Raw genomic sequence first — 54,865 nt, forward strand, 5'->3', positions numbered from 1 at the left:
GCCGGCAAGGCGCCAGACCCGGTACATCCATTCGGCTATGGCCGCGAGCTGTACTTCTGGAGCTTCATCGTCGCCCTGCTGGTGTTCGCCGCTGGCGCCGGCGTCTCGGCGTACGAGGGCATCCAGCACATCCGCCGGCCGGAGCCGGCCACCAACCACGCGTTGAGCTACAGCGTGCTGGGCATTTCCATCCTGTTCGAGGGGGCCTCCTGGTGGGTGGCGCTGCGCGAGTTCCGGCGTACCAAAGGCAAACTTGGCTACTTCGAAGCCTTCCGCCGCAGCAAGGATCCGTCCACCTTCACCGTACTGCTGGAAGACAGCGCTGCGTTGCTCGGGCTGGGCTTCGCGTTGATCGGCCTGGTGGCCGCGCAGGTGCTGGATATGCCGATGCTTGATGGCGTGGCGTCGCTGTGCATCGCCGGCGTGCTGGCCGCAACCGCCTTCCTCCTGGCCCGTGAAACCAAGGGCCTGCTGGTTGGAGAGCCTGCCCACCCTGCGGTGGCCGAGCGGATCATGGCGGTGGCCGAAACCGATCCGGATCTGCGTCGCGCGAACGGCGTGACCACCATGCAGATGGGACCGGAACAGGTCGTGGCCATGCTCAGCGCCGAGTTCGAGGACGATCGGCAGACCCCACAGATTGAAGCCTGCATCACCCGCATCGAAACGGCGGTAAAGCGCGAGTATCCGGAGCTGGTGGCACTGTTCATCAAGCCGCAGACGCCCGAGGTCTACGCCGCCCGGCGCGCCACGCTGGCGGCACCGCCCGCGCCGGAATGACGCTGCGTCTGCGCCCGTTTCACCAGTCCAATGCCACAGTGCCACCAACATCTGCCCGAGCCTGCCTCTACCGTGCCGGATTGGTTGCCCGCCTCTCTCCAGATCCTCCCGCGCAGCTTCTACCGGCGCCCGCCCGTCGAGGTTGCGCCCGAGCTGCTCAACAAACTTCTGGTCCGTGACGATGGCCGAACGGGTCGCATCGTTGAAGTCGAAGCGTACGCGGGCAGCGTCGATCCGGCGGCGCACTCCTATCGCGGGCAGACGCCGCGCACGGCCAGCATGTTCGGTGAGGCCGGCCACCTGTATGTCTACTTCACCTACGGCATGCACTGGGGCAGCAACGTGGTCTGCGGAGAGGTCGGTGAAGGCGTGGCGGTGCTGCTGCGGGCCGTCGAGCCGCTGGCGGGCCTTGAGCGCATGCACGAGTTGCGCCCCGCCGCGCGCCGGGATAACGATCTGGCCAGCGGCCCCGGCAAGCTCTCGCAGGCATTCGGGCTGGACCGCAGTTTCGACGGCGCCGACCTGGTGACTGGCAGCCATGGCATCGTGATCGCAAGCGATGGGACCCCGCCTCCGTCCGACCCGGTAATTGGTCCACGCATCGGCATCACCCGCGCGGTCGATTTCCCTTGGCGCTGGCACATCCGTGACAATCGTCACGTATCGATTCAGCCACGGCGTACTCCCGCCCCTGCGAGGAAACGATGATGACCCCGCTCGACAAACCACTGCGACGCGAACTGGACATCGATGGCCGGCCCCATACCCTCACCGTGGACCCTGAAGGCCTCAAGCTGGTCGAAAAGGGGCGACGCAAGGGCATCACGCTACGCTGGCAGGACCTGGTATCCGGCGATGCCGCACTGGCCACCGCCCTGCAGGCATCGCTCCAGCAACACTGAGCGGGCGCGGCCGCCTCACATCGGCATCACTCTGCCATGGCGATACATAACGCCGTGCGCACTAGCGTAGCGCCAGCCAGCCGCCGCAACCGCCCTCGCCACCCAGCCCTGAAAAGCGCCATGGACGAAGCCGAACGTCTGCTCGAAATCGAACGACTGCACCTGCTGGATACGCCCCCTGAGCCGGTGTTCGATGCCATCGTCGCCGCCGCCCGCGCCGCGACCGGCATGACCATGGGGCTGATCACCGTGGTGGCCGAAGACCGGCAGTGGTTCAAGGCCAATATCGGGCTGGAGGGCGTCACCGAAACGGCCCGCGAGATCTCCTTCTGCACGCATGCGATCCGCCACGACGAGCTGTTCGAGATACCCGACGCGCGCCAGGACCCTCGCTTCTCGACCAATCCCCTGGTGACCGCCGGGCCGCGCATCCGGCATTACGCCGGCATCCCGCTGGGCTCGGCCCATGGTGCACGCATTGGCACGCTGTGCCTGCTCGACCCGATGCCCGGCGTGCTGTCCCCCTCCCAGCGCGAACTGATGGTGCATCTGGCGCGGGTCACCACCCAGGTGCTGGAACAGCGCAGTACCCTGATGGCGCAGGTTGGCCAGGCGAAAGCGCTGCATCGCGAGCTGAAACGCAGCGAAGACTTCCTGGAGCGGACCAACCGCGCCGCCCGGGTGGGCGGCTGGGAGATGGACCTGGTCACCAACGAAGTGCGCTGGACCCGCGAAACCAAGCAACTGCACGGCGTGCGCAGCAACTTTGAACCGACGCTCGACACCGCGCTGTCGTTCTATCGCGAAGACAGCCGCAACATCATCCGCGCGGCAGTGCAGCGTTGCATCGACGAAGGCACGTCCTGGGAGGTGCAGCTGCCAATGACCACCGCCGACGGGCGCGCGATCTGGACCCGGGTGGTCGGCAGCCGGCAACAGGTCGACGGCCATCCACGCCTGGTCGGGGCGATCCAGGACATCACGGACGAGCGAGCCGCGCTCGACGCGCTGGAAGCGAGCGAGACCCGCTACCGGCGACTGTTCCACTACAGCCTGGGCCTGATCTGCACCCACACGCTGGACGGGACATTGACCTCGGTGAATCCCGCGGCAGTGCAGTCGCTGGGCTTCGAGGAAAGCCAGATGGTCGGGCGCAGCCTGTGCGACCTGATGCCACCGGAAAAACGCGAGGGCTTCAAGACCTACCTCGCTCGGATCCAGGCGAACCACACCGACGCTGGCGTGATCGAGCTGATTGCCGCCGACGGTACGCGCCACTACTGGGCGTACCACAACGTGCTCGACAGCGAGGCCAGCCCGCCCTACGTGCTGGGGCATGCACAGGACGTCACCGCGCTGAGGATGCAGGAGCAGCAGCTGCGCGAAATGTCCTTCAAGGATCCGCTCACGCAGTGCTACAACCGGCGTTACCTGCACCGCCTGGATGAACTGATTGATGAGCGCTGGGCCTGCGTGATGTTCGATCTGGACCACTTCAAGCACATCAACGACACCCAGGGCCACCGCCGCGGCGATGCCGTCCTGGTCGAGTTCGCCACCTTCCTGCGCTCGCCGCTGGGCAAGGAGGAGACGGTGGTGCGGCTGGGCGGCGACGAATTCATGGTGGTACTGGTCGCGCCCGCGGATGGCCGGTTGAGCGAACTGGAGCACTGGTACCAGGACCACGCTGCGCTGTCGCCCAGCGCTTTCTCGATGGGTGCAGCCATCAACACAGCCGGTGAGCCCGTGGCCGACACCATCCAGAAGGCCGACAGCCGCCTCTACCGGACCCGCGCGCGCGTGCGCCGCGAGCGGCGCGAAGGCCCTGCCGCGCGTTGATCACGCCGCCCGCACCGTCACCCACGTCGGCGCGTGGTCGCTGGCCTTCTCCTGCAGACGCACCCAACGGTCGACGCCAGCGTCCTTCAGTCGCTCCGCCAGTACGGGATTCAACAGCAGATGATCGATGCGCAGCCCACGGTCGCGCTCGGCATGTTGGCGGAAATAGTCCCAGAAGGTGTAGATCGTGGCGTCGCCGTGCACCTTCCGCAGCGCATCGGTCCAGCCCTGCGCGAGCAGCCGCTCGAAGGCATCGCGAACCTCGGGCTGGAACAGCGCGTCGCGGCGCCAGGCCTTGGGGTCGTAGACGTCGGCTTCGGTGGGAATCACGTTGAAATCACCCAGCAGCAGCGCCGGGTGCGGCAGTTCGACCAGGCTGCGCGCATGCCGGATCAGGCGCTCCATCCAGCGCAGCTTGTAGTCGAACCTGGGCCCGGGCTGCGGGTTGCCGTTGGGCAGGTAGAGGGCACCCACGATGACCCCGTGCACCGCCGCCTCCAGGTAGCGGCTCTGCGTGTCGCTGGGCTCGCCGGGCAATCGGCGGCGGCTCTCGACCGGCGTGGTCCCGCGAGCCAGCAACGCCACGCCGTTCCAGCGCGCCTCACCTTGCCAGAGCGCACCGTACCCAGCCTCCTCCAATGACGCAGCCGGAAACGCGGCGTCGGTCGCCTTCAGTTCCTGCAGGGCAACCACGTCGGGCGATTCCCTGTGCAGCCAGTCCAGCAGCTGTGGCAGTCGCGTGCCGATGCCGTTGACGTTGAACGTGGCAATACGAAGCGTCTTGCGTCGGGCCATGCAGGAAGCCTCCTCGGTGCCGGAAATGAGCACTCACTCTGCGCGCCCGGGCATGCACGGGTCGTGGATGCCACGTCATGATGCGGTGCCATTCGTTTCACGAACCGCTGCCACGCGCGACAGCAGGCTGGTCACCCGTGAACAGTGCCGGAGAAGCCCATGGCGGTGCGTCCGCTGCGCGCCATCTACCAGATCGACCCCTACCTGTTCCGCGACAGCGACGGCCGCGGATGGGGCACGCTGGATGGCATCGCGGAAAAGCTGGACTACCTGCAGTGGCTTGGCATCAGCCATGTCTGGCTGCTGCCGTTCTACTGCAACGCCGGCCGCGATGGTGGCTACGATGTCACCGATCACTACCGTATCGATCCACGCCTGGGCGACCAGGCCGCGTTCCAGCGCCTGGTCGATGCCGCCGACGCACATGGCATCGGCATCATCGTCGAACTGGTGATGCAGCACACCGCCAGCGCGCACCCGTGGTTCGTCGCCGCGCAGCAGGGTGACCCGGCCTGGCGCCGCTGGTACCTGTGGAGCGACCACATGCCTGACGACGGCCTGCAGCCGATGTTCCCGCCGATCGAGGCCTCTGTCTGGACCTGGGATGCCGAGGCCGGCGCGTTCAACCGGCACATGTTCTACCGGCACGAGCCAGACCTCGACCTGGCCCATGCGCCGGTACGCGAGGAACTGCTGCAGGTAATGACGTTCTGGCTGCAGCGCGGCGTGGCCGGCTTCCGCGTCGACGCGGTCCCGTACATGGTCGAGCGCGCCCGCCACGCGGACCCGCGCGACGACGGGCTGTGGCTGCTGGAGGCGATGCGCGCCACGGCAGACGCGCAGCAACCAGGGCTGCCACTGATCGGCGAAGCGGATGTCCGCGCGCCCCACTACGGTGACTTCCTGTGCCACGGGCGGCGGCTTTCGCACCTGCTGGATTTCCACCTCAACAATCATTTCTTCCTCGCACTGGCACGCGGCGATGCCAGTGAAGTGGCCCGGGTCATGGCCGAATACGGCCCGCACGCGCCGCCGGACACACGCATTGCCTGGCTGCGCAACAATGATGAACTGGACCTGGAGCAGCTGGAGCCGGATGAGCGCGAAGCGGTGATGGAACGCTTCGCTCCTGAGCGTGGCATGCGCATCTATGGCCGTGGCATCCGCCGCCGGCTGGCACCGATGCTGGACGGCGACATCGCATGGCAGGCGATGGCCTGGGCGGCGCTGCTGTCGCTGGGCCAGGTGCCGGTGGTGCGCTATGGCGAAGAGATCGGCCTCGGTGATTGCCTGGAGCTGCCCGAACGCAATGCCGTGCGCATGCCGATGCACTGGCATGACCGCCCAGGGGCTGAGTTCACCGACCAACCGCGGCATGCCTGGCGCGCGCCACCGGCAGACGGCCCCTACGGTTACCGCACGGTGAATGTCGAGGCGCAACGCGCGACGCCGGGCTCACTGCTGCTGCGGGTGCGCGAGCTGCTGCAGCAACGCAATGCCCATCCCGTGCTGCAGCAGGGGCCACACACGCTCGACCCACCCTCACCCGCGCTGCTGATGCTCCGCTTCGGTGAGGCACCCCATCAGGCACTGGCACTGATCAACTTCGGCGACAACCCGGTTGAGGTGGACGTACCCCTGCACGGCCCGCTGCACACGCTGGTGGGCCACGGCGCCAGGCTGCAGGGTCGCCGCTGCTACCTGCAGGGCCATGGCTATACGTGGCTGGCTGCCGAGGGTGCCTGAGTGCGCAGCGCAGGCAGTACGTGTTCGGCGAAGTCGTCGATGAAGCGTTCCTGCTCGCGGTTCACGTTGTGCAGGTAGATGCGATCGAACCCCAGGGACTGCAGCTCCTGCAGCCAGGCCCGATGCTGGCCCAGTTCTGCCGAGACATGCACGTGCTCGCGCACCACCTCGGCGCTGACCGATCGGGCCTGTGCTTCGAACTGTTCGGGCTGGTCCAGGCCTTCGGCCAGTTCCGGCGGCAGCACGTTGGCGCTCCACTGCTCCATCGCGCCTTCCAGCGCCGCCTGTTCGGCGCGCGCGTAGGAGAGCTTGGCCTGCAGGTACATCGGCTTGCCCCTGCCGCCGCCGTCCTCGAACGCCGCCACCACACGCCGCAACTGCGCCAGTGGCTGGCTGATGGTGATCAGGCCATCGGCCCAGCCCCCCATCCAGCGTGCGGTTTCCTCGGTGACGGCCGCCCCCAGCAGCGGCAGGGGAAGCGCCGGGCGACTGTAGAGCCGTGCCTGGCGCACCCGGAAGCCACCGTCGTGGTCGACCTGCTCGCCGCCCCACAGCCGCCGCATCACCTCGGCCGCATCGCGTAATGCCTTCTGCCGCTCGCGCTTGGCTGGCCACGGCTGGCCGGTGATGCGCTCGTTCAGGGCCTCGCCGGTACCCAGCGCCAGCCAGATCCGGCCCGGCGCCAACTGCTCCAGCGTCGCCGCTGCCTGTGCCACCAATGCCGGGTGCTGGCGCAGCATCGGGCAGGTCACCATGCCCAGGGTCAATGCGCTCTGCACCGCCAGCGCGCCGGCCCATACCCAGCTGTGGCCGGACTGCCCTTGCGCGGTCGTCCACGGGTGGAAATGGTCCGAGCACATCAAAGCCTCGAATCCCGCCTGTTCGGCGCGCAGCGCCAGGCCCAGCAAGGTGGCGGGCGGGAACTGCTCATGCGATGCGTGGTAGCCGATGGTCATCACGGATTCCGTGCGGGGACTGGACACGATGGCAACACCCCTCCAGCTAAAACGGCGTCATGGAAACGAACACCTCCTGCATCGGGCATCGACGCTGGGCTATCGCCGAAGGCTACATTCCAGCCTGGAGCAACGGCCCGTCGCCGGAGATGCAGAGTCACGAAACCTGCTGCGTCCTCAATGCGGGCAACGAGGACGCGCATGTCACGCTGACCCTCTACTTCGAGGACCGCGATCCTGTCGGTCCGTACCGGATCACCGTGCCAGCACGACGCACCTGCCACCTGCGCTTCAACGACCTGCAGGATCCGGCGCCGGTACCACGCGGCACCGGCTTCGCCACCCTCATCGAATCCGACCAGCCGATCATCGTGCAGCACACGCGGCTGGATTCACGGCAGCCGGCCAACAGCATCATGACCACGATCGCCCATCCCTTGTGAAGCACCGTGCGCAGTCGTCCACGCTGCCACGACACCGCGCCCTCCGGCCGTTTACCCGCGCCGAGCGAGACTGCCGCCAGGTTCCCTTTCGGAGAGTGACGATGGCCCTGCCCGACTACCCACGTCCGCCGTTCCCGGCGCAGCAGCAATCCTTCCCCGGCAAGACCGCGCAGATGCAGCCCCGGCCGGACCACGGCGAGGACAGCTACCGCGGCCATGGCCTGCTGCAGGGCAAGAAGGCACTGATCACCGGCGGTGACAGCGGCATCGGCGCAGCGGTGGCCATCGCTTTCGCGCGCGAGGGTGCCGACGTCGCCATCGCCTTTCTTGATGGCGAGCAGGACGACGCCCGCCATGTGCAGCAGCAGATCGAACAGGCCGGGCGCAAGGCCGTGCTGGTGCCCTGTGACATCAGCGACCCGGCGCAGGCGCGCTCGCTCGTCGACCGCGTGGCCAGCGAGCTGGACGGTCTCGACATCCTGGTCAACAACGCGGCCTACCAGCGCTACTACGAGCACTTCGACGACATCACCCTGGATGATTGGAAGCGGACGTTCGATACCAATGTCCATGCCGTGTTCAATCTGACGCGGTTGTGCGTGCCACACCTGCGCGGTGGCGGCGCGATCATCAACACCGCATCGGTCAATTCCAAGCGACCGACCCCGAACATCCTTCCGTACTCTGCGACCAAGGGCGCCGTCGCCAACCTGACGCTGGGGCTGGCGGGCCTGCTGGCCGAGCACCAGATACGCGTCAACGCCGTGCTGCCCGGCCCGATCTGGACACCGTTCATTCCGGCAGGCATGGCCGCCGAAGAGGTCGAGCAATTCGGCTCGCAGACGCCGTTCGGCCGCCCCGGGCAGCCCGCGGAACTGGCCTCGGCCTACGTGATGCTGGCTTCGGACAGCGCCAGTTATACCTCCGGTGCCTTGCTGACCATCTCCGGCGGCGCGGCAACGCTGTGACCGCCCATGGCCGGACTGCCTGCCTGGATCGCGGATTGGCTGCTGGTGGTGGTACCGGTGGCCGAGGTGCTGGTCATTCTCGGGGTGGCCTGGCTGATGGTGCGTGCACTGGCGTGGCTGCTCGTGCAGGCCCGGCAGCGCGGCAGGCTGGCTCCAGAGCTTCATGTGGGCCTGCGCCGCGGCGGTGCATTGCTGCTGTATCTGGCGGCCGCGCTGCTGATACTGGAGCGGCTGGGCGTTTCGCGCTCGGTGCTGTGGACCGCGCTGACCGGGTTCATGGCGGTCGGTGCGGTGGCGTTCTTCGCCGCGTGGAGCGTGTTGTCCAACCTGTTCTGTTCGTTCCTGATCGTGGCTACGCGCCCGTTCCGCATCAACGACACGATCGAAGTGCTGGAAAGCGTGGACAAGCCGGGCCTGTGCGGCCAGGTGGTGGACATCAACCTGATCTACACCACGCTGAGTGACCGTGGCGAAGGCGCGCGCGGTTGCCTGCTGCGCGTGCCGAACTCGTTGTTCTTCCAGCGCATCACCCGGCACTGGGGTGACAGCGGCTATTCGCAGCTGCCGGGCAGCCTGCCGATAAAGGGCAAGGTGCGCTGAGCAGCTGTAGAGCCGAGCCCATGCTCGGCTCGCTGCGCGCAGCGCAGGGTGCGTCGCGGCCGAACGGAGCGCAGCCGAGCGTGGGCTCGGCTCAAGGTGCCACAGCGGGCGACCCTACTCCGCTGCCAATGCCTGGATCGGGTCCAGCCGTGCGGCGTTGCGTGCCGGGAAGTAGCCGAAACCGAGCCCGATCGCAGACGAACATGCCAGCGCGGCGAGCACCGGCCCTGGCGTGAACAGGAAGGGCACCCCCAGCGACAGCAGGCTGGACAGCGCACCCACGGCGAAGGCCAGCAGTACGCCCAGCACGCCACCGGACAGGCAGATCAGCACCGCCTCGATCAGGAACTGGCGCAGGATGTCGCCCTGCCTCGCCCCCACCGCCAGCCGCACGCCGATCTCGCGCACGCGCTCCTTCACCGACACCAGCATGATGTTCATCACGCCCACGCCGCCAACCACCAGCGCCACCGCCGCGATCGCCGAAACCAGCGCCGCCATGGTCTGGCTGGATTTCATCACCGCCTTGCGGATCTGGTCCGAGTTGTAGATGAAGAAATCGCGACGACCATGCAGGCGCTCCAGCTCGGCGCCCAGCGAGGCCTCGCCGGCATTGGTGGGTACGTTGTCGCGTACGCGCACGGTGATGCTCTCCAGGCGCTGGCTGCCCAGCAGCCGGGAGGCAGCCGACGTATAGGGAACGTAGACGGTTGGCGTGGCCCCACCGGCGAATGCATTGGCACCCACCACGCCGATCACCTCGACCGGCATGCCGCCCAGCAGCACCGTGCTGCCGACGGGGTTGCCAGTGAACAGTGCCTTCGCTGCCTTCTGGTCGACCACGCCCACTGCCCGATGCGCCTCCACCTCGGCATCGGTGAAAAACCGGCCGGCCCTCAGGCGCAGCCCGCGCACGCGCGGCAGATCGGCACCGGCGCCCAGCACCTGCGTATTGGCTCGTCGGCCGCCCTGCAGTGCTGCTACCGAACCGCTGAGGTTGGGGCTGACACTGTCCACGTAACTCAGGGCGGCCAGGTGATCGGCATCGCCTACCACCAGCGTTTCGATCTCCGCCGAGCGCGGGTCACCGAAATCGGCGCCCGGGAAGATCTCCAGCGTGCTGGCGCCCAGCTCGTTTATCTGCGCCTCGACCTGCGCCTGCGCGCCTTTGCCCAGCGCAACCACGGTCACCACCGCGGCCACGCCGATGATGATGCCGAGCATGGTCAGCAGGGTGCGCAGGCGATGGGCCAGCATCGAGCGCACTGCCATGCGCGTCGCCTCGCGCACGGCATCGATGCGGGCGCGCCGCTCGGTAGCCGCCGTGGGTGTGCGCCCCGGTTCGTCCGCACGCCGCCGCACCGAAGGGCCGCGCTCCTGGCGATCCGCCACCACACGCCCATCGGCGATCTCGATCACCCGTGACGCGTGGGCAGCAATCGCCGCATCGTGGGTGACCAGGATCACGGTATGGCCCTGCGCATGCAGGCGCTTGAGCTCCGCCATCACCTGCCTGCCACTGGCATGATCCAGCGCGCCGGTCGGCTCATCGGCCAGCACGATCGCGCCGCCGTTCATCAGCGAGCGTGCGATGGAGACGCGCTGCTGCTGGCCGCCGGACAACTGGCTGGGCCGGTTCGCGGTCCGCTCGCCCAGGCCGAGCGTTTCCAGCAGCAGGCGGGCACGCGTGGTGCGCGCATCGGCCTCCACCCCGGCATAGACGGCGGGCAAGGCCACGTTCTCGGTGGCACTGAGGTTCTCCATCAGGTTGTAGCGCTGGAAGATGAAGCCGAAGTGCTCGCGGCGCAGGCGCGCCAGCTGGTCAGGCGACATCTGCTCGGTCGCAGCCCCCTCCACGCGGTAGCTGCCTTCGGTCGGCCGATCCAGGCAGCCCAGGATGTTCATCAGCGTGGACTTGCCCGAACCCGAGGGGCCGATGATGGCGATGAACTCGCCGGCATCGATGCGCAGCGAGACCTCCTTCAGCACCACCACCTCGCCGGCGGCCGAGCGATAGGCGCGCGATACGCCCTTCAATTCCAGCAGTGCGTCGGCCATGCTCACATCCCCAGCAGGCTGGTGGGTTCGGCATCGCCACCGCTGGGCGCCTGGCCGACCACCACGTTCTCGCCCGCTTCCAGGCCAGAGAGGATCTGCACGGCGGTGGCGGTGCGCAGGCCGGTAGTCACAGCGCGCTCGTGGGCGCGGCCTTTCGCATCGACTACCCGCACGGTTGCGCCGTTGCCGTTCTTGTCGTCGGACTCGCCCAGGGCGGTCAGCGGCACCTGCAGTGCATTGGCCACGCGTGCCAGCTGGATCGTCACTTTCACCGTCATCGAAGGCTTCAGCATCAAGCCCGGATTGGCCACGTCGAACAGCCCCGCGTAGTACACCGCTTTCGGCGTCTGCGCCGATCCGCCGCTGTTGCCGCTGGACGCGTCGGCAATCGACGATGGCGCTGGCTCAAGCTGCTGCAGGTACGATTCATAGCGGCGCCCGCTCGGTCCCAGCGTCGAGAACCACAACGGTTGGCCGGGTGCGATCAGTTCCACGTCAGCCTCGGCGATCTCGGCGCGCACCGTCATCGTGTCCATCTGTGCCAGCATCACGATGGTCGGCGTGGTCTGCATCGAGTTCAGCGTCTGCCCCGCCTTGGTGACGATGGCCACGATGTAGCCCTCGGACGGCGACACGATACGGGTGTAGCCCAGGTTGATGCGGGCGGTTTCCACCTGGGTCACCGCCTGGTCGATCTGCGCCTGCAACGCAGCGGCATCCGCGCGCGCCGCATCGCGCGCCACACGTGCCGCTTCGAAGCCTTCCTGCGAGACCAGCCGCGACGCCACCAGCTGCGATTGGCGATCGTACGTGCGAAGGGCCTGGCGGTAGCGCGCCTGGCTGGCCGCATGTTGCGCACGCAGCGCGTTGGCGGCGGCTTCGGCACTGCGCAGGGCAATGCGCTGCGGTTGTGAATCCACTTCGGCAATCAGGTCGCCGGCCTGCACGTGCTGGCCCAGCACCACATGCAGGCGCGTGACCTGCCCGGAGACCTGCGCGCCCACGGCCACCAGTTCTTTCGGATTGACCCGGCCGACCGCCTGCACGGTCTTTTCCAGACCGGCGACCCTTGCCGGTGCGGTGATCAACGCGGCATCCTCGCCATCGGCAAACGCCCACCAGCAACCGCCGCCGGCAAGAACGGCCAGCGTTGCGGCAATGATCCAGGTCCTGCGGTTGTTCATCGAAACTTCCGGGGGTGCGTGCAGTCGCCCGGTGCGACCGCCAGGGCCGCAGTCTGGAAGCCCCAGGTGGATGTTTCTTGGAGCGGCTGTGGAGATTGGATGGAGACGCGACCGCCGTTCAGGCACCGCGTCGGCGGCTGAATCCATGGCGCGGCTCCACGCAATCTCGACACAATCTCGACCAAGTCTCCATCAACGGTCGCTAGCCTCGGCGGCCTCGCCGACTGCCAGCCTGCCGTGCCCCTTTCCTACCCGGACCTGCCAACCATCGATGTGCGCCGTGCCTACCTGGCGTGGTGCGCGCCTTCGCCGTGGTTGATCGCACTGGTGCTGGCATCGACCAGCACATGGATGTGGGTCGCACCGTATCCGCGACTGCCGTTGCTGGCCGGCTTCGGGGCCGCCGCCCTGCTGGGGTTCCGCAGTGACGGGCCCGGACGCACCCGCCGCTCCGGGTCGCTCGCATCGCTGGCCTTGATCGGCCTGGCGTTCTGGTCGGCAACACCTCCGGCCGCCAACGTCAACCTGCATCTGCTGCTTGCGCCCGCCACCGCCGTGGTCGCCGCCCTGCTGGCAGTGCGCCTGCGCGCCATCGTGAGCATGGCCTCGCGGCTGCAGGCCCGGGTGAACGCCACCCCCATGGCCTCGCGCTGGAACGCGCTGCCTGCCGCGGTGTCTACCCTGACGCTGCAGCAGCTGCGCGGCGCGGGTTCGGTGGACCCCAGCCTGCAGCGCTCGCTGGTGCTGGCCACGCTGGCCTGGGCGGCCAACGAAGAGGCGCAGGCCAGGGAACGCCGACGATGACCCCGTCCCTGTCCCGCCCTGCCCGCCCTTGGCCTCGAACCTGCCGCTCGCAATGAAACACCAACTCCGTAACCGACAGCCCCCCTTGGTGCTGATTGCCGAAGATGAGAGCGAGATCGCCGACATCCTCGGTGCCTACCTGGCCCGTTCGGGCCTGCGCAGCGCACGCGCCGCCGACGGCGAGGCGGCGCTTGCCAGCCACCGCCAGCTGCGCCCGGACCTGGTGCTGCTGGATGTGCAGATGCCCAAACTCGATGGCTGGCAGGTGCTGAGCGAACTGCGGCGGCGCGGCAACACGCCGGTGATCATGCTCACCGCGCTCGACCAGGACGTGGACAAGCTGACCGGCCTGCGTGTGGGCGCCGACGACTACGTGGCCAAACCGTTCAATCCCGCTGAGATCGTTGCGCGCATCCAGGCCGTGTTGCGCCGTAGTGCCCGCGCCGTGGCCGAAGAACCCACCGGGCTGATCCGCCAGGGCCCGTTCGAGATCGACCTGCGCAGCCACGAAGTAACGGTCCGCAACGGCGAGCTGGTGCACGCACTGAACGTCACCCTCACCGAGTTCCGGCTGCTGGTGCACATGGCGCGCGCGCCGCGCCAGGTGCATGCGCGGGTGGACCTGCTGCACGCCTGCCTGCCCGAGGGCGATGCGCAGGAGCGCACCGTCGACAGCCACGTCAGCAAGCTGCGGCGCAAGCTCGAGGATGTCGGCGTGATCGGCATTCCCGCCACCATCCGTGGCGTCGGCTACCGCTTCCTGGACTGAATGATGACTGCGAAAGGCAAGAGCATCGGCCGCCAGATCAGCCTGTCGATCACCGTGGCCTCGCTGTGTTCGACGGTGCTGTCGATCAGCGGCTTCTACCTGTTCTACTACCTGCTGGAGGTGTTCTATCCGCGCTGGTATGACGAGCCGAAGTCCATGATGCCCTCCGGGCTGGAGTGGCTGTGGATCGGCCTGACCGCCACCGTGGTGGTGGCGTTGGCCACCCTGATCGCGTCTCGCCTGACCCGGCGCATCATCACCCCGTTGAATTCGGTGGCCGCAAGCCTGCGTCGCGTGGCCAGCGGTGACCTGGAGGCGCGCGCACGCGGCGGCGACACCTCGATGGCCGAGGCCGCCACGCTGGTCAACGACTTCAATTCCATGGCCGAGCGGCTCAGCCGGATGTCCGACAACCGTGTGTTCTGGAACGCGGCCATCGCACACGAACTGCGCACGCCGATGACCATCCTGCGTGGCCGCCTGCAAGGCATCGCCGAAGGTGTATTCGAGCCGGGCCCCGAGCAGTTCAACAGCATGCTCACCCAGCTGGAGGGACTGACCCGCATCATCGAGGACCTGCGCGTGGTCAGCCTGGCCGAGAGTGGCCACCTGGATCTGCGCCTGCAACGCAGCGACGTCAGCGTGCAGGTGGCGGCGGTGGTGGAGGCGATGTCCGAGGCGCTGACCGAAAGTGGCTTCTCGGTGAGCCTGGACGCGCGGCCGTCGCTGGCGGACTGCGATCCGGCCCGCATCCGCCAGGCGGTGCTGGCATTGCTGGAGAACGCCCGTCGCCATGCCATCCCCTGCCCGCTGCGGGTGCGCGTCACCCTCGCTGAGGGGCACTGCGCGGTGGCCGTGGAAGATGGTGGCCCCGGCGTGCCGGACGACCTGCGCGACAGCATTTTCGAAGCCTTCCAGCGCACCGATGTGTCGCGCTCACGGCAGAGTGGGGGCTCAGGTCTCGGCCTGGCGGTCGTGCGTGCGATTGCCGTGGCACATCACGGAACGGCGCAGTGCCGAGCTACCGAGCGTGGCGGCAGTTCGTTCGAGATCCGCTGGCCTGTGCACGTGCGCCGTTGAGGCGGTAGACGCTGCCCTGGTAGCGGCCCACCTTGGTGGGCACCACGCGCGTGGCTGAACGCCGCCGATTTCTCCACGCAATCTCCATCATCCCTCCATGCCCGCTCCAAAGGGCTGCAGATGCTGGGCGCGACCCGGCAGATGGCAGGCATCCGTCCCCTGCCCTGTCCCCGAACCCCCCAGGCATCCCATGGAACTCCCCCACGATCCGGCGGCCGCCGCCGGCAGCATCGGCCAGCAGAATGCGGCCGCAACGCTCAAGGCCATCCTGCGCACCTACCCCTGGCAGCTGACCGGCACGTTCTCGCTGGTGGCGCTGGAGAACACCCTGCTGCTGGCCTATCCGTTGTTCGCCGGCTTCGCGGTAGACGCGATCATCAGCGGCAACATCGGCCATGCCATCTCCTATGCCGGCGTGGTACTGCTGTTCTGGCTGGTGGGTGCCGCCCGTCGGGCGGTGGATACGCGCACCTTCACCCGCATCTATGCCGATCTGGCAGTGAGCGTGGTGCAGGCGCAGTGCCGGTTGGGCCAGGCGACGTCCACTTCGGCGGCACGCGTGGTGCTGGCCCGCGAGTTCGTCGACTTCTTTGAAAAGCACGTGCCGATCATCGCCACCGCGCTGGCATCGATGTTCGGTGCAGTGGCCATGCTGCTGGCGATCGAGCCGATGGTCGGTGCCGCTGGCCTGGCCACCCTGCTCGGCGCCCTGCTGGTGCTGCCCTCGTTCGCACGCCGCAACGAGCAGTTGCACGGCCGACTGAACAACCGCCTGGAACACGAAATCCGGCTGGTCGACCGGGTCAGCCCCTCGGTGCTGCGCCGCCACTACACCACGCTGTCGCGCCTGCGGATCCTGCTGTCCGACCGCGAGGCCGGCGCCTATGTGGTGATCGGCCTGGCTGCCGCGGCATTGTTCGCGCTGACCATCGGCCGCCTTGCCACCAGTGAAGGCGTTACACCGGGCCACGTCTACGCGGTGATGACCTACCTGTGGACCTTCGTCGGCAACCTGGACGATGCGCCGTCAATGGTGGATCAGCTTGCGCGGCTGAAGGATATCGGCCGCCGCGTCAGCCCCGGCATGGACGATGCGGAGCACAAGGGCGCCGCTTGACCGGTCGCTGCCCACCTTGGTGGGCACCGACGAGAGCAGCGCCAACCAAGATTGGCGACTACCGGGCCTGAGCAGTGTTGCTCTGGTAGCTGCCCACCTTGGCGCGCACCGACGGGAGCCAGCGCCAACCAAGGTTGGCGGCTACCGGGCCTGAGCGGTGTTGCTCTGGTAGTCGCCCACCTTGGTGGGCACCGATGGAAGAGCGCCAACCAAGGTTGGCGGCTGCCGGGCCTGAGCAGCGTTGCTCTGGTAGTTGCCCACCTTGGTGGGCACCGATGGAAGCCAGCGCCAACCACGGTTGGCGGCTACCAAACCTGAGCGGTGCTGCTCTGGTAGCTGCCCACCTTGGTGGGCACCGATGGAAGCCCGCGCCAACCAAGGTGGGCGGCTACCGGGCCTGAGCGGTGTTGCTCTGGTAGCTGCCCACCTTGGTGGGCACCGACGGAAGCCAGCGCCAACCCAGGTTGGCCGCTACCAGGCCTGAGCGGAGTTGCTCTGGTAGCTGCCCACCTTGGTGGGCACCGACGGAAGCCAGCGCCAACCAAGGTTGGCGGCTACCGGGATCGATAGATACCCATGCGCCGCTTGGCGCTACAGGAACTCCGCCATGCGCTGCAGCTCGTCGTCCAGCGCGCCACGAAATACCTTGTCGCGGGCCAGCGACTTGCCGGCATAGCCCACGCTCGACACCAACTCACCCTCGCGCACGCTCAAGTTGGCCCAGCCCACCACCTGCTCATGCCACAACACCGGCAGTGCGTAGTAGCCGTACTGGCGTTTCGGTGCAGGCGTGTAGGCCTCGAACTTGTACACCCAATCCCACAACAGCTCGAAGCGGCGGCGGTCCCACACCACCGGGTCGAACGGCGCCAGCAGACGCACCTGCTCATCCGGTGCATGGCGGCGCGAGCGCGGATTCTCGTCCGCCGGCCAGTACCAGGTGGTGCCCTCCAGCGTGCAGCTGGCCAACTGCTGCTTGGCCAGCGCCAATGCCTTGCGGGTCTGCTCGGCCAGGTGCGGCGCGCCATAGCCCAGCAGGCGCACCAGATAGGTCAGGCTGGCCGAGGGCAGCGGCGCGTACTTGCGCACCACCAGGTCGATCAGGGCGGCGGCACGTTCGATCTGCGCCTGTTCGCTGGAGTCGGGCTCGGCATGATCGGCCACCGCATAGATGCGCGTACCGCTGTCGCGCCGTTGCACCCGCAGCAGGCCGCGGTAGTGCATGCCATCCAGCAGATGCGTGCTGGCGTTGCTGGTGCCGCCCCAGTAGTTGGTCACCCGCCCATGCGCAAAGGCCTGGTCGACCTCGCGCGGGTGCACGCTGCCACGCTCGCGCACAAAGGCCAGCACGTCGGCCGCACGGCGATGGGTCTCGGCATCCCACTCGCGCTTGGAAACCCGTGGGTGCATCAGCGCCAGATGCTCGCGCGGCAGGAAGCCGTAGTTCACCAGGCAATCCTCTTCCACCGGCAGACGCGTGTAGCGGCGCTCAAGATCGCCCGCGCGGTAGTCCTTCACCCGGTGGCGCAGGGTCAGGTCCTGCGCGCGAGCGGGTGCGCGGATCGGGTCGGCCTGCACGAAGCCCAACCGCCGGATCGCGGTCAGCAGCGTGGTCGGCTTGAACAGGGTGCGCGCCACCGCGTAGCGGCGAAGGTCATCAAGAGTGGGCGTGGCAGGCATGGCCGCATTGTATTCTCGACACTACGCGATCCGTCCAGTAGAGCCAGGCCACGCCTGGCTGGCGTCATGGTGAACGGCCGCGATCATCCACGCATGGCGTGCATCTACCGAAGCCGCGATACCTCCAGCGAACCGATCACCAGGGCCCGCATGCCCTGCTTGAACTCGGTGATCACCTGCCCTTCTTCGTCATCCGCAATCGCGTAGATGGTGTCGGCACCGGCGATGCAGTAGAACGCGATCGTGGCCAGCAGCCAGCGCGCCTTGTCCACCGGCAGGCCGAACACCTCGGCCACGTGCGCCTGGTGCGAGGCGATCTTTTCCAGCATCGGCGCGGTCGCCACCGTGCGCCGCAGCAGGTAGGGCGGTAGCCCGGGATGCGCCTTCACCACTTCGCACAGCGACTCCACGAACCCCATCAGATAGGCCTCCAGCCCACCCGGTGCGTCGACCGACGCGCGCGGAATCTGCCAGCGCTGGAACACCGCCTCCGCCACCAGGCGCTTCAACGCCTCCAGGTTGGCCACGCGCTTGTACAGCGCTGCCTGGGTCACCGCCAGTTCGGCGGCCACGTTGGCCATGGTCAGGTTGGGCAGGCCCAGGCGGATGCCGATGTCGGCCAGACGCTCCGGGGTGATGGTGGGCGGGCGGCCACGGGTCGGCGCCGTTGGATCGGGGTGCGTGCTCATACGGTGCCTGCTCTTACGGTGCGCGTCCATACCCTGCTGAGGGTGCCAGCAAAGGGACCCTCTTGTCCGCTTCGATTGATTTAGTTTACTTTACTCAACTAATTCGGAACGCGTCCGCCGCGCACCCGTAACCGAGCCCATGGCTCACCTCCCGCCAGGTCCCCACCCAGCCAACAACCCTGCGCTGCGCCCTTTCCCCGTGCTTGCCGTCGGCAGCGCGCCAGGCGCGCTCGCGCCTGCGATTCACAGGACTCTGGCATGACCGTTTTCAACTTCACTTCTGCACAGCATCGCGCTGCCGCCGCATCCTCCGGCCTGATGTATTCGCCGGGCATGGTCCGGCGCTACCGGGTGTCCGCCCTCGCGCTGGGGCTGCTGGCCTCGTTCGCCGCGCTGGCCGACGCCGCGCCGTCCACCCTTCCGTCGGTGCAGGTGCAGGAACAACGCCGGGTCACTGCAGACTATGCGGGCGGGCAAGTGGCTGCCGGCAGCCGCGTCGGCCTGCTCGGCGACAAGGATTTCATGGACACGCCGTTCAATACGGTCAGCTACACCGAGTCCTTCATCCGCGATCGCCAGGCCAAGGACCTGACCGACGTCATTGCCGCCACCGACCCCACGGTGTTCAGCAACGGCGTCACCGGTGCCTGGAGTGAGAACTACGCGATCCGCGGCTTTGCCTCCAACACCAGCGACACCACCTTCAATGGCCTCAGCGGCATGGCGCCCTACTACCGCACCTCGCCGGAAATGTTCGAGCGCATCGAGGTGCTGAAGGGACCGTCTGCGCTGCTCAACGGCATGCCGCCGGGCGGCTCGGTCGGTGGCAGCGTCAACCTGGTGCCCAAGCGCGCAAGCGAGCAACCGCTGCTGCGGGTCAGTGCCAACTTCGCCTCCGATGCGCAGTTCGGCACCCACGTGGATATGGGCCGTCGCCTCGGCGCCGACAGGCAGTTCGGCATCCGCTTCAACGGTGCCTACCGTGATGGTGACGGCGCCGTCGGCAAGCAGCGCAAGAAGGTACAGCTCGGTTCGCTGGCACTGGACTGGCGCGGCGAACGTATGCGGCTGTCGGCCGATCTGTACAGCGCCGACGACCGCGTTGACGGCCCGGCACGTGGCGTCGGCCTGGCACCGGGCGTGGCCATTCCGCGCCCGCCACGCGGCGATACGCTGATCAACCCGGATTGGGCCTACGTGGACAGCCAGGACAAGGGCGCGATGGTGCGCGGAGAACTGGATGTCAACGATAGCCTGATGGCCTACCTCGCGTACGGCACCAGCAGGACCGACTACCGCTACAACGGTTCGATCAGCGCGCAGATCCTCAATCCAGCCGGCGACTTCACCACGGTGATCGGCCAGCTCGCCTTCGACATCAAGAAGCAGTCCGCAGATGCCGGCCTGCGCGGTTCGTTCCAGACCGGCAACGTCGGCCACCAGTGGGCCGCCAACGTGACCCACTACCAGCACACCCAGAACGACTACGGCCGGCGCAGCGTACCCGGCTGGGACTGGACCACCAATGTGTACAACCCAGTGTGGGGCCCGGCGGCGCCGTTCATCGCGCCGCACATCTCGCATACCGAGCTGAAGCTGGACAGCCTCGGCTTCGCCGACACCCTCGCCTTCGCCGATGACCGCGTGCAGCTGACGCTGGGCGTGCGCCGCCAGCAGGTGGTCAGCGAGACCTTCAACGTGTCCACGGGTGCACGCACCTCGCGCTACGACGAGAGCGCCACCACGCCGGCAGCGGCCCTGCTGGTGAAAGCCACCGACACGATCTCCCTCTACACCAACTACATCGAAGGCCTCAGCCAGGGCGCCACCGCGCCGATAACCGCCGCCAATGCCGGCGATGTGTTCGCACCGTTCCGCACCAGGCAGAAGGAGCTGGGCCTGAAGCTGGACCTGGGCAGCTTCGCGCACACCTTCAGCGTGTACGAGATCAAGCGACCGAACAGCTACACCGACCCGGTCACGAATATCTTCTCGTTTGGCGGCGAGCAACGTAACCGGGGCGTGGAATGGGGCTTCTTCGGCGCACCAATGGACGGCATGCGCCTGCTCGGTGGAGCGGCCTATGTGCAGCCGAAGCTGGCCCGCACGGCCGGTGGCGTGAATGAAGGACGCATCGCCACCGCCGTGGCGCAGCGGCAGGCCAAGCTGGGCGTGGAATGGGATGTGCCGACCTTGCAGGGCCTGACCCTGACCGGCAATGCCACGGCGATGTCGAAGCAGTACATCAGTGCGGACAACCGCCTGTCGGTGCCGGGGCGTACGTTGTTCGACGTGGGGGCGCGCTACAGCACCACCGTGGCGCGTCGATCGCTTGCGCTGCGGGCCAGCGTGAACAACGTGACCAACAAGTCGTATTGGGGCATGCCGTTGTTGTCGAGTCTGGCGCTGGGTGCACCGAGGACGGTGCTGGTGTCGGCAACGATGGATTTCTAAGCTGGCGTGGAACCCCTGTAGAGCCGAGCCATGCTCGGCTCCGTTTCGTCCGCTGAGCCGAGCATAGGCTCGGCTCTACAGGACGTCGGGCAATCCGCGAACGGCATCCACGCATGGCGTGGATCTACGTGTCATTCCGGATGCAGGCGATAGATGGCGTGGCTGGTCAACGCCAATGCCGCCAGCTTCAGCCCTTCCATTACGCGATCGCCCACGTACTGTTCCGGGGCGCCATTCTGGCGGGCGCGTTCGGCCGCCAGCAGGATCTCCTGCACGATACGCAGCCCGGCCAGTGCACCGTCGGCGTCGGCCAACGCCAGGCACCGGCCCGGCAGCTGATGGCGCTCGGGCCAGGGCTGGCCGTCGGCAGCCGCGCCCAACCCGATGCGATGCAGCAGGGCCGTCAGGTTGTTGGGATCGGGCGGGATGTCGTGGCCTTCATCGGCATTGGCCGGGGCGTGCTGATGGGGGAACTCCGATGCGTTCATGGCAGGTCTCCGTGCAAGGCATGCGGGACCACCACCCTTAACAATCAAGGCGGCGGACGGTGCGTGGCTGGAAATCCCGTGAGTCAGTGCTATACCCGGGCGGTGGGCTTGCGCCCACCTCCACGCACCGCCCGCCATGGAACGCGAACGGAATGCCAGCCGACGCCGCGCAAGGCGACGCCGGCTGGCAAGCGTAAACAGCACTTACTCAACGGGGTTTCCAGGCCCCGGCCACCCTTTTTCGGTGGCACCCCATCATGTGCACAACGGGGTGGCAGGCGCCAACAACCCAAGTGCAAAGACAGCAACGTTCACGCAGTGGCCGCATTGTCGCATATCGACAATCGAGCCGAAGATTCAACAACTTGCGCCATGCCAACGGCGGCGTTCTCCACCCGCATCGGCACCACGCGTTCCTTGACCGCATCCGGCTTTCAAGACGCGCGACACGCCAGTTCCGACATTACACAAGCAGATGGGCAATCAACGCCAGCACCGCCAGATGTCCCACGTAGTACCCATAGAACATCCAGCGCCAGCGCGGCAGTTGCCACGGCACCCGCGTGGCCAGCACGACCACCGGAACGGCCAGCAGTGCCCAGCCGTTGTGGTTGGCCCAGCACGCCGCCGCAAGCGCGACCAGCAGCGGCCACCACGCCCGATGCCGGAACGCGATCCAGGCCAGCAACACGGCGCCAACGCCGGCCCACTGGTAGTCCACGAACATCGGCAGCACACCCGCAGCCAGCAACAGCAGCACAGGCCGATGGTTCGCAAGCGCATGCACGGCCACCGCCGCCAAGGTGAAGGTGAGCAGGATGTTGAGCGGCAGCCAGGAACCGAACGCGAAGGCGTGCAACGGCTGCGCGATCAGCCCCCATAGCGCCAGCCGGCGGATCGATTTGCGCAGGTCGGCGCCCGGCTGGGCCAGGTTGCAGGCCATCACCAGCGCGAACAGCGGGAAGGCGATACGCCCCAGTTCGCTGACCACCGGCACGTAGCCCCCGAAGACCACCTTGGCCATGTGGTCGCCGGTCATGGCCAGCAGCGCGATCCACTTCAACAGCTCGCGCGCGCCGCTGCCAAGGCTGAGATTGAACGTGGACGTCGCGGTCGTGGTCGCTTGCATCGCGGAAGCTTATGCGCATCGGCCAGCGCATTTCCAGCGCCGCGCAGGAGCCCGCCACTGCAAGCCGTAGATGGCGGCGCTATGCTGGCCGCCCCTGCTTGTGAGATACCTGCCATGCGCACCCTGTACCCGGCCATCGAGCCCTACCGCGAATTCACCCTGCCGGTGAGCGATCTGCACGCGCTGCATATCGAAGAGTGCGGCACGCCGGAGGGCATTCCGGTGGTGTACCTGCACGGTGGCCCGGGCGCCGGTATCTCGCCGACCCATCGGCGCTTCTTCGACCCGGCGCGCTACCGCATCGTGCTGATCGACCAGCGCGGCAGCGGCCGTTCCACGCCGTTCGGCGAGCTGCGCGACAACACCACGCAGGACCTGGTGGCGGACATCGAAAAGGTGCGTGAGCACCTGGGCATCGAGCGCTGGCTGGTCTATGGCGGCTCGTGGGGCTCCACGCTGTCGCTGGCCTACGCGCAGGCGCATCCGGAACGCGCCACCGGCCTGATCGTGCGTGGCGTGTTCCTCGGTCGTGAGATCGAGAACCGCTGGTTCGCCGAGGCCGATGGCGGTGCGCGCTGGATCTTCCCGGAGCGCTGGGACCGCTACGAGGCTTATATCCCGGCAGCCGAGCGTGACGACATGATCGCGGCCTACTGGGCGCGCATGGATGGCCCGGATCAAGCAACCCGTATCGAAGCCGCGCAGGCCTGGTTGGGCTGGGAAGACAATGCGGCCACCCTGCAGCACGACGTGGATGCCGAATCCACCGATGATCCGCTGGATACCCTGGCGAAGGCCCGCATCGAAGCGCACTACTTCCGCAACGGCATCTTCCTGGAGCCGGACCAGCTGCTGCGCAACATCGATCGCATCCGCCACCTGCCCGGCGTGATCGTGCAGGGGCGCTACGACATCATCTGCCCGCCGCGCAGCGCGTGGGACCTGGCGAAGGCCTGGCCGGAAGCGCGCCTGGAGATGGTGACCTCCGGCCACAGCGCCAACGAGCCGGCCACGGTCGATGCGCTGGTGCGGGCGACGGATGCCTTTGCCGACCGGTTCTGAACGCCTGGGGTAGTGCCGGCCGCTGGCCGGCACCCCCGCAACACACTCCTGCGTGCGACTACGGGTTGGCGTCAAACACCACGGTCATGTTGCCTTCCCAATGCAAGCCTGGCGCCTTCAGCATCTCTGTTACGGCGTCCCGTCCTGCGGTGAACCGCAAGGTCGACCGCCGCTGCATCAGATAGCCATCCGGTGTGAAGCGCGGCGCCTGTGCGTCGTCGGGCGACAGCGGTGTATCCTGCGCCGGGCGCCCATCGCGCAGATTGCGCATGCCGGGCAGGGTGACGTCCACATCCACCGGTACAACCTCCCCAAGCGCGTGGTTGCGAATGCCGCAGCGAGTGCCTGCGTCGTGCTCACAGCGCAGCTTCATGCTGAAGTCCATCGAGCTGGTCAGATGGAATGGCAGCTCCTGAAAGAGGCGTGCCGGGGCACGGCCCTGATCGGTCCACTGCGCCCAACCGTCCTCCGGCGCCAGGTGCACCTGCGGATTGTCGCTGGGGAAACGTACCTGGAACTGGTGGGATACCGTGAAGCGGAACTTCAACGTGATCGGCTCGGTGGTGACATCATCGCCAAAGTCGATGTCGCTGCCCGCGCCTCCTGCAGTGTAGGTCAACGCACCTTCATAGATGCCATCGCTCAGGGACAGGGGCGAAGGTGCAGTTATGAGAAGACCCAAGCCGAACCAAGACATCGCATAATCGGCCGGGTGTGGAAGTGCTGCATCTCCTTGCGAGTTGCACGGCACCGGCGTCTCTGGATTGCTGACGATCCATCCGAACCTGACAAATGATCCGACGCCAGCCGTATAAACGTAGCGACAGCCTCCGCGTACTGATCGTGTGTATACGGGATTGGTTCCACCCCCAGGCGTCATATGACCGCTGACGGTGGCTATCGCGATTCGTACTTCAGCTTCAGAACCCGTGGTGGTGTTCCGTAGCATGACCGACCGAGCAGCGGGCAATCCAAGATAGAAGCGCTGACGAACGTCACCATTGTGCACGTAGGTCTTGCTCCACTGCAGCGGAACATCGACAGAGTAGGCACCATCGTCAGTGCAGAACTCTGGGCGCCACGAGCAGTAGGTGCCGCGCGGCGTTGTATTACGGAAGACCATCCGGCCCGGGTCCAGGGCTGACGGGGCAAACTCTGCCGTGACCAGCACTTCTGCCGCAGGCGCCTGCGTTGCTGACCCCATCCCAAGCGCGACCAGCGCCGCGCCTCGCAGCGCCGCCATCAGCGAGCGGATTCTCATTTCGCATGTTCCTCGGTTCTCGCGATCGACGGCGGGCATCCCGTCGCCCCCACCATCAACACATCCCCTTCCCTGGGGTAGCGCCCCTCCTCCATCGTCAGCGTGCAGCTGACCATGTTGGGGTAACGCAACTCCACCACCGGGGCACGGGCGCTCAGTTCCAGGGTAAAGAAGCCATCCTCCTGGCTGACGCCGCGGCCGGCGTGGTTGATCACCTGCACGCCGCGCACACCGTTGCCGTCTGCATCCAGTACCTGGCCCATGACGGTGAAGGTGCGCAGCACGTCCAGCGTGGCATGCATCACGCCCCCCTTGTTGAGGTGATAGCTGACGACCGAGGGCTGCAGCGTTGCCGACGGCGCATGCCGCCCCTGGAAGTCGAACTGCACGTGGCCTGCGCGATACGCGGCCACCGGAACGAAGTTGCGGCCCGGGCGCAGCGCAACGCCGCCGCCGTGGCTGTCGTCCGCACGCAGGGCAAGATCGGGATAATCGCTGCGGACATCGACAATCAGCCCGGTGTCGGCGCTTCTGCCGCGCCCCTGCCCCAGCACGGCGGCGCGCCCACCGCCAATGACCACGGTGCTGTCGAGGTTGGCGGTGCCGCTGATGCGGCCCGACGCCGCGCTGCGGTAGACCTGCATGTCACCCTCCACAAACGCGCTCTGCAGCGAGGCACCCGCGCCTGCGCCCAGCCCGCCCCGTTCGGCGGTGACCGCGCCATTCACGCTCTGCAGTACGGCGCCGTCCACGCGCTGTGTGGAGGAGGCGGTCACATAGGTATCGCGGCGACCGGCATCGCCGGTGCGGCTGCCCAGGCTGCCGCTGTAGCTGCGTCGATCGCTGCCCAGCGAGACACTGACCGTCAGGTCGATGCCGCGTTGCCGCCGGTAGCCTGTGTAGCGGGCGCCAGGGCGGTCATAGGCGGAAACGCGCCAGTTGACATCGTGCTTGCCGAACACCGTCTCCCGGCGCCCGTAAGAGACATCGATGCCGGTCCCGCGCGTGAAGCCCGAACTGCGGGCCACGCGCACGCTGGCGGTATCACGGTGCCCGAAACGATGCGTGATCGAGACGGCCGTTGTGTCCTGCCAGCCGCCGCGGGTCTCCCAGCGTGGTGCGCTGCCGGCATCCGCCACGACGCGCTCGCGCTGTTCCACCCAACCGCGCGCATGGTTGGCCACCACCGAGCCGGCACGATAGCGGTACAGGCCCTGCAGGTCCACGCCGCGCCCGGCGTCGCTGGAGGTATAGACATTGGTGTACGTGCTGAAGCGGTCACTGGCCTGCCAGTCCATCGACACACCCGCCGAATGCCGCGCGCCGATCCGCTGCACGGTGGCCCCGGCCACCGCACGGGAGTGCAACAGGTAATTGACCACGGCACCGGCCGCGGCGCCGCCCTCGCGGGCGCTTCCGGCGCTGGCCAGCAACCCGCGCTGCTGCCCTGCGAACGCGCTGTAGCGCCACCGCCGGCTGGGATCCTGCCAGCGGCTGGGCTTGTGGATGGAGGCGCTTTCGCGGGACGCTTCGCGGCCGTCCTGGACCACCCGCAGTTCCACATCGTAGATGCCGCCGGGTAGTCGGCGCGTATCGATTTCCTGGATGCCGGGCTTGACGGCCTGCGTGGACAGCAGGTTCCCGTCGCGGTAGATCTCCACCACGCCTTCGCCGCTGGCGGTGACATAGACGGGATAGACGCTGGGGCTTCGCGTATCGGCCAGCAGTACGTCCGAGGATCCGAACATCAGGCCCAGCGCCGTATCGTTCTGCGTACCCGGTGCTCGGGGCTGGCGCACAATGCCCTCGAAGGTGGGCAGGAAGTAGCCGGCGCGAACGAAGTGATCGCCCAGTTCGCGCTGGGCATACAGGGCACTGAGGTAGTGCTCGCTGCTGCCGGGCTGGGCGTAGTACTGGTAGCTGCCAACCGTGCTCCAGTGGCCGGCACTGCCGCGCAGTTCGGCGCTGTAGCGTACGGTGGCCTGCTGTTCCTGGCCGCCGTGCACGGCAAGACTGTTGCGCACGATCAACCCCCGGCTGCCCGCGTCCGGCAAGGCGATGTGGCGCCCCTCCTTCTGCGCGCCGGCAGGCGTCAGCACGCTCAGCAGCGAGTTGGACAGACTGTAGTGCAGCGCTGCCATGCCCCGGCACTGCTGCCTGCATACGCCCAGCGCCATCGGTTCAGCGAGCTGCTCGCCCCAACGGGCACGCTCGGTCTGTGCCAGCCGGCTTTCGTGGCTGTCACCAAAGCCGATCACCTGCACCCGGTTGTCTTCGTGCAGCAGAACCTCGGCGTCACCCAGATACTGGCCGTCCAGCTCCACGCGCACGGTGAGCGGGTTGCCAAACAGGTGCTCGCGGAATTCGGCCGGCATGCGTTCGCGCTGCTGCAGCAGGCTGGGCAGCTCGCCCGGCGCGAGGCCGGCCGCATGCGCTGAGGTGGCAAGGACCACGGCACCGATCGCGGTCGCGAGCCGGGCCAGTCGGAATCGACGGTGGTTGGAGGACGAGAGCATGGGCGCTGTTCCGGCGTCCCCGCCGCATCATTGGATGCGACGGGGCGCCTGAAAGGACTCAGGGGGTAATGTCGCTTTCGAAGATCATGTGGAACTGGCCGCCGTAGCTGCCCTGCTTGTAGCCGCCCGTCGGCGCAGTCGGCGCAATGGCGAAGGCCAGCGACTTGCCCGCGGCGGCCTGGGCCGCGTTGGCAACGGTGATCTTGGCGGCGGCGGTTGCCGGAACCTCCACGTTGTCCAGCTTCACCACCAGGTCCACGACGTCTGCGGCCGACGCCATCTGTGCCGGCGACGTCAGGTAGGCGGTGATGGCAGCCGGCGACTTGATGTTGATGACGCGCCCGGTCAGTTCGCCCAGCGTTTCGCGCGCGGTGTCCCACGGCAGGTTCTGCGGCAGGCCTTCCCAGCCGTCAGGCGTGGACACCTGCAGGCCAGCGGTGTTCGGGACGTCGGCGGTCACGTTGACGGTGATCGACTTGGATTCGGTGGCTGCCAGGCTGACAGCCGGTGCGATGAGGGCTGCAGCGGCTGCAGCCAGGGCGTACTTCTTCAGGGACATGGAAATGCTCCGGGATCGGTGGATGGATACGATGGGATACGACGCCAGGACGAAGACACAGCCTCCCCGCCGGGCGCCTGGCGAACCCGGTGGGGACGTTGCAGAAAGGGGAGATGGGCGGACGATCAGCGGCGCGAGTCGATGCTGCGGCGGTCGTCGCCCTCCCTCAGGTCGTAGCGGGCGAACCGGCTGTCGTCGGCCTGCAGCGCATAGGTTCGCCCGGGCCGGACATGGACGATGATGCCGGGCGTGCAGGCATCCGGACTGCTTCGCTCGCAGTAACGCAGGTTGTCCAGCACCACCGTGGCGTTGCCACCGTTGTGCACGTGACCGTCCTGCACACGGGTGTCATAGCGCGTGTTCCGCGGTGCCACGAACAGGATGGTGCCGTAGCCGGTGAACACGCGAACTGCCGAAGTCAGCCCGGTGATCTCCTGCACCTGCGCATCACTGAGCGAAAACTCCTCGCCGCTCGGCACCACCGGAATGAAGCGCAGTCGGTAGTAGCGCTCCTCATCGCGGTCACCGCGATAGACCAGGCGCGTCGCCTGTTGGCCATTGGCGGCAATGATCAGGCGGCTGGGGCTGGCGATCACCCCGTGCGCGCCAGGTGCATTGCGTACCAGCGCCACGGTGTCCACCGGCGTTTCGACAACCTTGCCGTCTGCATCGAAGTGCATCTCGGTGACCTCAACGCGCACGTATGCGGTCACACCACCGGTATTGCGTATGCGCTTGAGCAGGTTGCTGTGCGCTGGCGCAAGATGATCGAACAGGAGGCCCACATTGATCTGTGGTGTCGTGGCTTGGGCACTGCTGGCGAACAGGGCCAGCAGGAGGAGAAGGAGTGCGCGTTGCATGACGAACCCGCGGGGAGAGGCGAGCGATTAGTTTCACGGCATCTTTACAATCAGGCCATGCAACAACTTGCAAAAAGGTCAGATATTTCCGACCTCGCAAAGTGGCTCCGCCCAGGTCAACCCGGAAATCCTGTCCGCGCACTCGGCCGCGGCGGTCTGGCCCGTTGCACATCGCGACGGCACGCCCTGGATCAGCATCGGCGGCTGGCACACGCATGGGGCGTGCGGGTGAACGGGCGCCCACCGCTGCATGGCGACCCCGCCGGTTCTTCGCAGTTCGCTTACGGACCCGGGCCGAAGATCCGGCCGTGGCCATCCACAGCCATGGCCCGCGCCCCCAATTCTGGAGCCTGTCATGACCGGTATTCGCTGCGTTTCTGCTGTCCTCCTCATCACCATCGGCCTGCTGCTGGGCGCCTGTTCCAGAACCCAGGAGGCGAGCAAGGCCACCGCCGCCGAGGACGTCACCGAAGTGAAGCTGATACCGCCGTATGAGTCGCTGGACAAGGACAAGGACGGCATCGTCACGCTGGCCGAAGTGGATGCCGTGGCACCCGACTGGGCCGAGCGCCTGCATGCCTGCGATACCGACCGTGACAAGACGTTGACCCGTGGCGAGTACGACGTCTGCAAGCAGACCAGCGGCGCGCATTGACCCACCACTGAACCCTCGATCGGCACCGCATACGCCCGGCTATACCAAGGTATAGCCGGGCTAACCCACGGGCCTCTAGGACTACCCCATTCAGGGGCGGACAATAGCGCCACTGGCCAGGGCAACCCTGGCCGGCCCCCTCCCCTCATGGAGACGCAGATGGACCCCGACCCTGCCGGGCGCACCGCGCCCCGGATGCCCGCTTGTTGCCTGTTCCTGGCGCCTGCCCGCCGGTCCCTGCCTGCCTGAGTGACGGGGGACCGCCAGGTGCCGCCTGCCTGGAGATCGCCCCCATGTCCTACAAGATCCTCTACATCACCCTGCGCCGCCTGATCGGTGAGCGCGATGTTGCCGCCCTGCGCAGCCAGCTGCTGCAGCACGGACCGGTCATGTTTGCCCGTTCGCTGTCGCTCGGTTCGCCGCGCGTGGTGGCCGACGCGCTGTCGCTGCTGCCGATCAGCGAGCGGATCACCGTGCTGCGCCATCTGCCCTACCCGCTGCGCGATGCGATGAAGCCGCTGTGCATTGGTGGCAGCCAGCGCCTGCACATGCAGCCGTGGTCGCCGGCGGTGCTGGCGATGCGCCACGCCTGAACTGTCTCACCCATTCCGTTCGTGTTCCGGCTGCGGCCGGCTCTGACATTCGAGGAGCGTCCCATGAGCCTGCTCAACGCCTGGTTCAACGCCTTCCTGCGCAGCCGTCGCGCAGGCAACCTGTTCCGCCGTCGTGCGATGCCCGAAGCCGGCTTTGGCCCGGGCAGCGCCGAAGCGGCGCCGTTCGCGCTTACCACCGGCCTGATCACCCTTGCCCAGCAGGAGGAAGCCGAGCTGCTGGCCACGCTGGAGTCGCATGCCGATGGCCTCAGCCCGCATGAAGCCGAGGAGCGGCTGGCCACGCTCGGCCCCAACGAGGTGGATCACGAAAAGCCGCTGCCGTGGTGGCGGCACCTGTGGCAGTGCTACCGCAATCCGTTCAACCTGCTGCTGACCGTACTGGCGGCGGTGTCCTGGCTGACCGAGGACATCAAGGCCACGATCGTGATTGGTGCGATGGTACTGCTGTCCACGCTGATCCGCTTCGTGCAGGAAGGCCGCTCCAACCGTGCCGCCGAGCGGCTGAAGGCGCTGGTCGGCAACACCGCGCGCGTGCTGCGCCGCAATCCGGGCACCGAGGCCGCCGATGTGGCCGACCAGTACTTCGGCGCCCACCTGCACAGCCGTCGTCCGGCTCGCCTGCTGGACCTGCCGATCCGTGAGCTGGTGCCCGGTGACCACATCGTGCTGTCGGCCGGTGACATGATTCCGGCCGATTGCCGCGTACTGACCGCCAAGGACCTGTTCGTGGCGCAGGCCGCAATGACCGGCGAGTCGCTGCCGGTGGAAAAGTTCGCGCACCCCGGCGACGGCCTGGCTGGCCTGCTGGAGCAGCACAACCTGCTGTTCATGGGCACCAACGTGGTGTCAGGCACCGCCACCGCCGTGGTGCTGGCCACCGGCAACCGCACCTACTTCGGCACGCTGGCCCAGCGCAGCACCGCCACCGATCGTGCGCCCACCGCGTTCCAGGCCGGCGTCAACAGTGTCAGCTGGCTGCTGATCCGCTTCGCGCTGGTGATGGTGCCGTTCGTGCTGCTGATCAACGGCTGGACCAAGGGTGACTGGACCGAGGCGTTCCTGTTCGCGCTGTCGGTGGCGGTGGGCTTGACGCCGGAGATGCTGCCGATGATCGTCACCTCCACCCTGGCCAAGGGTGCGGTGCTGCTGTCGCGGCGCAAGGTGATCGTCAAGCGCCTGGATGCGATCCAGAACTTCGGCGCGATGGAAGTGCTGTGCACCGACAAGACCGGCACGCTCACCCAGGACAGGATCGCGCTGGAGCGCCACACCGATGTGTTCGGTCACGATTCGGAAGACGTGCTGAAGTTCGCTTACCTCAACAGCCACTTCCAGACCGGGCTGATCAACCTGCTGGACCGCGCGGTGCTGGAGCACGTGGAGCTGCAGAGTTCGCTGCGGCTGTCGCAGGACTACCACAAGGTGGACGAGATTCCGTTCGACTTCGAGCGCCGCCGCATGTCGGTGGTGGTGTCCGAGCGCGAGGACCACCATGAGCTGATCTGCAAGGGCGCGGTGGAAGAGATGCTGGCGGTGTGCAGCACCGTGCGCGAGAACGGCCAGGACATGCCACTGGACGAGCGCCGCCTGGCGCGGGTGCGGCAGACCACCGAGGAACTGAACGAACAGGGCCTGCGCGTGGTGGCGGTGGCGATGAAGGAGACCGCGGCCAGTCAGAGCGCCTACTCGCAAGCGGACGAGTGCGGTTTGACGCTGGTCGGCTACGTGGCCTTCCTGGACCCGCCGAAGGAGTCGGCTGCGCAGGCGCTGCAGGCGCTGGCCGCACACGGTGTCGAGGTCAAGGTCTTCACTGGCGACAACGAACTGGTGACCGCCCGTGTCTGCGCACAGGTGGGGCTGGACGCGGACACCATCCTGACCGGCCCGCAGATCGAGCGCATGGACGACGGCGCGCTGTCGCGGGCGCTGCACCACCATCGCGTGTTTGCCCGGCTGACGCCGCTGCACAAGGAGCGGCTGGTACGCGAGCTGCGGGCGCAGGGCAAGGTGGTCGGCTTCCTCGGTGACGGCATCAACGATGCGCCGGCGCTGCGCGCAGCCGATATCGGCATCAGCGTGGACAGCGCGGTGGACATCGCCAAGGAGGCGGCCGACATCATCCTGCTGGAAAAGAACCTGATGGTGCTGGAGGAAGGCGTCATCCAGGGCCGGCGTACGTTCAACAACATGCTGAAGTACATCCGCATGACCGCCAGCTCCAACTTCGGCAATGTGTTCTCGGTGCTGGTGGCCTCGGCCTTCCTGCCGTTCCTGCCGATGCTGCCGCTGCAGCTGCTGGTGCAGAACCTGCTGTATGACATCTCGCAGATCGCCATTCCGTTCGACAACGTGGATGAGGAACTGGTACGCAAGCCGCTGAAGTGGAACCCGGCGGACATCGGCCGCTTCATGGTGTTCTTCGGGCCGATCAGCTCGCTCTTCGACCTGAGCTGTTTCGCGCTGATGTGGTACGTGTTCGATGCACGCACGCCGGCCGACCAGGGCCTGTTCCAGTCCGGCTGGTTCGTGGTCGGCCTGCTGACCCAGACCCTGATCGTGCACATGATCCGCACGCCAAAGGTGCCGTTCCTGCAGAGCATCGCCGCGCCGCCACTGCTGCTGATGACCGGCCTGATCATGGCCATCGGCGTGGCCCTGCCGATGAGCCCGCTGGCCGGCTACTTCAAGCTTCAGGCCCTGCCGGCCGGCTACTGGCCGTTCCTGGTGGCGATCCTGTTCGGCTATGCGGTGCTGACCACCGCGCTGAAGAAGTTCTACATCCGTCGTTACGGCTGGCAGTAAGCGCCCGCCGCTTGTCCAGGGAGAAACACAATGGACATCAATCCGAACCTGCCGGCGTTCAACGCCGGCGCCACGCTCAGCTCGCTGATCAGCCTGTCGGTGGCATTCGTGCTGGGCACGGTCATCGGCCTGGAGCGGCAGCTGCGGCAACGCACCGCCGGCCTGCGTACCAATACGCTGGTGGCGGTGGGTGCGGCAGTGTTCGTCGATCTGGCGGTGCGCTTCCATGACCTGTACGGCGGACCACCCTCGCCGCTGCATGTGGTGGCCTATGTGATCTCCGGCGTCGGCTTCCTCGGCGCCGGCGCGATCATGAAGGACGGCGCGCAGGTGTCCGGCCTGAACACCGCCGCCACCCTGTGGGGATCGGCGGCGGTGGGAGCATGTGCAGGTATCAAGCTGCTGCCCGAAGCAGTGCTCGCGGCGGTGTTCGTGCTGGCCGCCAATACCCTGCTGCGGCCGGTGGTGAACCGCATCCAGCGGCAGCCGCTGCCGGAAGCGTTCAGCGAGGCGACCTATGCGATCAACGTGGTCTGCCAGCGCGAACAGCAGGCCGAGGTGCTGGACCAGCTGTTGCTGCTGCTTGAGCAGGCGCAGTACCCGGTGCGCGCGGTGGACCAGCGCCCGTTCGGCGAGCGCGATGTGGAGATCGAGGCGGTGTTGTATGCCACCACGGTGGATGCCGGCGAACTGGACGCCGTACTTGCGACGCTGGCGACCACGCCCGGTGTGCTGCAGGGATTCTGGAACGCCAGCCTGGAGGAGTAGTGCCGGCCGCTGGCCGGCAACACCGTGCACCGCTTTGGTAGGTGCCGACCTTGGTCGGCAGAGAACCTTCAGAGACCGTGTCCATCCCTGCGGTAGTGCCGGCCGCTGGCCGGCAACCTCATGAGCTCCGGCAACACCGTGCAGTTGCCGGCCAGCGGCCGGCACTACCAGGCATCGTTCTGGCTTGTGCCGACCAACGGTCGGCACCCACAGCAAAAGAGCCTGCCGACCAGGATCGGCATCTGCCGATGGCGGCTTTGCTATCCTTTCACCCCACGCCAGGGAGCCGTCCCGATGCCATCGCTGTCGCCCCGCCGCCCGCTGGTGCTGCTGGCCCTGATCGTCGTGATGGCCGCGATCTTCCTGATCGACACCATCACCGACTACGCGGTTGCTGCTGCCTGCTTCTACGCAGCGGTCATCCTCGCGGCATCGCGCGTGCTGGGCGCGCGCGGGCTGATCACCCTTGCCATCGCCTGCATCGGACTGACCGGGCTGAGTTTCTTCCTGACCCGCTTCGGCACCTACCGCATCGGCCTGGTCAATTCGGTGATCGGCATGCTGGTGATCGGCATCACCACCTACCTCGCCCTGAACATGGAAGCGGCCAAGGCGGCCGTGCAGGAAGCGCAGGGTCGCCTGCTGCGGGTAGCGCGCGCCTCCACCGTGGGCGAACTCACCACCTCCATCGCCCATGAAGTGAACCAGCCGCTGGCGGCCATCGCCAGCAGCGCCGAAGCCTGCCAGCGCTGGCTGGCGCAGGACCCACCGAACGTGGACAAGGCCCGCCAGACCGTAGCCCGCATCCTGGCGGACGCGCACCGCGCCGGTGACGTGATCGCCCGCATCCGCGGCCTGACCCAGGGCGCGGCACCGGAACGGCGCGCCTTCGACCTGAACCAGGCGGTGGAGGAAATGCTGGCGTTGTCGCGCAGCGAACTGGACCAGCATGGCGTGGCCGTGGCCCTGCTGCTGGACGCCGACCTGCCGCCGGTGCAGGCCGATCGCGTACAGGTGCAGCAGGTGATCGGTAACCTGATCCTCAATGCGGTGGATGCAATGGAAGCCGTACCCGCAGGCGACCGGCGTCTGTCGCTGCTGACCCGGCGTGAGGGCCAACGGGTCAGCCTCAGCGTACGCGATCGTGGCGTCGGCCTGCCCGCCGAGCATCGCGAGCGCGTGTTCGACGCGTTCTGGACCACCAAGTCACACGGGTTGGGGCTGGGCCTCAGCCTGAGCCGCTCGATGATCGAGGCCAACGACGGCCAGATCCGCGCCGAACGACCGGCAGGCGGCGGTGCCTGCTTCGTCTTCGACCTGCCCGTCGCCACGGATGTCCACCATGCGTAAGCCCACTGCAGCCATCGCCGATCCGGCGCCCATTGTCTATGTGGTCGACGACGATCCGTCGGTGCGCGCGGCGCTGGAAGACCTGCTGGCCTCGATGGGCCTGCAGGTGCGGGCCTTCGCCTCCACCCAGGCCTTCCTCGAGCACGACCTGGAAGACGCGCCGGCGTGCCTGGTGCTGGACGTGCGCATGCCCGGCCAGAGCGGTCTTGAATTCCATCGCACGATGGGCAGCCATGGCCTGCAGCTCCCCGTGGTGTTCATCACCGGCCACGGCGACATCGCGATGGGTGTCAACGCGATCAAGGACGGTGCCATCGAATTCCTGACCAAGCCCTTTCGCGACCAGGAACTGCTGGATGCGATCCACAAGGGCATCGAGATCGACCGCCAGCGCCGCCGCGAGGGCGAGGCGCTCGATGCCCTGCAGCAGCGCTGGAACACGCTCAACGCGGGTGAGCGCGAGGTGGTCGATGGCGTGGTGCGTGGCCGCCTCAACAAGCAGATCGCCGGCGACCTCGGCGTCAGCGAGATCACGGTGAAGGTGCGCCGCGCGCAGGTGATGCGCAAGATGGGCGCGCGCACCCTGGTCGATCTGGTGCGCATGTACGACCGCCTGCAGGCGGGGACGCCATGAACATCCACGTCGCCTTGCTGCGCGCGGTCAACGTCGGCGGCACCGGCAGGCTGCCGATGCGCGAACTGGTGGCGATGTGCGAGGACGCAGGCTTCGCCGATGTCCGCACGTACATCGCCAGCGGCAACGTGGTGTTGCGCAGCTCGCTCGACGAGGCGGGCGTGCGCCAGGCCCTCGGCCAGCGGCTCCAGGAATATGCCGGCAAGCCGGTAGGCGTACTGGTGCGCTCGGCCAGCGAGATCGCAGGCGTGGTGGCACGCAATCCGTTTCCGCAGGCCGCCGGCAACCGTGCGGTCGCCCTGTTCCTCGACGGCAGCCTGCCTGCCGACCCGCTTGATGGCGTGACCGGCCGGCGCGACGAACAGCTTGCACTCGGCACGCGCGAGATCTTCATCCACTACGGCGCCGGCATGGCCGACTCGCGCCTGCGCATTCCCGGCTCGGCACAGGGCACGGCGCGCAACCTCAACACCGTCGCCAGGCTAGCGGCGATGGCAGCGGAACTCCGCTAGGGTTCTTCCGGCAGGCTGTAGACCAGCCGGTAGTCATGGCGGCCCTCGCTGATGGTGATCTCCAGCGTGCCGCTCAGGCCGAGCAGTCCTTCACTGCCCGAATCGGGCACCACCACCACGCTCAGCTGCGGCGTGCCACGGGTCATCAACCCGTTGTGCTGCAGGGTGAACCCACCCTGGCGCCCGGCCAGCGTGGCCGTTACCCGCTCCATCGCCACGTAGCCGGCCGAGCCCTGCACCGGCGTGCGGAAGGCCAGCATCTGGCCGACGCTGCTGCCGTGCAGGTCGCCGGCGAAGGTCTTGTTGATCGACATCACCGCAATCGGGCCGTCATTGCCACCGATCGGCCGCAGATCCACTTCAAACGTACCGTGTGCTTCGCCCTGCATCCTGCTCTCCCCTCTGGTCGGTTCAACGCTGCTACTTCTTCGTGGCCAGCACGATCACCCCGGCCAGCACCAGGCCGATGCCGCTCCACTCCCGCAGGCTGGGCCGCTCGCCCAGCAGAAGATAGGCCAGCACGATCACCAGCACCACGCTGAACTTGTCCACCACGGCCACCTTGGCCAGCTCACCGCTCTGTAGTGCGCGGAAGTAGAACAGCCACGACGCACCGGTGGCCAGCGCCGACAGCACCAGGAACAGCTGGGTGCGCCCCGGCAGCAGCAATGGATTGGACCATTTGCCGGTGACCATCACCAGCGGCAGGATCACCGCCGCCACCACCAGGGTACGGATGGCCATGGCCAGGTCCGGGTCGACGCCCTTGACGCCGACCTTGGCGAACAGCGCAGTCAGCGCTGCGAACACGGCGGACAGTCCCGCCCAGAGCAACCATTGCGGTACGTTCTGCACGAAGCCCTCGCTTGCCGCAACCGATGAGCGTGCGCCAACGCTACTCCACCCTGCCATCGGTGGGGCTTCACCTGCCCATCACCGCCGCTACAATGAGACGGAATCGCCAGGGGGGCGATCTGCAGGGAATGCGCCATGCTTGAACAGGACACCACCCTCGCCCATACCGGGCCGTCGGCCCTTGACCGGGCCCGCCTGTCGTGCGCCGCACGGCTGCCGCTCCCCTTCCCCTTCGTTTCGCAGCAACCTGCCCGTTCCGCGCGGCAGGTTCCTCATTGCCTGCCCTGACCGGAGCCGTCGAAATGTCCGAGAACACCCTCCTTGCCACGCCGGCCGCTACCGCGCCGATCAAGTACCTCGACCGCGCCATGGCCACGCTGCGCAGCCTGGGCCTGGCCGCTCCCCAGGACAACAACGCACCGGCCATCGCGCTGGTCTCGCAGCTGTCCACCCTTGACCAGGGCCGCGTGGTGGCCATTGCCCGCGTGCTGCAGCAGTCCGGGCATTTCAATGCCGTGATGCGTGATGAAATCAGCTCGGCCAAGGTGTCCGACCGCTATACCGAGATCATCCGCGCGTTCGACAGCATCCGTGACGATGCCAGCACCATGGTCGAGCAGGTGCGCGACGGCAGGATCGACATGGGCGAGCGCCTGCAGAACCTGTGGATGAAGGTCACCCGCGGCGACATCCCGAGCCGGTTCGAGAAGATCCGCCGCACATTCCTGGAAGTCAGCCGCGATTCGGCCGAGCAGCTGCAGCGCGAGTCACGCGTGCTGGAGATGTACGGCGACTTCCGCCTGTCGATCAAGGATGCCGAGATCCAGGCCCATGAGCTGTTGAAGCTGCAGGAGCAGGCGCTGGCCGATGCCCGCGAGGCGCTGAAGCAGGCGCAGCAGCGCGTGGAGTCGGCCGTTCCGGCCGCCGATGCTGCCGATACCGGCCGCCTGGTCATGGCCCGCGACGAGGCCCTGCGCAACAACCAGGCCGAGGAGTCGCGCTACCAGCTGGCCAAGGACCTGGCCGAGAACCTGCAGGTGAACTACGCCACCTCCGAGGCGATCATGCTGCGCGTGCACCAGTCGCACGAGATCAAGCGCCGCGTCAACGAGCGCTCGGTGGTGTTCTTCTCCACCAATGAAACCAGCTTCACCGCCTTGAACCTGGCCTTCACCACGCAGATGGGCCTGCATGAGTCCACGCAGGCGCTCAATGCGATGACCGAGGGCACCTCCAAGGGCCTGGAAGCGGTGGCCAACATTGGCGATGACGTGCTGCACGAGGGCCTGAAGGCCGGCTACGGCGCCACCATCGGCGTCGATTCGGTGCGCAAGCTGGTCGATGCGGTGGTGCGCTTCCAGGAGACCTCGCTGCAGGAGATCGAGCAGCTGCGCGGCCAGGCGACCCGCGACTCGGCCGAGATCGCCGAGTATGTCGAACAGGGCAAGCAGCGCTTCGCCGCCCTGCTGCAGGCGCCGCCGAGCCCGGAGCCGCGCTGAGGTGAGTGCGACGATGGCCCCTGCCGAGCTGCAGGCTGCGCTGCTGACCATGGATGTGGTCGACCAGCTGCGCTACCGCAATGCCGAAATGAAGGCGCTGGCCGACAGCGGCCACGACAAGGCGACGCTGAAGCAGCGCCTGCTTGAGCTGTACCGCTCGCAGGGCATCGAGGTCTCCGACGAGATCCTCGAGGCCGGCATCCAGGCCCAGCGCGAGCAGCGCTACCTCTACACCGCGCCGCGTGGCTGGAAGGCGTGGCTGGCGCGGCGCTGGATCGATCGGGCCCGCCTGTTGAAGTGGGCGCTGCTGGCGGCCTTCCTGCTGCTGGTGCTCGGCATGCTGCTGGTCATGGCACGCAGCTTCGGAGCGTTCGTGCACGAGAGCAACGTGCAGAAGAACGTGCAGGTGCTGAACGACAAGGTGGCCGCGCAGCAACAGGAGGCTGCTGCAGCGCGCGCCCTGCTGGCGGCACAGGAACAGGCCCTGCAGGGGCTGCTGCCACGTGCCACGGCCAGCGGTGGGCGCCTGCAGCCACTGGCCGAAGGCGCACAGGCCGCGCTGGCCGAAGCACAGCGGCGCTTCGCCGGGGTTCCCGCCGCACTGGCCGCACAGCCGACCCTTGTGCGCAAGGACAAGCTCACCCGGCTCAGCAGTGGTGGCAGTGCCACCGGCGAGCAGGCCGCCGCGCAGGTTGAGCAGCATCGGCAGGCCGCCGCGCAGCTGCTGGCGAATGCCAGGGAAACACTGCCGCCGCTGACCGAGCGGGTGAACATTCTCGGCCAGGCGATCGAGGCCAGCGAGCTGCTGGATACCACCAACGCCGCTGCAAAGGCGGCGCGCCTCGCGCCGGATGCAGAGCAGGCGCGCGCACGCGCCTACACCGGCGGCGACGTGGCACTGCGCGCGGGCGACATCGCCGCGGCCGGCCAGGCGGTAGCAACCCTGAAGGAGCTGATCGGCAGCGCCGCCACGCTGGCCGCGCTCAACGAGCGGTTGGCCCAGCTCAAGGCCGACGGCCTCGCCACCGGTGTCGCCGGCGAAGACCGCAAGCGCTTCGAACGTGCGCTGGAGCAGGCCGCCCGCCTGATCCGGGTCGAGACGCTGGCCGAAGCCGGGCCGGCCCTGGACGAGGTCAGCCAGCTGGTGGGGCTGCTGTCGCAGACCCTGGTCTACCGCATCGTCAACCGTGACGATGAACGCACCGGCGTCTGGCGCTACAACGAGAAGGCCAATGGTGGCCGCAACTACTATCTGGTGACCGAAGCGCTGGACGAGGCCGGCAATGCTGCCGAACTGCCGATCCGCAACGAGGAAACCGGCAAGGAGGAACGGGTCTCGGTGTTTGCCGTACGCGTGCCCGAGGCCACCTACAACCGGGTTGCCGCCGACAAGCAGGACAACGGCATCATCGAAGACGACCAGATCGGCAGCAAGCCGCGCGGCAGCCTGTCGCCGCGGTTCCGCATGCCCGCCACCGGTGGCTACATCACCCAATGGTGATGGGTAAGGAACTGACATGAGAGACCTGAACGACGCGATTGCCGATGTCGAAACCGATATCGGCCAGGTGCAGGCACAACTGGCCGCGCGTGGCGACCAGTGCCGGGAGCTGATCAAGGAACAGGAAGCGCTGCACGGGCGGGTCCGCGACGACTTCAACGCCCTGGCGCGCCTGCAGGCCGAGGCCGCAAACGATGCGCCGCCGATGCTGGCCCGGGACCTGCTGCAGCAGTCCAGCGTCGATCTGCAGCGCCGTGACCGCAAAGCGGCGGTGCTGGACGACGAACTGCAGGCGCTGCTGGACATCGAGCAGTCGTTGCAGCAGCGGTCGCAGGAGGCCGTTGCCGCACGCGACGCCGCCGGCGGACGCTGGCAGGCCCTGCAGGACCAGGTGGACACCACGCTGGAAGCGGAACCTACCTACAGGGCGCTGCAGGACGACCTGCAGCTGGCCGTGGCGCGTGCCGACACGGTCGAGCGCATGGCTTCCTCTGCCCAATCGGAGCATGACGCCAAGGCCGGCGCCTATCAGGCCGACCCGATCTTCATGTACCTGCACCGGCGCAGCTACGGCAGCACGGCCTACCGCGGCTGGCCACTGGTGCGCACCGTCGACGGCTGGCTGGCCGAACTGTGCGGCTTTGACCGTGCCCGTCGCGAGTACGCCACGCTGGTCGAGCTTCCGCCCTATCTGCAGGAACATGCCCGACGCGCCCGCGACGACGTGGAGGCGGCCCGCCAACCGGTACAGCAGGCCCGCGATGCCGCCCTCGCCCGCGCCGGTGGCGACCCGCTGCGCCAGCAGCTGCAGACGGCACAGGGCGCAGTAGCGCAGGCGCTGCTGGCCGAGCAGCTGCATCGTCAGACCGTGGATGCCAAGCAGGCACAGATCGACGGCTTCCGCAGTTGGACCGATGCCGAAGGCAGCGCCCTGCTCACCGCGCTGGCGCGCACGCTGTCGGCCAAGAGCATGGACGACCTGTACCGGCGCGTGGCCGCCACCGCCTCCGGCGAGGACGATGCCGTGCTCGAGCACATCCATCGCAGTCGCCTGCGCCTGGGCGAGATCGATGGGATGGTAGGCGAGCACACCCGCGAAATGGCCGTGCTGAAAAAGCGCTTGGACAGCCTGCAGGCGGCGCGGAGGAGCTACCAGGCGGCAGCAGACATCGAGCGCCAGGCCTACGAGGCGCCGAGCTACCGGGCCGCCGCGCCGGCCACCGTCGCCGCATCCTTCTTCAGCACCACCAGCAGCCGAAGCACCACCCGCTCCTCTGGCGGCCTGTTCGACCTGCTTTCGGGCGGTTCCAGCAGTTCCGGCTCGGGTTCGAGCTCCAGTTCGAGCTCCAGCTCCAGCTCCAGCTCCAGTTCCAGCGGCAGCAGCTTCCACAGCGGCGGTGGTATCAGCGGCGGCGGTGACTTCAAGACCGGCGGCGGGTTCTAGCCCGGCAACGGCCGGGTGCGCCGCTTCAGCCGCGCATCCAGCAACCCCACGCCCAGCAGCACCAGGCTGGTCAGCCATCCGGCGGCCAGCAGGTGCATCCAGGGCAACACCAGGCCCAGCATCAGTAGTGCGGCGGCGCCCAGCAGGTGCGAGCGCGGCGCGCGCCCATAGACCACGTGCTTGTACAGGGCACTGCCCAGCAGATAGATCAGCGGGCCCGCCACCATCACCGTGGCGTACACCGTGGTGACGGCCGCCGCCGGATGGTCCATGACCAGATCGTTGCCCACCGCGGTGGCGATGATGCCGGCGATCAGCAGGGCATGCACGTAATGGAAATTGGCGCCCATCCGGCCCGGGTCCTCGGCGTGGGTGATGGCCTCTGTGGCATCGCGGCTGGAGATGCCGAAGTACAGCCACCACATGGCAATCGTGCCAGCGAAGGTGGCCAGCACCGCCGAGATCACCTGCAGGCTCCAGTGCTCGACGTCGCTTAGCACGCCCCCGGTGGCCAGCAACGTCTCGCCCAGTGCGACGATGACGAACAGCTGGCAGCGTTCGGCCAGGTGACCGCCCTCGATGGTCCAGTCGCGGGTGTGCGACCGGCCCATGCCCGGGAACGCGAAGCCGAACATCGGCGAGATGTATTCGCAGGCCGCCGCCATCGCCCACAGTGCCAGCCGCAGGTGGCCCTCGGCCGCCGCGCCGGCCAGCCAGAAGCAGGCCGACACGCTGACCCAGGCCAGCATGCGGCGGAAGTTCGGCGCCAACGTATGGTTGCGGCCGACTTCCAGCAGCACGAAGGCGGTGCGTCCGACCTGCATCGTGGCGTACGCCCCGGCGAAGATCCACGCACGATCGGCGAATGCCTCGGGAATGGACGAGGACATCAACAACGCCAGCAGCATGGTGGCGAACATCAGGCCCCGGATGCGCGGCGCCTCCGGGTCGAACCAGTTGCTGACCCAGCACGCGTACTGCCAGCCGAGCCAGACCGCGAACCACAGCACCAGGGTCTGCAGCACGCCGGCCAGGTCCAGGTGGTGCAGCAGATGGTGGCTGAGCTGGGTGACCGCAAACACGTAGACCAGGTCGAAGAACAGTTCTTCGTAGGTAACGCGGGCATGATGGCCATCGCGGTGGCGCAGCGCGGGCAGGCGCAGTCGGGTACTCATGGAACTCCTTCAGCGCGCCAGGCGCCAGTACAGGAAACCGGCCAGCAGCGCCGGCACGGCGAATACCAGCAACAGGATCGGCAGCTCCTCGCGTACCGCGTAGCCGGCCTTGCTGCCCCCTACCCACATGTTGGCCACGGCCACCAGCAGCCAGGTGGCGATGAAGGCGATCAGTGCCGTGGGCAGCTGCGAGGTGCCCGTGCTCCAGAGATGGCCAAACAGCACGAATACCCCCAGCAGCAGTACGCCACCCAGCATCACCATGAGCACGTGCATGGTCCACCTCCTTGAGCCTGGTAGCAGGCTAGCCCCGGCCGATTCTGCGCTCCAGCCCGTGGAGGTGGATTCACAATCCATGGCCAGCGAACAATCCCTGGGCAGGCTGCGGCGCACCTTATCGCAGCCATGAATTATTCGCGAAACGGTCCGCCCGGCCCGCGTGGTAGTTTCATCCGACCCTGCCCAGACACCTCTCCGCCATGCGCCTTTGCCTGACGACCCTTGCCCTGACTGCCACACTTGCCTTTGATGTGACTGCCGCCGACGCACCGCTGCCGCAGCTGCAGGCCTACACCGTGGACGCCTCGTGGCTGCAGCCGATGGCACCGCTGCAGATTGCCGACCACACCTGGCAGATCGGCACCGAGGACCTGACCGCGCTGCTGGTGCAGACCGCCGACGGTGCGGTACTGCTCGACGGCGGCATGCCGCAGATGGCCGGTCACCTGCTGGACAACATGAAGGCACGCGGGGTGGCAGCACAGGATCTACGGCTGATCCTGCTCAGCCACGCACACGCCGACCATGCCGGCCCGGTGGCGGAGCTGAAGCGCCGTACCGGCGCCAGCGTAGCGGCCAACGCCGAATCGGCCGTGCTGCTGGCGCGCGGTGGCAGCAACGACCTGCACTTTGGCGACAGCATCACCTTTCCGCCGGCCAGCGCCGACCGCATCATCATGGATGGCGAAGGGGTCACCGTAGGCGGCATCGCGTTCACCGCGCACTTCATGCCGGGGCACACCCCAGGCAGCACCGCCTGGACCTGGACCGATACCCGCGATGGCCAGCCGGTGCGCATCGCCTACGCCGACAGCCTGAGTGCGCCGGGCTACCAGCTGCAGGGCAACGCCCGTTATCCCCGCCTGGTCGAGGACTACCGGCGCAGCTTCGCTACGGTGCGCGCCCTGCCCTGCGACCTGCTGCTGACGCCGCATCCGGGCGCCAGCAACTGGAACTATGCCGCGGGTGCAGAGGCCGGAGCCAACGCCCTGACCTGCAAGGCCTACGCGGATGCGGCCGAGAAGAAGTTCGACGCACAGCTGGCCAAGGAAACAGCCACGGCACGCTGATCCTGTAGAGCCGAGCCCATGCTCGGCTTGCCGGCCAAACACAGCCGAGCATAGGCTCAGCCCTACACAAGACGCGTCGAAGGGTGCCGGTCAGGACGACCGGCACCCGCCTTCCATCAGCCACCCTGCCCGTGCTGGGCAAACGGCTCGGTGCTGCCGTCGGTCCGCACCAGCTCGACGGTGTACGGCTGCACGTAACCATCCGGCATTTCCATGCCCGGCGAACCGGCCGGCATGCCGGGCAGCACCAGCCCGCGTGCGGCCGGGCGTTCGGCCAGCAGGCGCTTGATGTCCTCGGCCGGGATGTGGCCTTCGACCACATAACCGCCGATCTCGGCGGTATGGCAGGAGGCCTTGCCGACCGGCACGCCCAGGCGGACCTTGATCGGATTCATGTCATCGGTATCGCGCACGTCCACCTGGAAGCCCGCGGCCTTCAGATGGTCGACCCAGATACCGCAACAGCCACAGCTGGCGGTCTTGTGCACGATGGCCACCGGCAGGGCCGGATCGACCTTGGCCGGGCTGGCCTGGATCGGTGCCACCGGAGCCTTGCTGGCGACCGGTGCGGCGGCGGATTCTTCGGCGGCACGTGCACAGGCGGTGGTGGCCAGCACGGTGCCCAGCAGCAGGCCGAGGGAGAGAGAACGGTTCATTGAGTGATTCCTTTGCTGAGGCGGGCAACGCGGCCCGCCGCCCGCGCATCGAAGGCGCAGGCAGAGGCGAGAAAGAGTCGAACAGTCATGGCAGGCGCTCGAGCGCCTGCAGGACATCACACGATGGGGGGACGCAACGGGTCCGGCATCGGGGGCGATGCGCGTTGCTGGGAACGGGCAGCTACAGGCGCCTCGCGCCACGGCGAGGCGGGCGTTCCACTCAACGTGGCCAGCATGCCAAGGCAGGCCGGCGGGCATTCGCACTCACCGCTCTGGCAGGCCGCCCGGGCCGCATCATCGCAGCAGCCGGCTGCCGCCAGCGCGGCCGCGTGCGGTGCAGCGCAGTGATCCTGGTTGGCCGACCCGCCGTACGAAGACGAGGCAAGCGCCAGCGCCGGTGCATTCAGCACCAGGGCAACGAGCAGCATCCATCGCAGCAGCAGGCCAGGCAGGTTCACCCGCCGATGATAGCCGATGCGCGTCACGCAATCGCCGCCGCCATCGCCCGCATCCGCACCGGGATCGACTTCGCTGCGGGTGTGCCGCTGATCCGGTCGTAGTAGTCCAGCGGCAGCAACGGGTTCAGTTCCGGGTAGTAACCGGCCAGCGCGCCGCGCGGCATCGGGTAGTCCAGCACCGTCAGGCCCTCGATGCGGCGCTGCACGCCATCGCCGCTGATCGTCTCCAGGCTGACCAGCGCTTCCTTCTCCAGCCCGCGCGCCAGCCGGTCCTCGATATTCATGAACAGCACCATGCGATCGTTGTACACGCCGCGATAGCGATCGTTGCAGCTGTAGATGGTGGTGTTGTACTGATCATGCGAGCGTACCGTGGCCAACCGCAGCATGTCCGGATCGTGCACCGGATCGTCCACGTCCAGGCCGGGCATCACCAGGATGTTGGCCTTGCCATTGGGCGTGGGCCACACCCGGCGGCGCGGCGGAATGTCCAGATGGAAACCGTGTGGCTGCTGGATGCGCTCGTTGAAGCCGGTGTAGATCTCCGGATACACCGCGGCAATCAGCTCGCGGATGGGCGCGTAGTCGTGCATGCAGCCGGCCCAGTCAACCTTGCTGTCCGGCAGCGTGGCCAGTGCCATCCGGCAGACGATCTCGACCTCGGGCAACACCTCGGCACTGACCGGCTCCAGTACCCCGCGCGACGCGGTGACATTCGACATCGCGTCTTCGATGGTGACGAACTGCTCGCCGGCCGGCGTAACGATGCGTTCCGAGCGCGCCACCACCGGCAGGATCAGTGCATCGCGGCCATGGACCAGGTGCCCGCGGTTGAGCTTGGTGGCAATGCCCACGGTGAGCTCCAGGCCACGCATTGCCTCATACGCACGCGGGGTATCGGGCACGGCATGGATGAAGTTGCCACCCAGGCCGATGAACACCTTGGCGCTGCCGTCCAGCATCGCCTCGATGGATTCGACCACGTGGTGGCCATGCTCGCGCGGCGGGTCGAAGCCGAACACCTGCTGCACGCGGTCCAGATAGGCCGGCTTGGGCTTCTCGTCGATGCCGACGGTGCGGTCGCCCTGCACATTGGAATGCCCACGGATCGGTCCGATGCCGGCGCCGGGCTTGCCGAAGTTGCCACGCAGCAACAGCAGGTTGGCGACCTGCTGCAGCAGGCGCGAGCCGTACTGGTGCTGGGTCAGCCCCATGCCGTAGCAGATCACGGTGGCCTTGGAACGGATGTAGATCTCCGCACAGCGGCGGATCTGCGCCTGCGAAATGCCAGACACCTGCACGATCTGGTCCCAGTCCTGCGTCATCACGTCTTCGCGCAGCGCCTCCAGGCCCACCGTGTGCTCCGACAGGAAATCATGGTCGAGCACGCGCTCGCCCTGTGCCTCACGCTCGAACATCACCTTCATCATGCCCTTGATCAGGGCCAGGTCGCCGCCGATGCGGATATGCACGAACTCGCTGGTGATCTCGGTCGAACCGAACGTGGCCATCTGCACCACGTCCTGCGGCTCGGCGAAGCGGATCAGCGCACGCTCGGGCATCGGATTGACCGCCACGATCGGGATGCCGCGTTTACGCGCCTCGACCAGGTTGCTCATCATCCGCGGTGAATTGGTACCGGTGTTCTGGCCGATCACGAAGATCGCCTCGGCATGCTCGAAATCCTGCAGCACGATGGTGCCCTTGCCCACCCCGATGGCCGGCGGCAGGCCACGGCTGGTCGGCTCGTGGCACATGTTCGAGCAGTCCGGGAAATTATTGGTGCCGAACTCGCGCACGAAGATCGAATACAGGAACGCGGCTTCATTGGGCGTGCGGCCGGAGGTGTAGAACTCGGCCTGGTGCGGGCTGTCCAGCGCCTGCAGGTGGCGACCGATCAGCGCGAAGGCATCGTCCCAGCTGCACGGCACGTAGTGGTCGGTGGCTGCGTCGTAGCGCATCGGCTCGGTCAGCCGGCCCTGCATCTCCAGCCAGTAGTCGGTCTGCGCCATCAGTTCGGTCACGGTGTACCGGGCGAACAGTTCGCGGCCGGCGCGGAACTGGGTGGCTTCCCAGGCCAGTGCCTTCGCGCCGTTCTCGCAGAACTCCAGCTTCTTGCGTTCGTCGGCATCGGGGAACGCGCAGCTGGGGCACTTGAAGCCACCGGGCTGGTTCATCGCCAGCAATGCCTTCGATCCCTTGCCGATCACACTCTGCTGCAGCAGCACCTTGGCCGTGGCGCCGGCGGCACCCCAGCCTCCGGCGGGCTGGTTGTAGGGCTTGTAACGCGGCGGTTTCTGCTCGGACATGTTCGGGAACCTGGCAGTAGGAACACAACAACGAACGGCACAACGCGGTCCGGCGGTGCATTCAGTGGCACGACCAGCCGCACAGTCAAGCACGGCCCACGGCGCTTCGCCAGAGGGCACCGGCTGATTTCAGCACAACCTGCCATGGCAACGGTTACAGCCGCGTCTGCGCGCAACCACTGCGCTATCCTCGAAACCGCCGGCGGTGGCCCGCCCGCGTTTCTCCCTTGTCCGGACGCGCTGCATGCCTGATTCGATCCCGCCGCACACCCCGCCTGCCGGCACCGCCCAACGCCCGTTGCAGCGCTGGCGCGGCGGCACGCAACAGCAGCAGGTCGACGTGGTGGCCGAGGAAGTGCCGGTGGCGCTGCGCTACAACGATGCCGCCTTTGCCGTGATGATGGCCACACCCTGTGATCTGGAGGACTTCGCACTCGGATTTTCGCTCAGCGAAGGCCTGATCAGCGCGCCCTCGCAGCTGCTGTCGATCGATATCCACCCACAGCTGGAAGGCATCGAGCTGCAGATGACCGTGGACGAGGCTGCGCCCGGCGCAAACCTCGACCCCGACAAGGGACGCCTGCTGCCCGGCCGTGGTGGCTGTGGCCTGTGCGGCACGCGCCAGCTGGAAGAAGTGCTGCGCCCACTGCCGCAGATCCGCGAGCGCCGCAGCTATTCCGCCACCGCCCTGCAGCGGGCGTTGGCCAGCCTGGCGCAGCACCAGCCGATGAATGCGGCAAGCGGCTCGATCCATGCCGCGGCCTGGGCCGACGCCAGTGGGCGCATCGGCTGGGTACGCGAGGACGTCGGCCGCCACAATGCACTGGACAAGCTGATCGGCGCCCTGCACCACAACGAACACGCCATCGAAGGCGGCCTGCTGGTGATTTCCAGCCGGGCCAGCTACGAGATGGTGAGCAAGGCAGTGCGCGCCGGCGCCAGCGTGCTGGCGGCAGTGTCCGCGCCGACCGCGCTGGCGATCGATCTGGCCCGCAGCGCCGGCCTGTGCCTGGTCGGGTTCGCGCGGGAAAGCGGGTTCAATGTGTATACCCATCCGGAGCGGCTGCAGGCGCACGACGGCCACGCCCGCTGAGGATGGCCGGGAGCACTGCGTCCCCCGGCCCGGTACACCTCAGCGCAGCGCGACCTTCGGGAAGTCCACCGGCACGTCGAACGCCACGTTGACGTAGTTGGTGAACAGGTTGAGCGCCACATGCGCGAGGATCTCGACGACCTGCTCATCATCGAAGCCGGCCGCGCGCAGCGCCCGCACGTCGCCGTCGGCGATCTGCGCACGCTGCTCGACCACCTTCAACGCGAAGTCGAGCGCCGCCGCAGTGGCCGGGTCGCTGGACTGGCCGATCTGCGCGGCAGCCATCTGCTCACCGCTGGCGCCGGCCTTGCGGCCCAATGCCGTGTGCGCGGCCAGGCAGTACTCGCAGGCGTTGCGGTTGGCGATGGCCACGGCGATCTGCTCGCCCAGCAGCGGCGACAGGCGACCGCCGCCCAGCGCGCCGAACGAACCCCACATGCTCTGCAGGGCAGCCGGCGAGTTGGCCACGGCGCGGAACATGGCCGGGGTGGCGCCGAAGGCAGCGTGGACCTGGCCCAGCAGGGCCTGGCGGTCGGCGGTGGTGTTGGCGGCATCGATCAGGGGGACACGGGACATGGTGGATCTCCTTGGGAAAGCGCCCGGGATTGGACGACCCGCTCATCCTAGGCAGACTCCCTGGACGCAACATCCTCAATTCGCCACATATGTTGTCCATACGTCCATGAGCATGCGCGCCGCCACCCCTGCGCCAGATCGACTCTCCTCGCTGCTGGAACGCTTCCGGGTGCAGGCGGCGCTGTTCCACAGTGGCCCGCTGTGCGGGCAGCATGTCTTCGAGCCGCAGCCCGGTCGTGCGTTCCTGCACATCCTGCGCCAGGGTGAGATGGAAGTCCGTCATCCTGGGGGCGATAGCGCGCTGCCCCGGTTGAAGATCGATACACCCAGCCTCCTGCTGTATCCGCAGCCGCTGCACCATGTGTTCTTCAACGCTCCGCTGGACGGCCCGGATTTCACCTGTGCCACGCTGGATTTCGATGGTGGCGCGCGCAATCCGATCGTGCAGTCGCTGCCACCGGTGATGGTGGTGCCGCTGGCCGCGATCACCGAACTGGATGACACCCTGCAGCTGCTGTTCGCCGAAGCCGATCGCCAGCGCTGCGGGTCACGGCTGCTGACCAACCGCCTGTTCGAGGTGGTGCTGATCCAGATCCTGCGCTGGGTGGTCGACCACCCGGATGCAGCCGGCGTCAGCCACGGGTTGATGCGGGGGCTGTCCGATGCGAGGCTGGCACGCACGCTGGTGGCGATGCACCAGGCACCGCAGGACGAATGGACGCTGCCGCGCATGGCCGCGACCGCCGGCATGTCGCGCAGCGCGTTCGCGGCCGTGTTCAAGGACGTGATGCAGGCAACGCCAGCAAGCTACCTGCTGGACTGGCGGCTGAGCCTGGCCTGCGCGCAGCTGCGGGCCGGCGTGGCGGTCAAGCAGGTGGCGATCGAGGTGGGGTTTGCCGATACCGCATCGTTGTCGAAGGCGTTCCGCAAGCGGCTGGGGGCTTCGCCGAGGGCGTGGCTGGCCGCGGGCGCCGCGCAGGCTGGGTAAATGGATGAGGGGTAGAGTCGACCGCTGGTCGACCATCGCGCGACGCGCGGGATTTTCGTTGTCCGACCGAAGGGCAGTCGACCAACAGTCGACTCTACCGATGCGGCATTTTCGTGATCTGACCGAAGAGCAGCCGACCAGCGGTCGGCTCTACCACGGGTGATCGAAGCGGCATTTCCGTGGCCTGACCGAAGGGCAGCCGACCAGCGGTCGGCTCTACCACGGATGATCGATGCGGCATTTTCGTGATGTGACCGAAGAGCAGCCGACCAGCGGTCGGCTCTACCACGGGCGATGTCGGCGCGCCGGCTGCCCGCTCAACTGGACGTTCCATCGGGCTTCGCCAGCAGCCCGGCGATCCGTTCGGCCACCTGGGCGCGCACGCTTTCATCCAGCTGCCCCTCGTACATCGCCTCGTAGATCCACAGGCCGTCGGCGGCCAGCCGTGCCACGAAATTGTCGAGCGCGGCCGGGTCCCTCTGCCCGGCCGACGGCGGCAACGGCGCCCAACGCCGTACCGCCGGCCCCCACGGGCGCTCATCGGCGTCCGGGTCGGCCGATTCGAGCATGAACATCAGCTCGGCACGGGTAGCGCTCTGCGCCGAGACGCGCACGAAGGTCTGGTAACGCTCCAGCGCCGAGGCTTCGTCTGCGCGCTTGCCCAGCAGCGTTTCCATCGACGTCTCCCAGGTCTGCACCAGGTGCTCGTCGATGCCGCGCAGCAGCGCCTCGCGCGAGGGGAAGTGGTACAGCAGGCCGCCGCGGGTCAGCTTGGCCTCGGCCGCCACCGACTCGAAGGTCACTGCGCGCACGCCGTCACGATTGATCACGTTGACGGCGGCGTCGAGGATGCGGTCGCGCTTGCTGGTTCTCATCGCGTCATTTTACGCGATCGGCCGCACCCACGCGGCTGCCGACGCGCCCGCGCAGCAGGCGCGCGATGATCGAAGCGCCCAGCGCCAGCACCACCGTGATCACCAGCAGCACGATCTGGTAGCCGCGGTCATACGCGGCCGTGGCCAGTGCGAACCACTCGCCCTGCCCGCTTTCACGTGCCACGTGCAGCGCCTGGGTGAAGCCTTCCCGTGCAAGCGCGGGCATGTCGGCCGAGACCGGCAGGAATGCGCCATACACCGCCGCGCTCAAGCTGCCCAGCATCGCCACCGCCAGCAGGCCACCGAACTCGTAGGACACCTCTTCCACCGACGAGGCCATGCCCGCACGGTGCGCCGGTACGTTGTTGAGGATGGCGGTGGACGCCACCGAGATGGCCGAACCCATGCCGAAGCCGGTGATCGCCATGCCGGCGACCACCCAGCCGAGGCCGTGCGGGAAGCCGAATGCCACCACGCCTACACCCAGCGCACCTGTGGCCAGGCCGCCACAGATCAGCGGGCGCAGGCCCACCCGGTGCAGGATGCTGCCGCCCAGCAGCGCACTGGGCAGGCTGCCCAGCGCGGCCACCGACACCAGCAGGCCCGCCTGCAGCGGCGAAAAGCCCGCCACCAGCTGGAAGCGCTGGGTGGTGACCAGCTGCAGGCCGGCCATCGCAAACAGGGTGAACACCGCCGACAACGTGCCGGCCAGGAACGCCGGATTGCGGAAGATCGCGAAGTCCAGCAGCGGGTACGGCAGCTGCTGCTGGCGGCGCGCGAACGCCGCACCACTGATGGCGGCCAGCAGCAGCGCGCCTGCACCCAGCGCATACGACGGCGGCGTAGCGATCAGCGACTTGATCGCCAGCACCAGGCCGGACAGTGCAGCCAGAGCCAGCAGCGACGAAACCAGGTCCCACGGTCGCGAGGGGTCGCGCTGGCCTTCCGGTGCCAGCAGCAGCGTGGCCACGAACGCGACCACGACCACCGGCACGTTGATCAGGAACACCGAGCCCCACCAGAAATGCTGCAGCAGCCAGCCACCGATGATCGGGCCAAGCGCCGCACCGACGATCGCCACCGAACCCCAGATCGCGATGGCGATGTTGCGTTCGCGCGCTTCGTGGAAGCTCAGGCCGATCAGCGCCAGCGTGGCCGGCATCATCGCGGCCGCGCCGACCGCCAGGAAGGCGCGCGCGGCAATCAGCAGCCCTGCGGTGTCGGCGAACGCCGCTGCCAACGATGCCACGCCGAACACCACCAGGCCGATCAGGAACATGCGGCGGTGGCCGATGCGGTCGCCCAGCGTGCCCGCACCCAGCAGCAGGCCGGCCATCACAAGCGGATAGGCGTTGATGATCCACAGCGCCTGGCCGGCACTGGCCGAGAGTTCTTCGGTCAGCGTGGGCAGGGCGGTGTAGAGCACGGAGTTGTCGAGCGTGACCAGCAGCAGGCCGGCGGCGACGGTGAACAACAGTGCCCAGCGACGGGCACGCGACAGGGCCGGAGCACCGGCCAAGGGCTGGGACGAAGCCATGGGAGAACCTGGTGAGGGTGGATTACGGCAATAACTATACAGGATGTCCTGTATAGTTATGAAGACGGCGACAGCGGCTCAGATTGCGGTCCGGGCAATGTTCATGTTGCCGTGCCCCTCATGCCCGGTCTTGGCTGGTGTCCGGGATCATCACCGGCAGTCTTCCGGCAGCGCAGCAATCGCCGCTACCACCGCCGCCTGCATGCCCTGCCCCACGGCCATGTCCAGCTCCCCGCCCGTTGCCCCGTGCTGGCGCCGCAGCTCGTCCTCGCACAGGCCGCGCACCCGCGCGCGGGCATTCGCGCGCAGGCTGCTGCACCGCCAGTCGGTGCCACCCAGCGGCAGCACCGAATACACCACGCTGTTGCAGGCGTTGCCAGCGCGCTGCTGCAACGACCGTCCACCAAAATCCCGGGGTTCACTGCTGCGCTGCGGGTCGAAGTAGCTGTCCGGGAATGTGCGCGCGTACTGTTCGATGTCCAACGCCATGCTGCGCCCAGCGGCCAACGGCATCTGCAGCGGCTGCCCGCACCGCGTCGCATCGGCGCGATGCTGGATGTACTGGTAGATCGGCCGGTCCAGCGATGGATCCTGCTGGGTCACCGCACTCACCGCCGCCAGCACCGGCAGCGACGCACGATTGGCCATGCGCGCCAGCAGCCCCGCCTGCGCTGGCTGGCAGCGGTCGCGCACTGTTGCCGCAAGCAGGAACAGCACGTCGTTGCGGAACGCGTGGTCGTCACCCAAACGCTGTTCGATGCGCTGGCTGGCGTCGGACGCCGGTGCTGGAAACGCGACCAACGGCGGCGCGGTGGGTGCGCGCTGCCGCTGCCACCACACCAGCAGCACGACTGCGCTCACCAGCACCCCGGCAGCCAGGATCCAGCGCATGCGCATCAGTCGTGGATCGCCGTCAGCGTGGCCGCTGCGGCATCGTAGGACGCGCTGGCAATGTCCGCATCGAAGCGCTTCACCTGCAGGCGGCCGGCCAACCGGTACGGGTCCCAAAGATCGCCCAGCGCGATCGGCGTGGCCAGGGTCACATGGATGATCTGGTTCGGTGGCGGCGGCGGCACGTGGATGCACGCACCATAGAACGGCACGAACAGCAGCTCATCGACCAGCCCGGCATCATTGGTGCCCAGCGGTACCACGTAGCCATCCAGATCCACCGCGCGACCGTCGACAGCGTCGACCACGCGCGAAGAGCCGAACTGCTTGGCGCGATCCGGGCTGGAATGGTCGATTTCCTGCCCCGGTGGCGTGCCCGAGCCGGTGTCGTCGATCAGGCCGCCCACCCCGTCCATGCCATTGCGTGACAAGCCGATCTGCGGGGGCGGGCGCTGATAGGTCACTTCGTCCGGCCGCAGCGCGTCCCAGCGGTCGATAGGCGTTTCGGGCGCGGCGGAGGGCAACGGCTTGTCGCGCGGCGTGGCCACCACGGCATCACCGCCCGGTGACGTGCAGCCTGCCAACCAGACGCATCCAAGCAGCAACACAGCGCTACGGTTCATAGGGCCTCAGCTGGGCATCGCGCATGGTGTAGGCGGAACCGGCCAGATCATCATCCAGCCGCTCGGCACGCAGGGTGCCGGCCAGGAAGAACGGCGAGTACATGTCCGGCATGGCGATCGGGCGCGGCAGCACCACGTGCACGATCTGGTTCGGTGGCGGCGGTGGTACGTGGATGCAGGCGCCGTAGTACGGCACGAACAGGAATTCGGTCAGGCGCCCGTCCTGCGCAGTGGCCAGCGGCACCACGTAGCCGGGCAGGCGCACCGGACGCTGCAGCACCGTATCCACGGTACGGAACGTGCCGAACTGCGGCATGCGCCGGTTGCCGTTGTGCTCCACCTCCGGGCCCTCTCCGCGCTCCAGCGCGGCCAGCTCGTCCTTGGGCATCATCTGCAACCAGTCCAGTTCCTGCTCCGCCGCATCCGCAGCGCCAGCGTGGTCGACAACCGGCGGAGGTGGCAACGCCTGCACACCGGTATCCACCGGCCGCTCGCAGGCTGCCAGCGCCAGTACCATCGGCAATGACAGCATCCAGCGCATGCTCAGCCTCCCGGCGACAGGCCATCGGCCAAGGTGCGCCGGTAGGCCAGCAACGCCGGCACCAGCCCGGCCACCGCGCTGATCGCCAACACACCCGCCACCCAGGCCAGCTCGCGGCCATCCGGCCAGACATGGGTGATGGACAGGCCGAACGTGGCCAGGGCCCAGCCGCGTCCGGCCATGCTGGCAGCCACCAGCAGCGCCAACGCCAGCACGCAGGCCACGGCACTGGTTGCCACCGCTTCCACTACCAGCAGGCCGGCGATGTAACCCGGCCGCGCGCCGGTCGCACGCAGGATCGCCATCTCGCGCCGCCGCTGCTGCAGCGTCGAGACCAGCAACGCCACCAGCGAGACCATGCCCAGCAACACCACCATCGCGCTGATCAGCTGCAGTGCGCGCTCGGCCGTGCCCAGCGACT

The 54,865-nt window shown here is 67.6% G+C and carries 53 protein-coding genes (2 of these 53 only partly in view); 27 read left to right on the forward strand and 26 right to left on the reverse strand.

Annotation, left to right across the window (positions count from 1 at the left end):
- The 4 genes from AC5P5W_RS17705 to AC5P5W_RS17720 form a co-directional block, all read left to right on the forward strand.
- Positions 1-780, forward strand: the 3' portion of a protein-coding gene (locus AC5P5W_RS17705) for a cation diffusion facilitator family transporter (RefSeq protein WP_197574953.1). It extends 180 nt beyond the left edge of the window; the window shows 780 of its 960 coding nt (coding positions 181-960); its start codon lies off the left edge, out of view; its stop codon occupies positions 778-780.
- A 72-nt stretch (positions 781-852) separates the two neighbouring features.
- Positions 853-1,488, forward strand: a complete 636-nt coding sequence (locus AC5P5W_RS17710; RefSeq protein ID WP_197574955.1) for a DNA-3-methyladenine glycosylase — start codon at positions 853-855, stop codon at positions 1,486-1,488.
- On the forward strand, positions 1,488-1,682 hold the full coding sequence (locus AC5P5W_RS17715) for a hypothetical protein (protein WP_014647268.1): 195 nt from the start codon (positions 1,488-1,490) through the stop codon (positions 1,680-1,682). Before AC5P5W_RS17710 ends, AC5P5W_RS17715 begins: the two co-directional genes overlap by 1 nt.
- A gap of 120 nt (positions 1,683-1,802) precedes the next feature.
- Positions 1,803-3,521 carry a diguanylate cyclase gene (locus tag AC5P5W_RS17720; RefSeq protein ID WP_197574957.1) on the forward strand — a complete coding sequence of 573 codons (1,719 nt, stop codon included), beginning with the start codon at positions 1,803-1,805 and terminating at the stop codon, positions 3,519-3,521.
- Here the strand turns inward: AC5P5W_RS17720 and xth are convergent, their stop codons facing one another.
- A complete protein-coding gene (gene xth, locus AC5P5W_RS17725) occupies positions 3,522-4,316 on the reverse strand; it encodes an exodeoxyribonuclease III (protein WP_014647270.1) in 795 nt (264 codons plus the stop codon). It abuts the gene before it with no gap.
- A 159-nt stretch (positions 4,317-4,475) separates the two neighbouring features.
- On the opposite strand from xth, the gene AC5P5W_RS17730 reads away from it, so the two are divergent.
- A complete protein-coding gene (locus tag AC5P5W_RS17730) occupies positions 4,476-6,062 on the forward strand; it encodes an alpha-amylase family glycosyl hydrolase (protein ID WP_197574959.1) in 1,587 nt (528 codons plus the stop codon).
- Here the strand turns inward: AC5P5W_RS17730 and AC5P5W_RS17735 are convergent.
- On the reverse strand, positions 6,032-7,018 hold the full coding sequence (locus tag AC5P5W_RS17735; protein ID WP_197574961.1) for a TIGR03885 family FMN-dependent LLM class oxidoreductase: 987 nt from the start codon (positions 7,016-7,018) through the stop codon (positions 6,032-6,034). The two genes, AC5P5W_RS17730 and AC5P5W_RS17735, sit on opposite strands and share 31 nt — an antisense overlap.
- Positions 7,019-7,077: 59 nt before the next feature.
- On the opposite strand from AC5P5W_RS17735, the gene AC5P5W_RS17740 reads away from it, so the two are divergent.
- The 3 genes from AC5P5W_RS17740 to AC5P5W_RS17750 all read left to right on the forward strand — a co-directional run bounded on the left by AC5P5W_RS17740 (position 7,078) and on the right by AC5P5W_RS17750 (position 9,029).
- Positions 7,078-7,461 carry a sensory rhodopsin transducer gene (locus AC5P5W_RS17740; RefSeq protein ID WP_014647273.1) on the forward strand — a complete coding sequence of 128 codons (384 nt, stop codon included), beginning with the start codon at positions 7,078-7,080 and terminating at the stop codon, positions 7,459-7,461.
- 101 nt (positions 7,462-7,562) lie between these two features.
- Positions 7,563-8,429: a glucose 1-dehydrogenase gene (locus AC5P5W_RS17745; protein WP_012480369.1), complete on the forward strand. Its 867-nt coding sequence runs from the start codon at positions 7,563-7,565 to the stop codon at positions 8,427-8,429.
- Positions 8,430-8,435: 6 nt separating this feature from the next.
- The gene (locus AC5P5W_RS17750) at positions 8,436-9,029 is read left to right on the forward strand and encodes a mechanosensitive ion channel domain-containing protein (protein WP_014647275.1); all 594 of its coding nucleotides are present in this window, start codon (positions 8,436-8,438) and stop codon (positions 9,027-9,029) included.
- Between the two features lie 114 nt (positions 9,030-9,143).
- Here AC5P5W_RS17750 and AC5P5W_RS17755 read toward each other — a convergent pair whose 3' ends face one another.
- The gene (locus tag AC5P5W_RS17755; protein ID WP_197574964.1) at positions 9,144-11,087 is read right to left on the reverse strand and encodes a MacB family efflux pump subunit; all 1,944 of its coding nucleotides are present in this window, start codon (positions 11,085-11,087) and stop codon (positions 9,144-9,146) included.
- A gap of 2 nt (positions 11,088-11,089) precedes the next feature.
- On the reverse strand, positions 11,090-12,271 hold the full coding sequence (locus AC5P5W_RS17760; RefSeq protein WP_197574965.1) for an efflux RND transporter periplasmic adaptor subunit: 1,182 nt from the start codon (positions 12,269-12,271) through the stop codon (positions 11,090-11,092).
- 237 nt (positions 12,272-12,508) lie between these two features.
- Here AC5P5W_RS17760 and AC5P5W_RS17765 point away from each other — a divergent pair, with 237 nt between their 5' ends.
- The 4 genes from AC5P5W_RS17765 to AC5P5W_RS17780 all read left to right on the forward strand — a co-directional run bounded on the left by AC5P5W_RS17765 (position 12,509) and on the right by AC5P5W_RS17780 (position 16,041).
- Positions 12,509-13,075, forward strand: a complete 567-nt coding sequence (locus tag AC5P5W_RS17765; RefSeq protein ID WP_197574966.1) for a hypothetical protein — start codon at positions 12,509-12,511, stop codon at positions 13,073-13,075.
- A gap of 52 nt (positions 13,076-13,127) precedes the next feature.
- Positions 13,128-13,844 (forward strand): response regulator, encoded by a 717-nt coding sequence (locus AC5P5W_RS17770; protein ID WP_197574967.1) that lies wholly within the window; start codon positions 13,128-13,130, stop codon positions 13,842-13,844.
- A gap of 3 nt (positions 13,845-13,847) precedes the next feature.
- Positions 13,848-14,924 carry an ATP-binding protein gene (locus tag AC5P5W_RS17775; RefSeq protein ID WP_197574968.1) on the forward strand — a complete coding sequence of 359 codons (1,077 nt, stop codon included), beginning with the start codon at positions 13,848-13,850 and terminating at the stop codon, positions 14,922-14,924.
- Between the two features lie 190 nt (positions 14,925-15,114).
- Positions 15,115-16,041, forward strand: coding sequence for an ABC transporter six-transmembrane domain-containing protein (locus AC5P5W_RS17780; RefSeq protein ID WP_197574969.1), 927 nt, complete (start codon positions 15,115-15,117; stop codon positions 16,039-16,041).
- 591 nt (positions 16,042-16,632) lie between these two features.
- On the opposite strand, the gene AC5P5W_RS17785 is transcribed toward AC5P5W_RS17780, so the two are convergent.
- Both AC5P5W_RS17785 and AC5P5W_RS17790 read right to left on the reverse strand, forming a co-directional pair.
- Positions 16,633-17,721, reverse strand: a complete 1,089-nt coding sequence (locus AC5P5W_RS17785; RefSeq protein ID WP_049406620.1) for a DNA glycosylase AlkZ-like family protein — start codon at positions 17,719-17,721, stop codon at positions 16,633-16,635.
- Between the two features lie 104 nt (positions 17,722-17,825).
- Positions 17,826-18,410: a TetR/AcrR family transcriptional regulator gene (locus tag AC5P5W_RS17790; RefSeq protein WP_014647283.1), complete on the reverse strand. Its 585-nt coding sequence runs from the start codon at positions 18,408-18,410 to the stop codon at positions 17,826-17,828.
- 258 nt (positions 18,411-18,668) lie between these two features.
- Between AC5P5W_RS17790 and AC5P5W_RS17795 the strand changes: the two genes are divergently transcribed.
- A complete protein-coding gene (locus tag AC5P5W_RS17795) occupies positions 18,669-20,864 on the forward strand; it encodes a TonB-dependent receptor (protein WP_197574970.1) in 2,196 nt (731 codons plus the stop codon).
- A 131-nt stretch (positions 20,865-20,995) separates the two neighbouring features.
- Here the strand turns inward: AC5P5W_RS17795 and AC5P5W_RS17800 are convergent, their stop codons facing one another.
- Both AC5P5W_RS17800 and AC5P5W_RS17805 read right to left on the reverse strand, forming a co-directional pair.
- On the reverse strand, positions 20,996-21,352 hold the full coding sequence (locus AC5P5W_RS17800; RefSeq protein WP_164077680.1) for a hypothetical protein: 357 nt from the start codon (positions 21,350-21,352) through the stop codon (positions 20,996-20,998).
- A gap of 463 nt (positions 21,353-21,815) precedes the next feature.
- Positions 21,816-22,481: a TraX family protein gene (locus AC5P5W_RS17805; protein ID WP_197574972.1), complete on the reverse strand. Its 666-nt coding sequence runs from the start codon at positions 22,479-22,481 to the stop codon at positions 21,816-21,818.
- Positions 22,482-22,595: 114 nt separating this feature from the next.
- Between AC5P5W_RS17805 and pip the strand changes: the two genes are divergently transcribed.
- Positions 22,596-23,543 carry a prolyl aminopeptidase gene (gene pip, locus AC5P5W_RS17810; protein WP_164077679.1) on the forward strand — a complete coding sequence of 316 codons (948 nt, stop codon included), beginning with the start codon at positions 22,596-22,598 and terminating at the stop codon, positions 23,541-23,543.
- A 58-nt stretch (positions 23,544-23,601) separates the two neighbouring features.
- Here pip and AC5P5W_RS17815 read toward each other — a convergent pair whose 3' ends face one another.
- The 4 genes from AC5P5W_RS17815 to AC5P5W_RS17830 form a co-directional block, all read right to left on the reverse strand.
- On the reverse strand, positions 23,602-24,804 hold the full coding sequence (locus AC5P5W_RS17815; RefSeq protein ID WP_164077678.1) for a hypothetical protein: 1,203 nt from the start codon (positions 24,802-24,804) through the stop codon (positions 23,602-23,604).
- Positions 24,801-27,320 (reverse strand): TcfC E-set like domain-containing protein, encoded by a 2,520-nt coding sequence (locus tag AC5P5W_RS17820; RefSeq protein WP_142234797.1) that lies wholly within the window; start codon positions 27,318-27,320, stop codon positions 24,801-24,803. The genes AC5P5W_RS17815 and AC5P5W_RS17820 overlap by 4 nt, the downstream gene beginning before the upstream one ends.
- 58 nt (positions 27,321-27,378) lie before the next feature.
- Positions 27,379-27,879 carry a CS1 type fimbrial major subunit gene (locus AC5P5W_RS17825; RefSeq protein ID WP_049408751.1) on the reverse strand — a complete coding sequence of 167 codons (501 nt, stop codon included), beginning with the start codon at positions 27,877-27,879 and terminating at the stop codon, positions 27,379-27,381.
- A 125-nt stretch (positions 27,880-28,004) separates the two neighbouring features.
- Positions 28,005-28,739, reverse strand: a complete 735-nt coding sequence (locus tag AC5P5W_RS17830; protein ID WP_197575424.1) for a CS1 fimbrial subunit B flags: Precursor — start codon at positions 28,737-28,739, stop codon at positions 28,005-28,007.
- Positions 28,740-29,094: 355 nt separating this feature from the next.
- Between AC5P5W_RS17830 and AC5P5W_RS17835 the strand changes: the two genes are divergently transcribed.
- The 7 genes from AC5P5W_RS17835 to AC5P5W_RS17865 all read left to right on the forward strand — a co-directional run bounded on the left by AC5P5W_RS17835 (position 29,095) and on the right by AC5P5W_RS17865 (position 36,074).
- Positions 29,095-29,394, forward strand: coding sequence for an EF-hand domain-containing protein (locus AC5P5W_RS17835; protein WP_049408749.1), 300 nt, complete (start codon positions 29,095-29,097; stop codon positions 29,392-29,394).
- Between the two features lie 293 nt (positions 29,395-29,687).
- The gene (locus AC5P5W_RS17840; protein WP_005413574.1) at positions 29,688-29,987 is read left to right on the forward strand and encodes a hypothetical protein; all 300 of its coding nucleotides are present in this window, start codon (positions 29,688-29,690) and stop codon (positions 29,985-29,987) included.
- 63 nt (positions 29,988-30,050) lie between these two features.
- Positions 30,051-32,810 (forward strand): magnesium-translocating P-type ATPase, encoded by a 2,760-nt coding sequence (gene mgtA, locus AC5P5W_RS17845; RefSeq protein ID WP_197575426.1) that lies wholly within the window; start codon positions 30,051-30,053, stop codon positions 32,808-32,810.
- 30 nt (positions 32,811-32,840) lie between these two features.
- A complete protein-coding gene (locus tag AC5P5W_RS17850; protein ID WP_005416700.1) occupies positions 32,841-33,578 on the forward strand; it encodes an MgtC/SapB family protein in 738 nt (245 codons plus the stop codon).
- A 294-nt stretch (positions 33,579-33,872) separates the two neighbouring features.
- Positions 33,873-34,928: a sensor histidine kinase gene (locus AC5P5W_RS17855; RefSeq protein WP_495221332.1), complete on the forward strand. Its 1,056-nt coding sequence runs from the start codon at positions 33,873-33,875 to the stop codon at positions 34,926-34,928.
- Positions 34,921-35,562, forward strand: coding sequence for a response regulator transcription factor (locus AC5P5W_RS17860; protein ID WP_142234801.1), 642 nt, complete (start codon positions 34,921-34,923; stop codon positions 35,560-35,562). Before AC5P5W_RS17855 ends, AC5P5W_RS17860 begins: the two co-directional genes overlap by 8 nt.
- Complete coding sequence (locus tag AC5P5W_RS17865) at positions 35,559-36,074, forward strand: DUF1697 domain-containing protein (RefSeq protein ID WP_197574983.1); 516 nt, start codon at positions 35,559-35,561, stop codon at positions 36,072-36,074. Before AC5P5W_RS17860 ends, AC5P5W_RS17865 begins: the two co-directional genes overlap by 4 nt.
- On the opposite strand, the gene AC5P5W_RS17870 is transcribed toward AC5P5W_RS17865, so the two are convergent.
- Together AC5P5W_RS17870 and AC5P5W_RS17875 are read right to left on the reverse strand one after the other, a co-directional pair.
- Entirely contained in the window at positions 36,071-36,463 is a 393-nt protein-coding gene (locus AC5P5W_RS17870; protein WP_049408744.1) for a DUF3224 domain-containing protein, read from the reverse strand. The two genes, AC5P5W_RS17865 and AC5P5W_RS17870, sit on opposite strands and share 4 nt — an antisense overlap.
- Positions 36,464-36,494: 31 nt before the next feature.
- A complete protein-coding gene (locus tag AC5P5W_RS17875; RefSeq protein ID WP_075076981.1) occupies positions 36,495-36,929 on the reverse strand; it encodes an EamA family transporter in 435 nt (144 codons plus the stop codon).
- 302 nt (positions 36,930-37,231) lie between these two features.
- On the opposite strand from AC5P5W_RS17875, the gene AC5P5W_RS17880 reads away from it, so the two are divergent.
- The 3 genes from AC5P5W_RS17880 to AC5P5W_RS17890 are packed head-to-tail and all read left to right on the forward strand — an operon-like array spanning position 37,232 to position 41,373.
- A complete protein-coding gene (locus AC5P5W_RS17880) occupies positions 37,232-38,428 on the forward strand; it encodes a cell surface protein (RefSeq protein ID WP_197574984.1) in 1,197 nt (398 codons plus the stop codon).
- A gap of 13 nt (positions 38,429-38,441) precedes the next feature.
- Positions 38,442-39,929 (forward strand): DUF6384 family protein, encoded by a 1,488-nt coding sequence (locus tag AC5P5W_RS17885; protein WP_049439567.1) that lies wholly within the window; start codon positions 38,442-38,444, stop codon positions 39,927-39,929.
- Positions 39,930-39,945: 16 nt separating this feature from the next.
- A complete protein-coding gene (locus tag AC5P5W_RS17890; protein WP_495221334.1) occupies positions 39,946-41,373 on the forward strand; it encodes a coiled-coil domain-containing protein in 1,428 nt (475 codons plus the stop codon).
- On the opposite strand, the gene AC5P5W_RS17895 is transcribed toward AC5P5W_RS17890, so the two are convergent.
- Positions 41,370-42,548, reverse strand: coding sequence for a low temperature requirement protein A (locus AC5P5W_RS17895; protein WP_046430856.1), 1,179 nt, complete (start codon positions 42,546-42,548; stop codon positions 41,370-41,372). The two genes, AC5P5W_RS17890 and AC5P5W_RS17895, sit on opposite strands and share 4 nt — an antisense overlap.
- A gap of 9 nt (positions 42,549-42,557) precedes the next feature.
- The gene (locus AC5P5W_RS17900; RefSeq protein WP_197574986.1) at positions 42,558-42,824 is read right to left on the reverse strand and encodes a hypothetical protein; all 267 of its coding nucleotides are present in this window, start codon (positions 42,822-42,824) and stop codon (positions 42,558-42,560) included.
- 203 nt (positions 42,825-43,027) lie between these two features.
- Here AC5P5W_RS17900 and blaL1 point away from each other — a divergent pair, with 203 nt between their 5' ends.
- A complete protein-coding gene (gene blaL1 / locus AC5P5W_RS17905; protein ID WP_100450128.1) occupies positions 43,028-43,897 on the forward strand; it encodes a L1 family subclass B3 metallo-beta-lactamase in 870 nt (289 codons plus the stop codon).
- A gap of 116 nt (positions 43,898-44,013) precedes the next feature.
- Here the strand turns inward: blaL1 and AC5P5W_RS17910 are convergent, their stop codons facing one another.
- The 3 genes from AC5P5W_RS17910 to AC5P5W_RS17920 all read right to left on the reverse strand — a co-directional run bounded on the left by AC5P5W_RS17910 (position 44,014) and on the right by AC5P5W_RS17920 (position 47,320).
- Complete coding sequence (locus AC5P5W_RS17910; RefSeq protein ID WP_080281925.1) at positions 44,014-44,553, reverse strand: DUF411 domain-containing protein; 540 nt, start codon at positions 44,551-44,553, stop codon at positions 44,014-44,016.
- Positions 44,554-44,669: 116 nt separating this feature from the next.
- Positions 44,670-45,011 carry a hypothetical protein gene (locus tag AC5P5W_RS17915; RefSeq protein WP_197575002.1) on the reverse strand — a complete coding sequence of 114 codons (342 nt, stop codon included), beginning with the start codon at positions 45,009-45,011 and terminating at the stop codon, positions 44,670-44,672.
- A gap of 23 nt (positions 45,012-45,034) precedes the next feature.
- Positions 45,035-47,320: an FdhF/YdeP family oxidoreductase gene (locus AC5P5W_RS17920; RefSeq protein WP_495221335.1), complete on the reverse strand. Its 2,286-nt coding sequence runs from the start codon at positions 47,318-47,320 to the stop codon at positions 45,035-45,037.
- A 244-nt stretch (positions 47,321-47,564) separates the two neighbouring features.
- Here AC5P5W_RS17920 and fdhD point away from each other — a divergent pair, with 244 nt between their 5' ends.
- Positions 47,565-48,413: a formate dehydrogenase accessory sulfurtransferase FdhD gene (gene fdhD, locus AC5P5W_RS17925; protein ID WP_032962653.1), complete on the forward strand. Its 849-nt coding sequence runs from the start codon at positions 47,565-47,567 to the stop codon at positions 48,411-48,413.
- 39 nt (positions 48,414-48,452) lie between these two features.
- Here fdhD and AC5P5W_RS17930 read toward each other — a convergent pair whose 3' ends face one another.
- Positions 48,453-48,989 carry a carboxymuconolactone decarboxylase family protein gene (locus tag AC5P5W_RS17930; RefSeq protein WP_197574991.1) on the reverse strand — a complete coding sequence of 179 codons (537 nt, stop codon included), beginning with the start codon at positions 48,987-48,989 and terminating at the stop codon, positions 48,453-48,455.
- A 106-nt stretch (positions 48,990-49,095) separates the two neighbouring features.
- Between AC5P5W_RS17930 and AC5P5W_RS17935 the strand changes: the two genes are divergently transcribed.
- Entirely contained in the window at positions 49,096-49,977 is an 882-nt protein-coding gene (locus AC5P5W_RS17935) for a cupin domain-containing protein (RefSeq protein WP_197574993.1), read from the forward strand.
- 317 nt (positions 49,978-50,294) lie between these two features.
- Here AC5P5W_RS17935 and AC5P5W_RS17940 read toward each other — a convergent pair whose 3' ends face one another.
- From AC5P5W_RS17940 to AC5P5W_RS17965, 6 genes are all read right to left on the reverse strand, one after another.
- Positions 50,295-50,852, reverse strand: a complete 558-nt coding sequence (locus tag AC5P5W_RS17940; RefSeq protein WP_142234808.1) for a TetR/AcrR family transcriptional regulator — start codon at positions 50,850-50,852, stop codon at positions 50,295-50,297.
- A gap of 4 nt (positions 50,853-50,856) precedes the next feature.
- Positions 50,857-52,389: an MFS transporter gene (locus AC5P5W_RS17945; RefSeq protein ID WP_197574995.1), complete on the reverse strand. Its 1,533-nt coding sequence runs from the start codon at positions 52,387-52,389 to the stop codon at positions 50,857-50,859.
- A gap of 150 nt (positions 52,390-52,539) precedes the next feature.
- A complete protein-coding gene (locus AC5P5W_RS17950; RefSeq protein WP_197574997.1) occupies positions 52,540-53,286 on the reverse strand; it encodes a hypothetical protein in 747 nt (248 codons plus the stop codon).
- On the reverse strand, positions 53,286-53,903 hold the full coding sequence (locus AC5P5W_RS17955; RefSeq protein WP_046430871.1) for a DUF3299 domain-containing protein: 618 nt from the start codon (positions 53,901-53,903) through the stop codon (positions 53,286-53,288). Before AC5P5W_RS17955 ends, AC5P5W_RS17950 begins: the two co-directional genes overlap by 1 nt.
- Positions 53,893-54,444, reverse strand: a complete 552-nt coding sequence (locus tag AC5P5W_RS17960) for a DUF3299 domain-containing protein (RefSeq protein WP_049439548.1) — start codon at positions 54,442-54,444, stop codon at positions 53,893-53,895. Before AC5P5W_RS17960 ends, AC5P5W_RS17955 begins: the two co-directional genes overlap by 11 nt.
- 2 nt (positions 54,445-54,446) lie before the next feature.
- Positions 54,447-54,865: the 3' portion of an ABC transporter permease gene (locus tag AC5P5W_RS17965; protein WP_495221336.1), read on the reverse strand. 835 nt of this gene lie beyond the right edge of the window; the window shows 419 of its 1,254 coding nt (coding positions 836-1,254); the start codon falls outside the window, past its right edge; it ends in the stop codon at positions 54,447-54,449.

It is taken from the genome of Stenotrophomonas sp. YJH_SMC_123, from assembly GCF_059368215.1.

What these genes read in the sequence shown, in the direction of transcription:
- AC5P5W_RS17730 (WP_197574959.1), top strand. Translation starts at nt 4,476, where the DNA reads ATGGCGGTGCGTCCGCTGCGCGCCATCTACCAGATCGACCCCTACCTG.
- AC5P5W_RS17930 (WP_197574991.1), bottom strand. Translation starts at nt 48,989, where the DNA reads ATGTCCCGTGTCCCCCTGATCGATGCCGCCAACACCACCGCCGACCGC.
- AC5P5W_RS17940 (WP_142234808.1), bottom strand. Translation starts at nt 50,852, where the DNA reads ATGAGAACCAGCAAGCGCGACCGCATCCTCGACGCCGCCGTCAACGTG.
- AC5P5W_RS17735 (WP_197574961.1), bottom strand. Translation starts at nt 7,018, where the DNA reads ATGACCATCGGCTACCACGCATCGCATGAGCAGTTCCCGCCCGCCACC.
- AC5P5W_RS17785 (WP_049406620.1), bottom strand. Translation starts at nt 17,721, where the DNA reads ATGCCTGCCACGCCCACTCTTGATGACCTTCGCCGCTACGCGGTGGCG.
- AC5P5W_RS17780 (WP_197574969.1), top strand. Translation starts at nt 15,115, where the DNA reads ATGGAACTCCCCCACGATCCGGCGGCCGCCGCCGGCAGCATCGGCCAG.
- AC5P5W_RS17830 (WP_197575424.1), bottom strand. Translation starts at nt 28,739, where the DNA reads ATGCAACGCGCACTCCTTCTCCTCCTGCTGGCCCTGTTCGCCAGCAGT.
- pip (WP_164077679.1), top strand. Translation starts at nt 22,596, where the DNA reads ATGCGCACCCTGTACCCGGCCATCGAGCCCTACCGCGAATTCACCCTG.
- AC5P5W_RS17920 (WP_495221335.1), bottom strand. Translation starts at nt 47,320, where the DNA reads ATGTCCGAGCAGAAACCGCCGCGTTACAAGCCCTACAACCAGCCCGCC.
- AC5P5W_RS17800 (WP_164077680.1), bottom strand. Translation starts at nt 21,352, where the DNA reads ATGAACGCATCGGAGTTCCCCCATCAGCACGCCCCGGCCAATGCCGAT.
- AC5P5W_RS17860 (WP_142234801.1), top strand. Translation starts at nt 34,921, where the DNA reads ATGCGTAAGCCCACTGCAGCCATCGCCGATCCGGCGCCCATTGTCTAT.
- AC5P5W_RS17865 (WP_197574983.1), top strand. Translation starts at nt 35,559, where the DNA reads ATGAACATCCACGTCGCCTTGCTGCGCGCGGTCAACGTCGGCGGCACC.
- AC5P5W_RS17805 (WP_197574972.1), bottom strand. Translation starts at nt 22,481, where the DNA reads ATGCAAGCGACCACGACCGCGACGTCCACGTTCAATCTCAGCCTTGGC.
- blaL1 (WP_100450128.1), top strand. Translation starts at nt 43,028, where the DNA reads ATGCGCCTTTGCCTGACGACCCTTGCCCTGACTGCCACACTTGCCTTT.
- AC5P5W_RS17870 (WP_049408744.1), bottom strand. Translation starts at nt 36,463, where the DNA reads ATGCAGGGCGAAGCACACGGTACGTTTGAAGTGGATCTGCGGCCGATC.
- AC5P5W_RS17835 (WP_049408749.1), top strand. Translation starts at nt 29,095, where the DNA reads ATGACCGGTATTCGCTGCGTTTCTGCTGTCCTCCTCATCACCATCGGC.
- AC5P5W_RS17745 (WP_012480369.1), top strand. Translation starts at nt 7,563, where the DNA reads ATGGCCCTGCCCGACTACCCACGTCCGCCGTTCCCGGCGCAGCAGCAA.
- AC5P5W_RS17825 (WP_049408751.1), bottom strand. Translation starts at nt 27,879, where the DNA reads ATGTCCCTGAAGAAGTACGCCCTGGCTGCAGCCGCTGCAGCCCTCATC.
- xth (WP_014647270.1), bottom strand. Translation starts at nt 4,316, where the DNA reads ATGGCCCGACGCAAGACGCTTCGTATTGCCACGTTCAACGTCAACGGC.
- AC5P5W_RS17885 (WP_049439567.1), top strand. Translation starts at nt 38,442, where the DNA reads ATGGCCCCTGCCGAGCTGCAGGCTGCGCTGCTGACCATGGATGTGGTC.
- AC5P5W_RS17890 (WP_495221334.1), top strand. Translation starts at nt 39,946, where the DNA reads ATGAGAGACCTGAACGACGCGATTGCCGATGTCGAAACCGATATCGGC.
- AC5P5W_RS17775 (WP_197574968.1), top strand. Translation starts at nt 13,848, where the DNA reads ATGACTGCGAAAGGCAAGAGCATCGGCCGCCAGATCAGCCTGTCGATC.
- AC5P5W_RS17900 (WP_197574986.1), bottom strand. Translation starts at nt 42,824, where the DNA reads ATGCACGTGCTCATGGTGATGCTGGGTGGCGTACTGCTGCTGGGGGTA.
- mgtA (WP_197575426.1), top strand. Translation starts at nt 30,051, where the DNA reads ATGAGCCTGCTCAACGCCTGGTTCAACGCCTTCCTGCGCAGCCGTCGC.
- AC5P5W_RS17955 (WP_046430871.1), bottom strand. Translation starts at nt 53,903, where the DNA reads ATGAACCGTAGCGCTGTGTTGCTGCTTGGATGCGTCTGGTTGGCAGGC.
- AC5P5W_RS17960 (WP_049439548.1), bottom strand. Translation starts at nt 54,444, where the DNA reads ATGCGCTGGATGCTGTCATTGCCGATGGTACTGGCGCTGGCAGCCTGC.
- AC5P5W_RS17850 (WP_005416700.1), top strand. Translation starts at nt 32,841, where the DNA reads ATGGACATCAATCCGAACCTGCCGGCGTTCAACGCCGGCGCCACGCTC.
- fdhD (WP_032962653.1), top strand. Translation starts at nt 47,565, where the DNA reads ATGCCTGATTCGATCCCGCCGCACACCCCGCCTGCCGGCACCGCCCAA.
- AC5P5W_RS17950 (WP_197574997.1), bottom strand. Translation starts at nt 53,286, where the DNA reads ATGCGCATGCGCTGGATCCTGGCTGCCGGGGTGCTGGTGAGCGCAGTC.
- AC5P5W_RS17820 (WP_142234797.1), bottom strand. Translation starts at nt 27,320, where the DNA reads ATGCTCTCGTCCTCCAACCACCGTCGATTCCGACTGGCCCGGCTCGCG.
- AC5P5W_RS17895 (WP_046430856.1), bottom strand. Translation starts at nt 42,548, where the DNA reads ATGAGTACCCGACTGCGCCTGCCCGCGCTGCGCCACCGCGATGGCCAT.
- AC5P5W_RS17935 (WP_197574993.1), top strand. Translation starts at nt 49,096, where the DNA reads ATGAGCATGCGCGCCGCCACCCCTGCGCCAGATCGACTCTCCTCGCTG.
- AC5P5W_RS17770 (WP_197574967.1), top strand. Translation starts at nt 13,128, where the DNA reads ATGAAACACCAACTCCGTAACCGACAGCCCCCCTTGGTGCTGATTGCC.
- AC5P5W_RS17720 (WP_197574957.1), top strand. Translation starts at nt 1,803, where the DNA reads ATGGACGAAGCCGAACGTCTGCTCGAAATCGAACGACTGCACCTGCTG.
- AC5P5W_RS17790 (WP_014647283.1), bottom strand. Translation starts at nt 18,410, where the DNA reads ATGAGCACGCACCCCGATCCAACGGCGCCGACCCGTGGCCGCCCGCCC.
- AC5P5W_RS17740 (WP_014647273.1), top strand. Translation starts at nt 7,078, where the DNA reads ATGGAAACGAACACCTCCTGCATCGGGCATCGACGCTGGGCTATCGCC.
- AC5P5W_RS17880 (WP_197574984.1), top strand. Translation starts at nt 37,232, where the DNA reads ATGTCCGAGAACACCCTCCTTGCCACGCCGGCCGCTACCGCGCCGATC.
- AC5P5W_RS17750 (WP_014647275.1), top strand. Translation starts at nt 8,436, where the DNA reads ATGGCCGGACTGCCTGCCTGGATCGCGGATTGGCTGCTGGTGGTGGTA.
- AC5P5W_RS17755 (WP_197574964.1), bottom strand. Translation starts at nt 11,087, where the DNA reads ATGGCCGACGCACTGCTGGAATTGAAGGGCGTATCGCGCGCCTATCGC.
- AC5P5W_RS17855 (WP_495221332.1), top strand. Translation starts at nt 33,873, where the DNA reads ATGCCATCGCTGTCGCCCCGCCGCCCGCTGGTGCTGCTGGCCCTGATC.
- AC5P5W_RS17840 (WP_005413574.1), top strand. Translation starts at nt 29,688, where the DNA reads ATGTCCTACAAGATCCTCTACATCACCCTGCGCCGCCTGATCGGTGAG.
- AC5P5W_RS17815 (WP_164077678.1), bottom strand. Translation starts at nt 24,804, where the DNA reads ATGAGAATCCGCTCGCTGATGGCGGCGCTGCGAGGCGCGGCGCTGGTC.
- AC5P5W_RS17945 (WP_197574995.1), bottom strand. Translation starts at nt 52,389, where the DNA reads ATGGCTTCGTCCCAGCCCTTGGCCGGTGCTCCGGCCCTGTCGCGTGCC.
- AC5P5W_RS17910 (WP_080281925.1), bottom strand. Translation starts at nt 44,553, where the DNA reads ATGAACCGTTCTCTCTCCCTCGGCCTGCTGCTGGGCACCGTGCTGGCC.
- AC5P5W_RS17795 (WP_197574970.1), top strand. Translation starts at nt 18,669, where the DNA reads ATGACCGTTTTCAACTTCACTTCTGCACAGCATCGCGCTGCCGCCGCA.
- AC5P5W_RS17760 (WP_197574965.1), bottom strand. Translation starts at nt 12,271, where the DNA reads ATGAACAACCGCAGGACCTGGATCATTGCCGCAACGCTGGCCGTTCTT.
- AC5P5W_RS17715 (WP_014647268.1), top strand. Translation starts at nt 1,488, where the DNA reads ATGACCCCGCTCGACAAACCACTGCGACGCGAACTGGACATCGATGGC.